We start from the raw sequence: 52,116 nt of genomic DNA on the forward strand, positions 1-52,116 counted from the left end.
CTACTTGCCGATATCACGAAGTCGCTGCCGAACAAGCCGGTCGACGTCACGGTCGATGGAACCCGCGTTCTGATCAACTGCGGCAGCGCCAAGTTCTCGCTGCCCACGATGCCCGTCGAGGACTACCCGCAACTGCCCGAGCTGCCCAGCCAGACCGGTTCTCTGGCCGGGGACGTGTTCTCCGAAGCCATCGCCCAGGTCGCCATCGCGGCGGGCAAGGACGACACCCTGCCCATGCTGACCGGTATCCGCGTCGAGATCGACGGCACCAATGTCGTTCTGGCGGCCACCGACCGTTTTCGACTGGCCGTCCGTCAGGTCGACTGGACGCCGGCCGGTGCCGACACCACCACAGCGGTGCTCATCCCGGCCAAGACCCTCTCGGAGTCTGCCAAGACCCTGGGCGGCAACGCCGGCTCGCCGGTCGAGCTCGCTCTCGGTTCCGGTTCGTCCATCGGTAGCGATGGATTGCTCGGCATCGTCAGCGACGGGCGCCGCACCACCACGCGACTGCTCGACGCCGAATTCCCGAAGTTCCGTCAGCTGCTGCCGGCCGAACACACCGCGGTGGCCACCCTCGAGATCGCGTCGCTCGTCGAGGCCATCAAGCGTGTGGCGCTCGTGGCCGAGCGCGGTGCGCAGGTGCGTCTCGAGTTCAACGCCGACGGTGTGCTCCTGTCCGCGGGTGGCGACGACGCAGGCCGAGCCGAGGAGGCACTGCCTGCCGATTTCCAGGGCGAGGCGCTGACCATCGCCTTCAATCCCGGCTATCTGATCGACGGCCTGTCTTCGCTGCACAGCGAGAAGGTCACGTTCGGGTTCACGACCCCGAGCCGGCCCGCAGTGCTGCGTCCGACGTCCGACGAGGAGTTGGTGGCCGACGATGCAGGCAAGTTCGCGGCGCCCCAGTCGGAGTACACGTACCTGTTGATGCCGGTCAGGCTGCCGGGCTGATCCTGCCTGGCTACTGTGGAACCTGCGGGTCTTCGCAGCGATCGGTCGTTCGCTGCGCTTGCTCCACTGACCTTCTACCGGATCTACACCTGACACAGACAAGGACACCTCATCATGCAGCTGGGCTTGGTCGGTCTCGGAAAAATGGGCTTCAACATGCGCGAGAGACTGCGCGAGCACGGCCACGAGGTGATCGGTTACGACCCCCGACCGGAGGTGACGGATACGCCGTCGCTGGCCGGTCTGGCAGAGTCGTTGACGGCTCCGCGCGTGGTGTGGGTGATGGTTCCGTCCGGCAAGATAACCCGCGATACCGTCACCGGTCTGGCGGATGTGCTCGAGCCCGGCGATCTGGTCATCGACGGCGGAAACTCACGATTCACCGATGACAAGCCGAACGCAGAGTTGTTGGACGCCAAGGGAATCGGCTACATCGATGCCGGCGTATCCGGTGGCGTCTGGGGTCTGAAGAACGGCTACGGCCTGATGGTGGGCGGACAGGACGAGCACGTCGACCGGGCGATGCCGATCTTCGACGCGTTGCGTCCGGAAGGCGAGCGTGCGGACGGTTTTGTGCATGCCGGTCCGGTCGGTGCCGGTCACTATTCGAAGATGGTGCACAACGGCATCGAATACGGGTTGATGCAGGCATACGCCGAGGGCTACGAGATCCTCGAAGCGGAGGAACTCGTACAGGATGTGCAGGGCGTACTGCGGGCCTGGAGCAAGGGCACGGTCGTGCGGTCGTGGCTACTCGATCTCTTGGTCGAAGCGCTGGCTCAGGACCCGGAATTCAGTGAGATCTCGGGGTACACCGAGGATTCGGGTGAGGGCCGCTGGACCGTCGAAGAAGCCATCAGGCACGCTGTCCCTGCACCGGTCATCTCCGCGGCATTGTTCGCGAGATTTGCTTCGCGGCAAGAGGATTCGCCGGCCATGAAGGCTGTCTCGGCTCTGCGCAATCAGTTCGGCGGGCACGCGGTCAAGAAGGCCGACGCCGACGAGACCCTGCGCGCCCCGGCGCCGAAGAACACCGAGTAAGTGTTCGTCCGGTCTCTGCAGCTACACGATTTCCGATCCTGGGACGACGTAACCGTCGACCTCGGACCGGGATCGACCGTGTTCGTGGGGCCGAACGGTCACGGCAAGACCAATCTGCTCGAATCACTGAACTATCTGTCGACGCTGTCCTCGCACCGTGTGTCGTCGGACGCTCCCATGATCCGGGCCGGTGCTGCCAAGGCATTCGTGGGCAGTGCCGTGGTCAATCACGGACGTGAATTGATCATCGATGTGGAGCTTCTCGAGGGCAGGGCCAACAAGGCTCGGATGAACAGGTCCCCGCTGCGGCGCCCACGCGAGATCCTCGGCGTGTTGCAGAGTGTGTTGTTCGCGCCCGAGGATCTCTCGCTCGTCCGCGGCGATCCCGGCGAACGACGACGCTATCTCGACGAGCTGCTCACCACTCGTCTTCCTCGAATGGCCACCGTCCGTGCCGATTACGACAAGGTCCTGCGGCAACGGTCGGCTCTGCTGAAGACGGCGAGTGGGTCGTTGCGCCGGGGATCGTCGTCGGGCGACGGCGCGAGTGCCCTTGCCACTCTCGACGTCTGGGATGGGCATCTCGCCACACACGGAGCTCGATTGCTCGCTGCCAGAATAGGTTTGGTGCACGAACTGATGCCCTTCGTGCAGCAGGCCTACAGTTCGATCGCGCCGGAATCACGATTGGCGTCCGTTGCCTACCGGTGCAGTCTCGCCGATGCGTTGCCGCCGGAGTTCTCCGATGCCGATCGGGTGCCCGAACACGACGATATCGATGTCTTGGAAGCTGCTTTCCTGCATCAGCTTTCGGTGATGCGACAGCGGGAGATCGAACGCGGGGTGTGTCTGGTCGGTCCTCATCGGGACGATCTGGAACTGATGTTGGGGGATCAACCGACGAAAGGCTTTGCCAGCCACGGTGAATCGTGGTCGTATGCACTCTCCCTCAGGCTCGGATCGTTCGCGCTGCTGCGCGAGGACGGGACCGACCCGGTCCTGATGCTCGACGACGTGTTCGCCGAACTCGATCGAAAGAGACGCGCGGCGTTGGCGGCAGTGGCCGCCGACGCGGAACAGGTACTGATCACCGCGGCGGTTCCCGAGGACGTGCCACCCGAGCTCGACGCCAGACGGTACGGCGTGGAGGCTCGTCAGGAAGTCGATTCCGGTGCGGCCGGGCGTATTTCGACCATCACCGACCTGTCGGTGTCGGAGGGTGAGGTGTCATGAGCGACGAGACGAACCCACCCGCGTCCGATGAGCAGCCCGAATTGAAAGGGGTCGACCTCGCGCGTCGAGCACTGGAGGACGCGCGGGCCGCAGCCAAGGCCAGTGGTAAGTCGGTGGGTCAGGGCCGGTCGTCGCCGACCGGCGGAGTTCGAGCACTGCGGGGGCGTCGTCGACGTGGATGGTCGGGAGCAGGGCCCGATGACCGAGATCCGCAGGCTTTCGGTGCGCTGGCGAATTCGATCGCCTCCAAGCGAGGATGGTCGGCCAAGGTATCCGAGGGAGCGGTGCTGGGCCGGTGGCCGCACGTCGTCGGGGAGGACATTGCGGCGCACGCCGACCCCACCGGTCTCAAGGATGGAGTCCTGAGTATTTCCGCCGAGTCCACGGCATGGGCGACGCAACTGAGGCTGATGCAGTCGCAGATACTGGCCAAGATCGCTGCCGCCGTCGGTCATGGTGTGGTGACGTCCCTTCGGATCACCGGTCCGACGACGCAGAGTTGGAGGAAGGGCGAGCGTCACGTCCGCGGTCGAGGTCCGCGCGATACGTACGGATAGTGAGACGTCCCAACGATCGCTTTCCGAACTAACTGGTCCAGGTGATCCTCAACAGATGTTGGGGTCAGTGTTGCTGTGACACGATGCATGTGCGTAGCGTGATTCCAGACACGCAACGGTCGGGGGACCGAAGTAACTGTTCTGCGCGCATCGGACGAGGAGAAGTTGTGTCTGCACCAACGAAGAAGACATCGACAGCGGCCGTCGACGTCGACGGAACCCCCGAAGATCGAGTCATCCTTCACGCCCGGAACGTGGAATTCGACTGGAACTCCCTACCGCTGCACTACATGGACGGTAACCCGCTCGCGACGCACTTGATCAACGTGATGCACCTGCTCCTGCCCGAGGGCGAGGAGTGGTTCGTGCGCACGTTCAAGGAGGCGTTGCCTCTCATCCACGACGACCAACTGTGCGACGACGTGATCGGGTTCATCGGCCAGGAAGCCATGCATGCGCAGGCTCACACCGATGTCCACGATCAGCTTCGGGCACACGGCATCGATGTCGATCCCTACGTCGACCAGATGAAGTTCCTGTTCGGTCGGGCGCTCGGCAACAGGTCCGGCCACGGTCAGAACAGTTTGGTCGAGCGTCTGGCGCTGATCGCTGCCGCCGAGCACCTGACTGCGTTCCTGGGCGATTGGGTTCTGAACGCGTCGGAGTTGGACGAGGCCGATGTCGATCCGATCATGTTGGATCTGTTGCGGTGGCACGGTGCCGAGGAGGTCGAACATCGGTCGGTGGCCTACGAGGTGATGCGGTACTTCGACGTGCGTCCGGCCCGCCGGATTCGTACGTACGTCGTCATCGCGCCCACCCTCGTGTGGTTCTGGACCCGTGGTGTTCGTTTCCTGATGAGCCAGGACCCGACGCTGGCGCACCTGACCCCCAAGCAGCGCACGCCGTCGTTCCGGGAATTCAGGAAGGTCGCGAAGTCCGGCCTGTTTCCGACGCCGATGTCGATGGTGAAGGCGTCGTTGCGCTACTTCAAGAGCACGTACCACCCTTCGCAGGAAGGGTCGACGGCGCAGGCAGTGCGGTATCTGGCCACCTCACCGGCAGCTCGGTCCGCCGATCGATGACCAAACGCACGTTGCGGAGCAAGCTCGGCGCAATGGCACAGATGGTGGACTCGTTCCGGATGGGACGCACCATCCCGAAGAATCTGTACGGCCGCGACGAGCCCGATCAGACGGTGTCTCTGGTGACCGATGCGCTCGACAAATGGTTCGCGCTGCTCGACGGTGACGATTACGACGCGTCGTTCGCTGCACCGCCCGTCGCACGCACCCAGCTGCTGACGTTGGTCTCACGAGAGCCTCTGTGTGTCGACGAGGACGTCGTCCAACTGACCTTCGCCGTGGCCGACGGCTCGGTGTTGCCTGCGTGGGCACCGGGGATGCACCTGGACTTCTACCTCCCGTCGGGGCGCCGCCGGCAGTACTCGCTGTGTGGACGGCCCGATGACGACTCGTACTCGATCGCAGTACGTCTGGTGCCCGACGGCGGTGGTGGCTCTCGCGAGATGCACGATCTTCGGATCGGAAGCGAAGTCGCAATTCGTGGGCCGCGCAACGGATTTCCGTTCGTGCAGTCCGAACATGCGGTGTTCGTGGCCGGAGGAATCGGCATCACCGCCATCATCTCGATGGTGCGTCGCGCTCGTGAGACGGGGATGGACTGGCATCTCGTCTACTGCGGCCGCTCGCGTGAGTCGATGCCGTTCCTCGACGAGATCGCGGGCTGGGACGCCGATCGCGTGACCGTGCGCACCGACGACGTGGACGGCATGCCGTCGAGCATGGATCTGTTGGGAGCGGCGGCTCCCGGCGGATCGGTCTACGTGTGTGGACCTCCGCCGATGATCGACCTGGTTCGGGCCTCGTTCGATTCGCTGCCCGCGACACATCTGCACTTCGAGCGGTTCTCGCCGCCGCCGGTGAAGAACGGCACCGAATTCGAGGTGCAGCTCGTCGATTCCGGCGAGGTCATCGCGGTCGGTCCGAACGAGACTGCGCTGCATGCCATTCGGCGTCTGCGGCCCGATGTGGCGTACTCCTGCCAGCAAGGGTTCTGCGGAACGTGTCGGGTTCGAGTGCTCAGTGGAACACCGCAACATCGGGAGAATCGGCTCACTGCCGAGGAGCAGCGCCACGAGATGTTGATCTGCGTCTCGCGTTCCGAGGGCGAACGGATCGTGCTCGATCTGTAGTGGTGCCGCTGCTTTCACCCTTCATATTTGTCGTCCGGCACCGAGAAAATGCGCCTGCGGCGCAATCAGGGGCCTTTTAGGGGTGTCATCGAGCCCATGCTGTCGCAGCCACCCAGTACTATGGACCGGTACGACATCAAGCCCGGAACAAACGCATGGACCGAGCACGGTCGAAACGACCGTGCCGACCCTGCGGTAGCACCTACGTCAGGTGTGAGCGGGGTAGTGGACGCGTAGAAGGAGAACCAGCTAACCGTGGCTGCCCAGAAGTCAGGTAACAGTGAGAACAGCAAGGATTACGGCGCATCTTCCATCACGGTCCTCGAGGGCCTGGAAGCAGTTCGTAAGAGGCCCGGTATGTACATCGGTTCCACCGGTGAACGAGGCCTGCACCACCTGATCTGGGAGGTCGTCGACAACTCCGTCGACGAGGCCATGGCCGGCTATGCCTCCACCGTCGACGTCACCATCCACGAGGACGGCAGCGTCGAGGTCAAGGACGACGGGCGAGGAATTCCCGTCGCCATGCACTCCTCCGGTGTCCCCACCGTCGAGGTCGTCATGACGCAGCTGCACGCAGGCGGCAAGTTCGACTCCGACTCCTACGCGGTGTCCGGTGGACTGCACGGCGTCGGCATCTCGGTGGTGAATGCGCTCTCCACCAAGGTCGAACTGCAGATCGCCCGCGACGGTCATCGCTACAAGCAGACCTACGACTACGCCAAGCCCAGTCCTCTCGAGACCGTCGGCGATACCAAGGAGACCGGTACCACCGTGCGCTTCTGGGCGGACGGCAAGATCTTCGAGACCCTCGATTACAGCTTCGAGACCGTGCACCGCCGCCTGCAGGAGATGGCGTTCCTGAACAAGGGACTGACCATCAACTTCACCGACGAGCGAGTGGCGGCCACCGACGCGACCGAGGAAGAACTCGGCGAGACCGCCGAGGCACCCAAGACTGCCGAGGAAGAGCAGGCCGACGCCGCAGCTGCGAAGCCTGCCAAGGTCCGCAAGCGGACGTACCACTACCCCGACGGCCTGGTGGACTTCGTCAAGCACATCAACCGCACCAAGACCGCGATTCACAACTCCGTCGTCGGCTTCACCGGTAAAGGTGAGGGCCACGAGGTCGAGATCGCCATGCAGTGGAACGCCGGCTACTCCGAATCGGTGCACACCTTCGCCAACACGATCAACACGCACGAGGGCGGTACCCACGAAGAGGGTTTCCGTACCGCATTGACATCCACGGTGAACAAGTACGCGATCGAGAAGAAGCTGGTCAAGGAGAAGGACGTCAAGCTCACCGGCGACGACATCCGAGAGGGGCTGGCCGCGGTCATCTCGGTGCGGGTCGGGGAGCCGCAGTTCGAGGGCCAGACCAAGACCAAGCTCGGCAACACCGAGATTCGGTCGTTCGTGCAGAAGGCATGCAACGAGCACCTGGCGCACTGGTTCGAATCGAACCCGGCCGACGCCAAGACCATCATCAACAAGGCGGTCTCGTCCGCGCAGGCCCGGATGGCTGCGCGTAAGGCGCGAGAGTTGGTGCGCCGCAAGAGTGCAACCGATATCGGCGGCCTTCCCGGCAAGCTAGCCGACTGCCGCTCGAACGATCCGAGCAAGTCCGAGATCTACATCGTGGAGGGCGACTCCGCGGGCGGTTCGGCCAAATCGGGGCGAGACTCGATGTTCCAGGCGATCCTGCCGCTGCGCGGAAAGATCATCAACGTCGAGAAGGCTCGGATCGACCGCGTCCTCAAGAACAACGAGGTCCAGTCGATCATCACCGCGTTCGGCACCGGTATTCACGACGAGTTCGACATCACCAAGCTGCGCTACCACAAGATCGTGCTGATGGCCGACGCCGACGTCGACGGCCAGCACATCTCCACCCTGCTGATGACGCTGTTGTTCCGCTTCATGCGTCCGCTGATCGAGCACGGTCACGTGTATCTGGCCATGCCGCCGCTGTACAAGCTCAAGTGGAGTCGCGGCGAACCGGACTTCGCCTACTCCGACCGCGAGCGCGATGGTCTGCTCGAGGCCGGAATCGCCAACAAGCGCAAGATCAACGTCGAGGACGGCGTCCAGCGCTACAAGGGCCTGGGCGAGATGAACGCCAAGGAACTGTGGGAGACCACGATGGATCCGACGGTTCGCGTCCTGCGTCTGGTGACTCTGGACGACGCGGCGGCCGCCGACGAACTGTTCAGCGTTCTGATGGGCGAGGACGTCTCCGCGCGTCGTAGCTTCATCGCCCGCAACGCGAAAGATGTTCGCTTTCTTGACGTTTAGTCACTTCCCTGCACGCATCGATGAGTTTTCTCGGTGCGTGCAGGTGACCGTTTCTCGAGGAGATTTGCATGTCTGACATCACCGAACCGCCGGTAGGACCCCCGCCGGGTTCGACCACCAACGCCGAGGGCGGCGACCGGATCGATCCGGTCGACATCCAGCAGGAAATGCAGCGTAGCTACATCGACTACGCCATGAGCGTCATCGTCGGTCGCGCCCTGCCCGAGGTCCGTGACGGCCTCAAGCCTGTGCACCGCCGCGTGCTGTACGCGATGTACGACTCGGGCTTCCGGCCCGACCGCAGTTACGTCAAATCCGCACGCCCCGTTGCCGAGACGATGGGTAACTACCACCCCCACGGCGACACCTCGATCTACGACGCGCTGGTGCGTCTGGCCCAGCCGTGGTCGATGCGGTACCCGCTGGTCGACGGTCAGGGCAACTTCGGTTCCCGCGGCAACGACGGTGCCGCAGCCATGCGTTACACCGAGGCACGGCTGACTCCGCTCGCGATGGAGATGCTGCGGGACATCGACGAGGAAACCGTCGACTTCATTCCCAACTACGACGGCAAAACCCAAGAGCCGACGGTACTTCCGTCGCGCGTGCCGAACCTGTTGATGAACGGCTCCAACGGCATCGCCGTCGGCATGGCCACCAACATCCCCCCGCACAACCTGCGTGAACTGGGCGACGCGGTGTTCTGGGCCCTGGACAACTTCGAGGCCGACGAAGAAGCCACGCTCGCGGCGTGCATGGAACGCGTCAAGGGTCCGGACTTCCCGACGCACGGACTCATCGTCGGTGGCCAGGGCATCCAGGATGCGTACTCCACCGGTCGCGGCTCCATCCGCATGCGCGGCGTCGTCGAGATCGAGGAAGATTCCAACGGTCGCACCACGATCGTGATCACCGAGCTGCCGTACCAGGTCAACCCGGACAACCTGATCACCTCCATCGCCGAGCAGGTCCGAGACGGCAAGCTCTCGGGTATCTCCAAGATCGACGACGAGTCCTCGGATCGTGTCGGTATGCGCATCGTCGTGACGATCAAGCGCGACGCGGTCGCGAAGGTCGTGCTCAACAACCTCTACAAGCATTCGCAGCTGCAGACGAGCTTCGGTGCGAACATGCTCTCGATCGTCGACGGCGTTCCGCGCACCTTGCGCCTGGACCAGATGATCAGGTTCTACGTCACTCACCAACTCGACGTGATCGTCCGCCGCACGCGCTATCGGCTGCGCAAGGCCGAAGAGCGCGCCCACATTCTGCGCGGACTGGTCAAGGCACTCGATGCTCTCGACGAGGTCATCGCGCTCATCCGTGCCTCGCAGACCGTCGATCTCGCCAAGCAGGGCTTGATCGACCTGCTCGACATCGACGAGATCCAGGCCCAGGCGATCCTCGACATGCAGCTGCGACGCCTCGCAGCACTCGAGCGTCAGAAGATCATCGACGAGTTGGCAGAACTCGAACGAACGATCGCCGACCTGCAGGACATCCTGGCGAAGCCCGAGCGGCAGCGACAGATCGTGCGTGACGAGCTCGCCGAGATCGTGGAGAAGTTCGGCGACGACCGTCGTACGCGCATCATTGCCGCCGACGGGGACGTCAACGACGAGGATCTCATCGCGCGGGAGAACGTGGTCGTCACGATCACCGAGACCGGTTACGCCAAGCGCACCAGAACCGACCTCTACCGTTCGCAGAAGCGAGGCGGCAAGGGCGTGATGGGCGCAGGGCTCAAGCAGGACGACATCGTCAGCAAGTTCTTCGTCTGCTCGACGCACGACTGGATCCTGTTCTTCACCACCAAGGGCCGCGTCTACCGGGCCAAGGCCTACGAGCTGCCCGAGGCGAACCGAACCGCCCGCGGTCAGCACGTCGCGAATCTGCTCGCCTTCCAGCCGGACGAACGCATCGCCCAGGTCATCCAGATCAAGACCTACGAGGACGCTCCGTACCTGGTGCTCGCCACCAAGGGCGGTCTCGTCAAGAAGTCGCGACTGACCGACTTCGATTCCAACCGCAGCGGCGGCATCGTCGCGGTCAACCTGCGCGGCGACGACGAGTTGGTCGGGGCCGTTCTCGCGTCCTCGGACGACGATCTGCTGTTGGTCTCGGCGCAGGGCCAGTCCATCCGGTTCTCCGCGACCGACGAGGTGCTGCGCCCGATGGGTCGCGCCACCTCCGGTGTGCAGGGCATGCGATTCAACGGCGAGGACGCGTTGCTCTCCCTCAACGTCGTCAGCGAGAACAAGTTCTTGCTGGTCGCTACGTCGGGTGGCTACTCCAAGCGCACCGCGATGGAGGACTACCCCCAGCAGGGTCGTGGCGGAAAGGGAGTGCTGACAATCCAGTACGACCCGAAGCGTGGCACGCTGGTGGGAGCTCTCATCGTCGACGACGAGGACGAGCTGTACGCCATCACGTCGAGTGGTGGCGTAATTCGGACCGCTGCCAAGCAGGTTCGGAAAGCCGGCCGACAGACCAAGGGCGTGCGGTTGATGAATCTCGGTGAAGGCGACACATTGCTCGCGATCGCGCGCAACGCCGACGAGATCGAACCGGATGCTCTGGGCACCGAAGACGATGCAGCGAAGGAGTCGTAAGTGAGCACTCCCAACCGGCCTGGTAGCAGGCCCGGCCCCAACGGTGGCCCGGACAGCCGGGATCCCGCGCGGGCCGAGCAGCCCGCGCGTCCCGCGCCGCCCGAGGGAGCTCGCCCGGGCAGCCGGCCGCAGCCGGCCGCTCGTCCTGCGCCCGCAGCCGGCCGCGGACCTGCCCCGCAGGGTGGTGCTCGCCCTCCGGCACGTCCGGCTCAGGCTGCGCCGAACGGCCCGGCCCGACCGGCTCAGGGACCCCCGCCTTCGCAGCGACCGCCTGCACCGCAGGGACCGCCTTCGCAGGCTCCGGGGTCGAGTGCTCCGGGGTCGCCCGCACCAAGGCAGGGCCAGGCTCCGGCCGGTCCCGCGCAGGGTCAGCCGCCCCAGGCCCCCAACAAGCAGCCCGCCTCGGGTCAGCCGGCTTCCGGGCGGCCGCACAACGGTCAGCCGGCAAACGGCCAGCCTCCGCAGCGGCAGGCCCCTGTCGGTCCACCTCCTCGACCGGCCGGCTCGCAGCCGTCGGGATCGCAGCCGTCGGGATCGCCGTCCTCCACGCCCACCGAGGCGTCGCGCGCACCGGAGGGTCCGGCTACCGGTGGAGCCGATCGGAACTCTGGTCCCGCCGCGACGCAGGCGATGCCCGCTCAGCAGAACGACGGCCAGCAGGGAACTCCGCCGTGGCAGCGAGGTGCGGGTCAGCGTCCCGCTCCCCAGGGAGCAGACGACAGGCAGCAGCCGCAGAATCAACCGCAGACCAACCTGTCCGGCCGCGGGTCTGCGCTACCCCCGACCGGGGAGTCCGAGCGGGCTGCCCGTACGACCGCCGACCCCGTCCAGCGCGAGTCGACCGAGGACAAGACCGAACGCCGGGAAGCAGCCCGGTCGAAGGCCGCGGTCATCGACGGGCCGACCCGGCACATCGAACGCAAGGATCTGGCGAAAGACATGCCGGATCTGTCCGCCGTCCGGCATCCCGAGCCGTCCCAGTCCGAGCGCGCAGCACCCACGGCCATCACCGCGGTGTCCAGCGCGGACGGTGATCCTCTGCGGGCGACCATCCAGATTCGCAAGATCGATCCGTGGTCGACACTCAAGATCGCCCTGGTGATCGCGGTGTCACTGTTCTTCGTGTGGATGGTGGCCGTCGGTTTGCTGTACGCGGTGCTCGACGGCATGGGCGTCTGGGAGCGTCTCAACAGTGCCTTCACCGAGATCGTGAACGAATCCGGCGACGGCGGTCTCGTCAGTGCGGGGCAGGTGTTCGGCTACGCGGCAGTGATCGGTGTGATCAATGTCGTACTGTTCACCGCACTCACCACCATCGGTGCCTTCATCTACAACCTGTCTTCGGACCTGGTCGGCGGCGTCGAAGTGACGTTGGCAGACCGCGACTGACCTGCACCATCGAGAGCCGTATCGGGCCGTTTTGGAAGACAGCGGCCCGATACGGTAATCTCATCCCTCGGTTCGAGGAGAGGTTTTCTTCGCACCGAATCAGTGATGAGGGCCTATAGCTCAGGCGGTTAGAGCGCTTCCCTGATAAGGAAGAGGTCGGAGGTTCAAGTCCTCCTAGGCCCACACCGAACGAACGAAAAGAGGCGGGACGTGAAAATCCTTCTTCTCGTCGCATCGGCGGTGATCGCAGTGCTGACACTATCGAAGGTGCGCTCGCAACGCAGCTCGGACGGCGTCTGGCACAGCATCCCCACCGTGTGACAATCGCTCGGAGTGGACGTGTAAAGTTCGTCTACGATTACCGGCAACACCCGGGGCCTTAGCTCAGTTGGTAGAGCGCTGCCTTTGCAAGGCAGATGTCAGGAGTTCGAATCTCCTAGGCTCCACAAAGAATAGGACGTCCACTTCGGTGGGCGTCCTTTTTCGTTCCTCCGGCCCCAGCGGCCCGCCGAACCTCCCCGAGTCCACTCGATGTGCCATTGACCCCCGAAAAGTCCACCGGATGTGCCATTGAGTGCCCACGGGCGACGGACGAGCTCACCGGAATGGTTGTGATCGAACCCAAGGTGGTCTCCGGTTGGGCGCCCATATGTCCAGACAGTCGATCGTTCTGTTTCGCAAGCACGAGTCGGTCCATAGCGTTGTCGGTGTTCAAGAGCGTCGGTTCTCGAATCGATGTGAGTGATCGCGGCGGCGCACCGCAGGGGGGTGTGCCGTCGTTCGATCTCGGCGAAAGGTGTTCGCCACAGTCTCGAATCGATCGGCGATTTCAGACATTTCGGATTTCTAAGGAGCCCCGGCCAATGACGCGCGTTCTCGATCACGAAGAGCTGTTGACCGAACTCGACGGCACGCTGGAAGCCAATTTGAATCGTCATCTGTCGATGGCGAAGGAGTGGCATCCCCATGACTACGTTCCGTGGGATCTTGGTCGGAACTTTGCGGCCATGGGTGGGGAGGACTGGTCGCTCGAGCAATCCTCGTTGTCGGAGTTGGCCCGCACCGCGATGATCACGAACTTGCTCACCGAGGATAATCTGCCGTCGTATCACCGGGGGTTGGCGGATAACTTCTCGCTCGACGGTGCGTGGGGCACGTGGGTGGGGCGGTGGACGGCAGAGGAGAACCGTCACGGCATCGTGATGCGCGATTATCTGGTGGTGACGCGTGCGGTCGACCCTGTGGAGTTGGAGCGGGCTCGGATGCATCACATGACGGTGGGTGTCGATGCACCCATGGATGGCGCGAACTTCTTGCATTCGGTGGCGTACGTGACGTTCCAGGAGTTGGCGACGCGTGTCTCGCACCGGAACACGGGATTGGCGTGCGGGGATCCGGTAGCCGATCGAATGCTGGCTCGGGTGGCGGCGGACGAGAATCTGCACATGATCTTCTACCGCAACTTGGGTGAGGCGTCGCTGGATCTGGTGCCGGATCAGATGGTTCGCGCCATCACCGACGTCGCTACCGACTTTCAGATGCCCGGCCTGAACATGCCCAATTTCCGTAAGAACGCGATGATCCTGGCCAAGAACGGGATCTACGATCTCCGCCAGCATCTGGACGAGGTATTGATGCCGGTGTTGCGTAAGTGGAGGATTTTCGAGCGGAACGATTTCACCGGTGAGGGCGAGCGCGATCGCGATCGTCTGGCGGCGTTCGTGGAGGATCTGGCGGCCAAGGCAACCAAGTTCGAGGAGTCACGCGACCGCCTGCTCGCCAGGGAGGCTGCGCGCGCCGAGAAGGCGTCCTGACCTGCTGCGCTTTCCCTGTCCGGAGTCGTGGTCGAGGCACGGGGATGTTAGAGTCCGGGCATCGTTGGGTCATGTGAGGCGATGGCCGTAGTGCGTGGGGAGGGCCGATGATGCCTGGGGGGTATCGGATGAGCGGTGGGGCACGCTTCTGTGTGTCCTGTCCGCAGCCGGCAGAGGCAAGGCCTTGCGTGGCTGGAATCGGCTGGTGAGCAGGCTCAGGTTCGACGAGTCTGGTCGCATGCTCGCGGTGTTCGCGGCAGTCACCACGGTTCTCTACGCCGCCAGCGCCATTGCGTCGTGGTCGAACCTGTCCGGTGCCCAGCAGGTTCTGGCGGCGTTGGCGCTGCTGCTGGGCCCGCTGGCGATCGTGGTGCTGGCGAGGGCGGGTGTGCCGAGCCCCAAACACGCAGTGGGATTCGCGACCGCATTGTCGGTGGTGGCCCTGGCGTGCGCGCTGGGCAGTAGCGACACCATGCCTGCGTTCTTGATCTGTGTACAGGCGGCCATGTTTCTCGGCATGCACATCGGTGCGTTCTGGTCCGAGCGCAATGCCGGCATTTGGGTTGCGGTGCTTGCTGTTTCGGCAGTCATCGGTGCCGCGATCGCGCCGTACGGTACGCCCTTCATCAGTTACATCCTCGTTGCTCTCGGAATCGTCGGCGCGACCGAGGTATTCGGTGTGTTCGCCCGTCGAATGCGCTACTCCGCGACGCACGACGCGCTGACAGGGCTGCTCAATCGCTTCGGCTTCGAGTCCAAGATCGACAAGATGTTGCCGGCATGCGCTGCCCGTGGCTTGTCGGTCAGCCTTGCCGTACTCGATCTGGACAACTTCAAGGAAATCAACGACGAGTACGGCCACATCGCCGGTGACGTTCTGCTCACCAGGGTCTCGAAAGCCTGGAAGGGCCAGCTGACCAGACGCGATGTGCTCGGTCGGCTCGGTGGCGACGAATTCGTGCTGTTCATGCCGGGGGTTCTGGAAAAGGAAGCCTGGCAGATCATCGAGAGACTGCGTCGCGCACATCGCGCCGAATGGAGCGTCGGCCTCGCGTGCATGCCCGCGGATCGCCGTTGGGGCGAGATCTACCGTGCAGCAGACGCCGATCTGTACCGGGCGAAGCGAAGCAGGCCACCGAGGACCAGTCGGCAGTCCGATCCCGACGCCGGCTACAGCGGCCCAGTTCGCAGAATTGCGCAGTAGCATCCGCACTCCCCATCGTTGATCCCCAGATTTTGTCCACAGGCTGTGGATAGATTTCCCGTTTCGGTTCACCCTTCGCGTTGACTCGTCGGAAACGACGATGCTGCGGGGGGATACGCGATGGTCACTCTCGACCAATTCAGATCATGGGACAGCCGCGTGCTGGCTACCGTGTCCGAGCACCTCATGCGTCGGTGGCGCGACATGACCGGCCTGCACGATTCGGCTACGGACGAGATGATGTTCGACGGGTGGCGCGGCCCTGCGGCCGATGCGGCGCGGGAGGCACTCGGACGCATCCGACTCGAACTGTCGGATGCCACCGACGAGTTGCTCCGGATCGCGACGTGCACCGCGGATGCCGCCATCGATATGGCGAGTGTGGTTGCAGCCCTGCGCGCAGTGGAGCAAGCGGCCACGGACGAGCGATTCACAGTCGGATCCGACGGCACGGTGACCGACACCGCGTCGTACTCGGTTGCGTCGGCCGACCTGTGGTCGACGAGGCGAGAGCGACGCCGTCGCTGCGAGGAATTGACCGACCGCATCTCGCAGCTGGTGCGAAGTGCCACCGACTTCGACGACGCCCTTGCCCGACGCCTTGCCGGGCGAGCCTCGGCCGATGCGATCGCAACCGTGGTGGCGGCTTCGGTGCCACACGATGCAACGCCGGCTGCCAATGCGGCCTTCTGGAGCGCGCTCTCGCCCGCGGCGCGCACCCGGCTGCTCGTCGAGCAGCCCGCCCTGATCGGCAATCTGGACGGTCTGCCCGGACGTGTCCGCGACAGCGCGAACCGTCGGGTGCTGGTCGCCGAGCGCATTCGCCTGCGTGCTACCGAGTCGAAACTGCGTAAAGAGCTGGAGGGCAACACCTTCGGCGGCTTGTTCACGGACGCCGATGCCGGCTTGGAGCAGACTCGAGCGCGGCTGGCCTCGCTCGATGCAATCGAGGCGGCCTTGGAGAGGGGAGGACGGCAGCTTCTGGTGCTCGACAATTCCTCGTACGAGGAAACGATGGCAGCTGTCGCGGTGGGCGATGTCGATACGGCAACCCATGTGGCCGTCTTCGTACCCGGCCTCGACTCGACCGTGCACGGAAACGGGCTCCGATACGACGGAGACATGGAGAACTTGAAACAAGCTGTGCAACAGCTACTTCCGGGAGATACGTCCCAGACTGCGGCCGCGGTGACCTGGCTCGACTACCAGGCCCCTCAGCTCGGGTGGAGCATGCTCGATCCCGACCGGACGGTGGTGTCCGGCGCGGCGGCCAGGGCAGGGGCCGATCGACTGGCACCGTTTCTGGACGGACTCGACGCCGCACGCGCGAGCGATCCTCACTTGTCGGTACTGGCTCACTCGTACGGATCCCTCACTGCAGCAGCGGCTTTCCGGAACGACACCGGGGTCGACGACTTCGTGGCTCTGGGATCACCGGGACTGGGCACCCACAGCGTGGAGGATCTTCGGCTTCCCACGGGGCACGTGTTCGCCGCCGAGGCAGGCGCGGATGTCGTGGCCGACCTCGGTGCGTTCGGCCGTGACCCGGGCGTGCTGGACGGCATCACGCTTCTCGCCACCGACGGATCCGATGGACTCATCGGCTCGCGCGGACACAGCGACTATCTGACCGATGGGACGACCAGTGCTCACAATGCTGCACTGGTCGTCGCCGACCGTAGCGAGGAGGCCGTGATCCGGACCAGGCCCGGCCTGTTCGATCTGGTGCAGAGAATTCTGTATCTATGACGACGTTTCGTCGTAGTCCGCCAGACTCGGCGGAACATCGGCAGGTGGCGGTACCTCGTTGCGACGGCGACCGAGCAGGAACACCACGCCTCCCACAACGGCCGCCGCGGCGCCGAGGAGCAGGAACTTTCGGGTCCGACGCGATCCCGACTCGGCCGTGACCAACGCTGTGGTGCGGTTCGCGCGCGCGATGTGCTCCGCGGTGGCTGCCCGCCTCTGGGCGGCTTGCTTGCGAGCCAGGCCGTAGCCTTTCTTGGCCAGCAGCAGACCGACTCCGGCCGGGCCCTTGCTCGCGGCGGAGGCCGCGCCGAGCAGCGCAGACGCAGCCGCTCGCCTCGGTCGTTCCGCAGGCTCCGCTCCTGCGGTACCGGTGGTCGACCGAATCTGATCGGACTTCGTTGTGCTCGTCATACCTTCACTGTTCCACAACAGGCCCCTGTCGAACCGTCCTGATGCACCCGTCTCGATGCCCGTTGTGAACTGCCCGGTCACTCGGGATGGCACGATGGAGGGCGTGACTTCACCAAACAAGACCCAAACGGCCACGTTGCACACCAACCGGGGCGATATCGTCATCGAACTGTTCGGCAATCACGCCCCCAAGACCGTCGCGAACTTCGTCGGTCTCGCGGACGGATCCAAGGAGTACACGACGCAGAACGCGTCGGGTGCCAAGACCGGACCGTTCTACGACGGTGCAGTCTTCCACCGCGTCATCGACGGCTTCATGATCCAGGGCGGCGACCCCACCGGCACCGGTACAGGTGGACCGGGCTACAAGTTCGAGGACGAGTTCCACCCCGAACTCTCCTTCGATCGCCCGTACCTGCTGGCCATGGCCAACGCCGGCCCCGGCACCAACGGCTCGCAGTTCTTCATCACCACCGGCAAGACCCCCCACCTGAATCGCAAGCACTCGATCTTCGGTGAGGTCACCGACGAGGCGTCGAAGAAGGTCGTCGACGCGATCTCCAGCACGCCGGTCGGCCGCGGCGATCGTCCGGTGGACGAGGTCGTCATCAACAACATCACCATCGCCTGATCTGCCCGAAGGACTTGAAGAGAACATGACGAACCCCGGCTGGGGTGGCGCGTACGGCGACCAACCCAACCCACCTCAGTCGGTGTGCGTCCGACATCCCGATCGCCCCACCGGTCTGGCCTGTTCGCGTTGCGGGCGGCCGGCATGCCCACAGTGTTTGCAAGCCGCAGCTGTCGGCCAGCACTGCGTCGACTGTGTACGCGAGGGCAACAAGAACGTGCGGACGGCGCAGACCATTGCCGGCGCGCCGATGACGCGATCGGCCAAGACCCCACTGACGTTCGCGCTCATCGCTGTCAATGTCATCGTCTACGCCATCACGGTTGCGCAGTCCGGCGATCCGATGAACAACACCTCCGGCTCCGAGCTGGCCCGTAGCTGGGCTCTCAACAGCCTCCTGGTTGCCGACGGCGACGTGTTTCGGCTGGTCGGCAGTGGCTTCGTCCACTACGGGCCGATTCACCTGCTCGTGAACATGTTCGCGCTGTACATCATCGGTCGCGACGTCGAGCTCGTGCTCGGTCGAACTCGCTATCTGGCCGTCTACTTCCTCTCGCTCCTGGGCGGAAGCGCGTCGGTGATGCTGCTGGAGAACCCGCTCGTCTCCACCGTCGGCGCGTCCGGTGCAGTCTTCGGCCTCCTGGGCGCCCAAGCCGTCATCCTGCTGCGGCTCAAGCGCAGCCCGGCTCCGATCCTCATCGTCATCGCGGTGAACATCTTCATCAGCATCTCCATCCCCAGCATCTCGCTGTGGGGCCATATGGGTGGCCTCGTCGCCGGTGCAGCAGCCACCGCCGGTTTGGTGTTCCTCTCCAACCGAACTGGTGGGACGGGAGCACCGAGAACCCTGGCCGGCCTGTCCATGGCCTGGTTGTCGGTGATCGCCGTTGCTGTGGTGTCCCTCGGAATCATCGCGATACGAGTGCTCGACCTCCGCGCGCAGTTGGGCATCTGACAGTCCGCTGCCCGGACTCCACCGCTCGCCTCACGGGGTCCACTGAATGTGACATCGACCCCCCAAAAGTCCACTGAACGTCACATCGAGTACCCCCCGCGGACGGCAGCTCAGGAGTTGCGGGGCACCAGACCGTGGCTGTCGAGTGTGTCGAATACATCTCGCGGGTCGGTGCCGAGGTCCCATCTGCCGAAGATGATCAGTCGATCGTCGTCTTCTCCGGGTGGCCGGACGTCGAGTTCGAGCATGGGTACGCGTCGGCCCAGTCGCGGGTATTTCACGATTTTGATGCGCACTATGTCGGCGCGTGAGTACGTGCGGATTCCGCCGAGTCGTTTCATCGTCAGCGATCCGTCGTGCGTGATGGCCAGCCGGGGGCGTTGGACCGCAGCGAGGGCTGCCAGAATCCACATTCCGACGGCGGCGAGTCCCACAAGGAACGTGCCTGCTGCGTCGGTGGACGAGAGTGCTGCGCCGACTCCGAGGGCGATTCCGCCTGCGACCAGGGCCGCGACGGCAACGAGTGGCGTCGCCCACTGCTGTTCGTACACACCCTGTGGATCATTCCGAGAGTTATCCACAGGGTTTATCCACATTGGGGATGAATGACATGGATGTAACTCGGGCCGCGATCAGCGCCACCGCATGGTCATGACGAGTCCGACGACCATGAATCCGAAGCCGATCAGGAAGTTGTAGGCACCGAGGTTTCCGATGAAGGCGATGTCCTCGGAAGCCAGGTAGTAGACGATCAGCCACAGCAGTCCGACCACCATGAATCCCAGCATCAACACCACGTACCAGATGGGCGACGGCCCGGCGTTGACCTTCACCGGCGTGCGGTTCGCCGGGTTGATGGTGTAGTCGTTCTTCTTCCGTACCTTCGACTTCGGCATTGTTTCCTCTTCACGTTCGTGACGGCCGGCGGCGCTGCGGCCGTACCTGTGGACAATTGACGACGGACCTGTGGATCGGTGGGTGAACGGCATCCCCAGGCTATTGTCACCTCGAGGACCGTGTCGGTCACGGACCCGGTTGCTGTACACGCTAACCCAGGTGAGCCCAGCACCGACCCACCGGACAAATTGCGAGCGCCCGTGAGACGACGATCGACCGTAACCGCCGACACCCGCTGGTGGGTGCTGACCGTTGCCGTGTGCGCCGTCGTCGGTCTGCTGCTCGGCACCACCAGGAATGTCTCGGACGGCTCCGAATTGCGCGGTGGAGACACCACCCGACTCGCCGATCTGGTCGACGCCGCCCAACGCAGCAGCGACGATGCACAGCGAAGCCGGGAAACGCTCGAACAGCAGGTGGACTCCATCCAGCAGCGCACCGCGACAGGAGATGCCGACGTCGCCGACGCCTTGGCGCGGGTCGATTCCCTGGCCGATGCGGCGGGACGCGAGGCCGCGTCCGGTGCCGGACTGACCGTCACGATGGCCGACGCCTCCCGGGGGCCCGACGGTTCGTATGCGTCCGACGCGTCGGTCGACGATCTGGTGGTCCATCAGGTCGATGTGCAGAGCGTGCTCAACGCGTTGTGGGCGGGTGGCGCGTCGGCGATTGCGATGCAGGATCAGCGGCTGATCACCTCCTCGGCGCCACGCTGCATCGGGAACACTCTTCTTCTCGGCGGCCGGACGTACAGCCCGCCGTATGTGATGACGGCTCTCGGTGACGCGGATCGGCTGCGCGCGGCGTTGAAGAACGAGCCGGGCGTGCGGTTGTACGAGCAGTACGCGTTGCGGTACGGCCTGCGCTACGACGTCGCGTCCGCGGAGGAGCTCACGGTGCCCGCGTACTCCGAATCGGTGCGCATGCGGTACGCGCAGCCACGCTGAGTACGCTGTCGACATGCGCATTCTCGTCGTCGACAACTACGACAGCTTCGTCTTCAACCTCGTCCAGTACCTGGGTCAGTTGAATGCCGATGTCGAGGTCTGGCGCAACGACGACGAGCGCCTCACCGATCGGGATGCGGCCGCGGCTCAGTTCGACGGCATCCTGCTCAGCCCGGGACCGGGCACCCCGCAGCGCGCAGGTGCCACGATGGACCTGGTCTCGGCCAGTGCTCGTGCCAAGACGCCGCTACTCGGCGTGTGTCTGGGCCATCAGGCGATCGGCGCCGCGTTCGGGGCCACGGTGGAGAAGGCTCCGGAGCTGTTGCACGGTAAGACCAGCCTGGTGCACCACTCGGGCGTCGGGGTTCTGGAAGGGATGAACGAGCCCTTCACCGCCACCCGCTACCACTCGTTGACCGTCCGCGAGGACACCATTCCGGCCGAGCTCGAGATCACCGGACGCACCGAATCCGGTCTGGTGATGGCGATGAGGCACGCCGAGCTGCCGATTCACGGCGTCCAGTTCCACCCCGAGTCCATCCTCACCGAGGGCGGACACCGCATGCTGGCCAACTGGCTCACAGTCTGTGGGATGCCTACCGACCAGGGACTCGTCGCCAAGCTCGAAGCTCAGGTCTCCGAAGCCTTCGCCTGAGCTTCGCAGCCCGAGGCTACCGCTAGCCGGTCGGGATTCCCAGGGCACCGATGGTCACGGTGATGGTGTCGGACTTGCTGATCTCCGAGCCCGCGGGCTGAGTCTGAGTGATCACTCGTCCGACCATCAGCGGGTCCAGGGTGGACTGCCTCGACGTCGACAGATCCGACGCGGTTCCGGTCCATCCCGCCGACTCCAGTGCCGTCAGAGCCTGTGCTTCGGTCAGCCCGGACAGATCCGGCATCGGGATCTTGTCTCCGTTCGAGACTCGAAGCGTGACGACGGTGTTCTCGGCGACGTTGGCACCTCCGGCGGGGTCGGTCGAGACGACCTGTCCCACCGGCTGACTCGAGTCGATGTTCTGTACCTGCACGCGGAGTCCTGCACCCGCGACGTTCGGCTGCGCCACGTCGACGAGCTGGCCGACGACGTCGGGCATCCGTACCTGCGCGGGACCGGAACCGAGCGTGATCCGAACCTGCGAGTCGGCGTTCATGCTCACACCGGAGGACGGGTTCTGTTCGACGACGCGGTCGAGGTTCTCCGGCGTCGACGGCGCCCGGGCGATGGTGGGATCGAGTTCGAGGCCCACCTCGTTCAAGGCGTCGGACGCTTCCTGTTGCGTGCGTCCGGTCAGGCGCGGAACCTGGACCTGCTGGGGTCCCGAGGAGACGTCGAGCTGGATGTCCCCGGGCGATTCGGTCTGCGACCCGGCGGCCGGGGTGGTGCCGATCGCCGAACCCTCGGGAACCGACGCATCCGGCCTCTCCTGCGGACGGACGCGCAGACCGACGTTCTCGAGCTCGCTCTGGGCCTCGGCAGCGGACAGCCCGGCGACGGACGGCACAGTGACGGTCGTGGGGTCGGCCCCAGGGCCGAGCGACCACAGGAAGGCCCCCACGATCGCGACCACGATGATCGACGCCGCAGAGATCAGCGCGATCTTGAGACCTCGACGGTTCTTGGGCTCGTCCTCGGGCTCGGCGTGCCTCGAAGCGCGGGGCGCTGCAGCGACTGCGGCGGGCTTGCCGGTGAAATCCGCCTGACGGGAATCGACCGATCCGAGGATCGTGGTGCGGTCCTCGTCGTTCATGACCATCGGCGCGCTCGGCCGTTGACCACCGAGTACCCGGACCAGGTCGGTACGCATCTCGGCAGCGCTCTGGTAGCGGTTGGCGGGGTTCTTGGCCATCGCCTTGAGGATGATCGAGTCGAGTTCGCGCGGAACCGCGTCGTTGACCAGCGACGGCAGCTGAGGATCCTCGCGCACGTGCTGGTAGGCGACGGCGACCGGTGAGTCACCCGTGAACGGCGGTTCGCCGGTGAGTATCTCGAACAACACACATCCGAGCGAGTAGACGTCCGATCGAGCGTCGACCTGTTCGCCGCGGGCCTGCTCGGGTGAGAGGTACTGGGCGGTTCCGATCACGGCCGCGGTCTGCGTCATCGGTGACGAGGAATCGGCGATGGCGCGCGCGATCCCGAAGTCCATCACCTTCACCGCGCCTGCGTTGTTGATCATGATGTTCGCGGGTTTGACGTCGCGGTGCACGATGCCGTTGCGGTGGCTGAAATCGAGTGCAGCACAGACGTCGGCGATGACTTCCATGGCCCGACGCGGTGCCATGGGTCCCTCGGCGCGCACGATGTCGCGCAGAGTGTCGCCGTCGACGTATTCCATGACGATGAACGGGAGCGGACCGGCTTCGGTCTCGGCTTCACCGGTGTCGTACACAGCCACGATGGCGGGGTGGTTCAGTGCGGCCGCGTTCTGGGCTTCGCGCCGGAACCGCAGGTAGAACGTGGGGTCCCGGGCGAGATCGGCGCGCAGAACCTTGATGGCGACATCGCGGTCGAGACGAGTGTCGCGCGCCAGATGGACCTCGGACATGCCACCGAAACCGAGTATCTCGCCCAGCTCGTAGCGAGCGGACAGCGTACGGGGAGTCGTCATGGTCGTCCTTGTGGCTCTTGCGGGAACGGGATCTCGATGAGCGGCCGTCTCGTCGTCGTCTGCGTGGGCTCCGCCGAGGTCGTGGTGGTTTCTTCGGTGGTCGTCGGCTCCTGCGTGGTCGTCGTCGTGGTCGTCGTGGTCTCTTCGGTGGTGGTGGTTTCTTCGGTGGTCGTCGTCGGTTCGGTCGTCGTGGTCGTCGTGGTGGTAGTCGGCTGCGTCGTGGTGGTGGTCGGCGGCACGAACGGGGTCTGCGTGTCGTCTCTACCCCCGGTCAACAGCACGTAACCGCCGATGAGGATGGCCAGCAACAACAGTCCGGCTCCGCCCCACGCAAGTGCCTTCTGCGCCGACGACATTCCGGTCGCCTCGGGCACCGCGGCCGCCGCCGTTCCGGTGGCCGGTCCGCGATAGTCGCGCTGGGATGTCGGCATCATCTGGGTGCTCGACGGCGGAGGCGGCTGCGGGCTGGGCACGACGCCCGGCATCATGACCCTGCCGGTGCCGGTGCCGCGTGAATTTCCCGGTGCAGGCGGACGACGGCCTGCCCGGACCGCGGCGACGGCGTCGGCGAACTCGCCACCGTTGGCGTAGCGCGCAGCGGGGTCCTTGACCATCGTGATCTCGATGAGTTCGCGAACGGCAGGGGGTAGGTCGACCGGCATCGGTGCAGGCGTTTCGCGGACGTGCTTCATGGCGACGGTCAGGGCACCGTCACCGACGAACGGGCGCGAGCCCGCAAGTACTTCGTATCCGACGACACCGAGCGAGTAGACATCCGACGCCGAGGTGGCCTCCTCGCCGAGCGCCTGTTCGGGGGCGATGTACTGCGCGGTGCCCATGACCATTCCGGTCTTGGTCACCGGGGACGCGTCGACGGCCTTGGCAATGCCGAAGTCGGTGATCTTGACCTGCCCGGTGGGGGTGATCAGGATGTTGCCGGGTTTGACGTCGCGGTGTACGACGCCCGCGGTGTGGGCGATCTGCAGGGAGCGGCCGGTCTGCTCGAGCATGTCCAGGGCGTGGCCGAGCGGCAGCCGAGACATGCGGCCCAGGACGGCATTGAGCGGTTCCCCGTTGACCAGTTCCATCACCAGGTAGGCCAGTGATTCGCCTGCGCCGTCTCGGGTCTCACCGTAGTCGTAGACCCCGGCGATTCCGGGGTAGTTCAGCTGCGCGGTGGTACGGGCCTCGAACCTGAAGCGCTGCAGGAACTCCGGGTCCTCGGAGAACTCCGCCTTGAGTACCTTGACCGCCACCCGGCGATCGAGGCGATTGTCCATGGCCTCCCACACCTGGCCCATGCCACCGGTGGCGATGAGGCGCAGAAGTCGATAGCGCTGTGCGATGACAGCTCCGTTGCTCAATGGCACGTTATGTCACCTCCCCTGCAATGCGGCTGCGATGACGGCGCGCCCGATGGGTGCGGCCACGGATCCGCCGGTCGCGGCCAGGGCTCGGTCGCCGCCGTCCTCGACGATCACGGCGATGGCGACCTTCGGATCGTTCGCGGGCGCGAATCCGATGTACCAGGCGTGCGGCGGAGTGTTGCGTGGGTCGGAACCGTGTTCTGCGGTACCGGTTTTCGACGCGATCTGTACGCCGGGGATCTTGCCCTCGCCGCTGGTGTTGTTCTCGGAGCCGATCATCAGGTCGGTCAGCGTGGCCGCGGTATCGGAGCTGATGGCCTCTCCCATGGACTTGGGCTGGTAGCTCGACAGGTCCGACAGGTCGGGAGACTGCAACTGCCGCACCAGGTTCGGGGCCATCCGCACGCCGCCGTTGGCGACGGTGGCCGCGATGACCGCGTCCTGCAGAGGCGTCAGCGCAACGTCTCGCTGGCCGATGCTGGACTGGCCGAGGGCGGCGTCGTCGTCGATGGGTCCGATGGTGCTGTCGGCGACGGTGAGCGGAATGGTGGTGTCCTCACCGATGCCGAACGCTGCTGCGGTGTCGCGCATCCCGTCCACTCCGGTGTCGATGCCGAGCTCGACGAAGGCGGTATTGCACGAGCGCGCGAAAGCCTCACGCAGCGTTGCCGTCTGGCCACCCCCGCACGTCGAACCGTTGTAGTTCTCCAGCGTCGTCGAGGTTCCCGGCAGCGTGATGTTCGACGCGGCCGTGAGTTGATCGTCCGGTGTCGCGCCTGCTTCGAGAGCGGCGGCGGTGGTGATCACCTTGAATGTCGATCCCGGTGGGTAGGTCTGCGAGATGGCCCGGTTCACCATCGGCTTCTCGGGATCGTTGCTCAGGTTCTCCCATGCCGTCGTCGTGGTGCTGCCGTCGTGGCTGGCCAACAGGTTGGGGTCGTAGCTCGGTGTGCTGGCCATGGCCAGAATGTTGCCGGTGGCGGGGTCGAGAGCCACGACCGAACCGGTGTAGCCCTTGGCTGTCAGCTGGTCGTATGCGACTTGCTGGACGACGGGGTCGATGGTGGTGACGACGTTGCCGCCGCGGGGATCTCGGCCCGAGATGAGGTCGAACAGCCGTCCGCCGAAGAGGCGATCGTCCGAGCCGTTGAGCACCGGGTCCTCGGCGCGTTCGAGGCCGCTGCTCGAGTACAACATCGAGTAGTAGCCGGTGATCGGCGCGTTGGCCTGCGGGCTGGCCGGGGAGATCGAATTCTGGGGGTAGGTACGCAGGTACTTGTAGCGGTCGTCGGTGGGGACCGAGGATGCCAGTACCTGACCGCCCGCCGAGATCTGACCACGTTGGCGCGAGTACTCGTCGAGCAGAACGCGCGAGTTTCTCGGGTCGGTACGCAGATCGTCCGCCTTGATGACCTGAAGGTAGGTGGCGTTGGCGAGCAACGCGACGACCATGACCATCACGGCGATGGATACGCGGCGCAAGGGTGTGTTCATGCGCGCTTCACCATCTCGGTGGGTGCCTCCGCGATGGGTGCTGCCGGAGCGGGCTTCTTCTTGGGCGTTGCCGGCTCACGGGCTGCGTCGGAGATCTTGATCAGCAGTGCGAGCAGCAGGTAGTTGGCGAGAAGCGAAGATCCTCCGTAGGACAGATACGGCGTGGTGAGGCCGGTGAGCGGAATGAGCTTGGTGACGCCGCCGACGACGACGAACAACTGGATCGCGATGGTGAACGACAGACCGGCGGCCAACAGCTTGCCGAAGCTGTCGCGGACGGCGAGCGCTGTGCGCATACCGCGAATGATGAACAGCAAGTACAGGATCAGGACCGCGGTCAGGCCGATGAGACCGAGTTCTTCTCCGACAGTCGCGATGATGAAGTCGGTCTTGGCGAACGGAACCTGAGAGGGGCGGCCACTGCCGAGCCCGGTACCCGCCAGCCCGCCGGTGGCGAAGCTGAACATCGACTGGACGATCTGGTAACCGGTGTCGTTGTAGTCGTCGAACGGGCGCAGCCAGGTGTCGGTACGGATCTTGACGTGGCCGAACACCTGGTACGCGAACAGGAACCCGACGAGGAGCAGGCCGAACCCGATGATCAGCCAGCCGACGCGCTCGGTGGCGATGTAGATCATCACCAGCACGGTTCCGAAGATCAGTAGGGACGTGCCGAGGTCCTTCTCGAACACCAGCACGCCGACGGAGACGATCCACACGACCAGGATCGGCCCGAGGTCGCGGGCCCGTGGGAAGTCCATTCCGAGGAAGTGCTTGCCGGCGACGGTGAACAGTTCGCGCTTGGCGACCAGCAGCGATGCGAAGAAGATGAGCAGCAGGATCTTCGCGAACTCCCCGGGCTGAATGCTGAAGCCGGGCAGTCTGATCCAGATCTTCGATCCGTTGACCTCGGAGAACGCAGACGGGAGCATCGCCGGAATGGCGAGCAGCACCAGGCCGGCGAGGCCGACGGTGTAGCCGTAGCGAGCCAGCGTACGGTAGTCGCGCAGCAGCACCAGCAACGCGACGAAGCCGGCGATCGCCAGTGTCGTCCACAGCACCTGCTGGTTGGCATCGGGCGACGGAATGGGGTTGCCGAGATACTGCGCCTGTTGCTCGTCGGCCAGGTCGAGTCGGTGAATGAGCACCAGACCGAGGCCGTTGAGCAGCGCCACGATCGGGAGCAGCAGCGGATCCGCATAGGGCGCAAAACGCCGGACGGCAAGGTGGGCCACCGTCATCAGCGCGAGGTATGCGACCGCGTACTTCGCCAGATCCCAGGTGATGGTCTGTTCCTGACTGGCTTCCACCAGTACCAGGGAGATCGTGGTGATCAGCACCGCTGCACCGAGCAGAAGCAGCTCGACGCCACGTCGGTTGGATTGAATCGGTGCGGGCGCGAACCCTCCGGGCGGACTCGGGAACGACCCTCCCGTGGACGCAGTGGAACTCATCGAGTACCGGTCCTGCAGTTCTGGCCGGGAACCTGCGGAACCGTCGGTGCCGGTACCTCGGTGGTGGTCGGTGCGGCCTCGGGAACGGGTTCCGCGGCGGGGGGCAACGGCACCCCGGGTGGCGGGATGATCGCCGTCGGAGACGGTTCGACGGTCGTGGTGACGACGGGCTCGGTCTCGCACACCTGAAGCAGGTCGCCGGCGGCCAGCCGCTCGACCTGGCCGCGCGCGTCGTCGAGGGATCCCGACGGCAACCCGGCCGTGACCTGCTCACGTGCTGCCGGCAGAAGATCGTCGATCTCGAACGGAACGCAGTTCGCCGGAGCGTCGTTCGGGGCGGTCAAGGTGACGGTACCGTCGTCGTCCAGGCAACCCACCAGTTCCACGCTCTGCAGCGAGTAGCCGAGAACCGAACCTGGCAGACCGCGTAGCACCGTCACCTTGCTGTTGTCGGCACCGACGTAGTAGTTGCCCTTGATGATCGAATTGGCAACGAGCGCACCGATTCCCGCCAGCACCACCAGGGTCAGGGCGATCAACGTCCAGCGCAGCTTGTGCGACTTCTTCTCGGGGGTGACGACGGGGCTGGTGACGCGCTTGGGCGTCGAGCGGGGGGGACGCATCGCTGCGGCCCGCCCTGCTGCGGTGTTGGGCGGAGGGGCGTCCTCCTCGTCCTCGGTGCTGGCGGCACCGCCGAGGATCGGGTGGCTCTGGCCGTAGTCGAGGTCGATCACGTCGGCGACGACGACCGTCACGTTGTCCGGGCCACCACTGCGAAGAGCGAGTTCGATGAGACGGTCCGCGCAGGGTCCCGTCTCGCCCTCGTTCATGGTGTTCTCGATGGTCTCGTCGCTGACGACGTCCGAGAGGCCGTCGGAGCACAGCAGATAGCGGTCGCCCGCTCGGACCTCTCGCACGGTGAGCGTGGGTTCGATCTCGTTGCCGGTGAGGGCCCGCATGATCAGCGAACGCTGCGGGTGCGTGTGGGCCTGCTCGGCGGTGATGCGGCCCTCGTCGACGAGCGACTGGACGAAGGTGTCGTCACGGGTGATCTGGGTGAGCGAGCCGTCACGCAGCATGTATGCGCGTGAATCGCCGATGTGTACCAGGCCGATTCGCTTGCCCGCGAACAGGATTGCCGTCAGCGTGGTGCCCATGCCGTCGAGCTCGGGTTCGTCCTCGACCTGATCGGCGATCGACGCGTTGCCTTCACGGGTCGCCGCCTCGAGCTTGCCCAGCAGATCCTCACCGGGCTCGTCGTCGTCGAGGTGAGCAAGCGCGGCAATCATCAACTGCGAGGCCACTTCACCGGCGGCATGGCCACCCATGCCGTCGGCCAACGCCAGCAGCCGAGCCCCGGCATACACGGAGTCCTCGTTGTTGGAGCGAACCAGACCACGATCGCTGCGGGCGGCGTAGCGAAGGACGAGGGTCACGGGCGCAACTCGATCACGGTCTTGCCGACACGGACGGGGGTTCCCAGGGGCACGCGAACTGCGGTGGTCACCTTCGCTCGGTCGAGGTAGGTGCCGTTGGTCGAACCGAGGTCTTCGACGTACCAGTCGCCGCCGCGGGGCGAGATGCGTGCGTGCCGTGTCGACGAATAGTCGTCTGTCAGAACGAGAGTCGAGTCGTCCGCGCGTCCGATGAGCACGGGTTGCGTGCCGAGGGAGATGCGCGTTCCGGCGAGGCCGCCCTGGGTCACCACGAGGTACTTGGCCACCTTCTGCTTGTTGAACGACGGAAGAACTTTCGAGCCACCCGAGTAGCGGGCAGGCACTCGCATGCCCGCGGCCGCGTAGATGTCACTGCGGAGGGTGCGAAGGACCGCCCAGACGAAGAACCACAGCAGGAGCAGAAAGCCTGCCCTGGTCAGTTGCAGAATCAATCCCTGCACGACGATTCACCTCCTCCTTCGCGATCGGACCTGCATTCCGCACACATCGAGGTTGCGGCGCGGCAGACATGGTTGCCTCGCAGCATCATAGGGTGAAGTCGCTCGTGTGGACGACATACGGGTGGACGAGCGTGCGAGTCGACCGTCAGACGATCCGGACCAGAATTTCGGAGTGCCCGGCCCGAATCACGTCGCCGTCGGCCAGTTGCCAATCCTGCACCGGAGCGCCGTTGACGGTGGTGCCGTTGGTGGAACCGAGGTCGGAGAGCATGGCCACGCGGCCGTCCCAACGGATCTCGATGTGGCGACGCGAGACCCCGGTGTCGGGGAGCCGGAACTGCGCGTCCTGGCCCCGGCCGATGATGTTCTGACCGTCCCGTAGCTGGAAGTAGCGGCCACTGCCGTCTTCGAGCTGCAACGTCGCGGCGAGTGCCTGACTCTGACCCGCGTACGAGGCGGGCTGGTCGTAGCCGTATCCGTCGCCACGATCGCCCGAGCCCTGCGGGTAGCCGCGGCCGTAGGCGGCCTGGGCAGGCGGGTAGTCGTAGGCAGCCTGCTGGTACCCGGGCTGCTGGTAACCGGCCGCCTGAGGCTCGGCGTACCGACCGGCAGGCTCGCTGTACGCCTGCTCCTGGTAGGGAGCCTCGGAATATGCAGCACCACCCTGCTCGGCACCGTTGTAGTCGTAGCCCTGGCCGTTGTAGCCCTGGGCGTCGTACCCCTGAGCGTTGTAGCCCTGGGCGTCGTAGCCCTGAGCGTTGTAGCCCTGGGCGTCGTAGCCCTGCTCCTGGCCGTGGGGTGCGCCGTAGGCGTGGGGGTCGTAGCCCTGCTCCTGGCCTGCGGCGGCGCTGTAGGCCTGACCCTGCTCGCCATACGGCTGCTGGTCGTAGCCCTGGGGGTTGTACGGCTGCTGCTGGTCGTAGCGCGGGTCGTAGTCGGCGGGCGCGTACGCCTGGGCGTCGTACCCGTTCTGCTCGCGCGCGGCGTAGCGCGGATCCTGGCCACCGGTGTAACCGTTGCGCTCGCGCGGATCGGAACGATGACCGTCCGCGGGATCGCGCTGCGGGTCGTAGCCTGGGTTCTGCGTCATGGGGCCGGCTCCTGGTATCGACATCGGTGGGGCAGACGGTCGCTGCGTAGCTGAAGGAACGGCACTGGGTGCTGCTGGTACCGACGCGCCCTGCTGCGCGGACCCTTTCCGTGCAGCAGTCGCCGATCGTCCCACATCGGGATCGACCGAGCCAGCGGCCCGAAACTGCCCGGTATGGAGAGTGGGCGACGGCTCGAAGCGAACCACCACGTCACCGTAGGTCTGCCACCCCTGATCTCGGATGTAATCGTCGAGGTGGCGGGAAAATGCCTTGACCGTGAGTTCACGATCGCCGGCGAGCTCGTCGTGGTCCGAGCTGTTGATGGTGATCACGTAGCTGTTGGGTGCCAGAAGGTGGCCGCCGTCGAGGGGCCGAACCAGATCCGACGCCTCCTGCTGGAGTGCCGCCTCCACCTCCGCGGGTACGACGCCTCCGCCGAACACGCGGGCGAAGACGTCGCCGACAGCGCCTTGGAGTTTCCGTTCGAAACGCTGAACGATGCCCATCGTGACCCCTCCTCTCACTGTGTTCTTCCACCGTGTGGTGCCTGCTGGGGAGCAGGCTGCGTCGGCCGCGTGTCATCACGAAGTCGCGCTGCCAGCATGATATACGGTGCGGCCGACGGAGACCGCGTGCCGCCGTCGCCCTCAGGGAGCTGAAGGCGGCGATTTTCGACCGCGGCAGGGTGCGTGTTAGTGTTCTCGCCGTCACCCGGGCGGGTGGCGGAATGGCAGACGCGCTGGCTTCAGGTGCCAGTGTCCTTCGGGACGTGGGGGTTCAAGTCCCCCTCCGCCCACCACACTGGCCGCAGCTGATTCGATCGCTGCGGCCAGTAGTTTTTTCCGGGCTCAATTGTCTTACAGGCGTGTAGTTCTCGGCCGATGTCGGCATCGGTATCGGAATGATGTCCGCAGGGTGGTCTCGGCAGCGCGAATTCGCTGGTGAACGCCGATAATAGGTTTACCTTATTTGCGGGGGCACCCAGGTACTGACTTATCGTTCGTAGTTGGATAGGCCTCATCACGGCCGAATCCGCCCCGACCTCACTTTTCTACCACGCGCCCACCCGCTCGTGCAGAGGAAAGCGTCGACGATCGACAGGTGCAGCTTCAACGGCGAGGACGCACCGCAGGCCGTTCGCGCAGCCGGTTACACCACACCGTCGCCGACGAGTATCAAGGCTGGACTTATCCGAAGGCTAGGTATGAAGCACACTCCGGGCCCGCAAGGCCTCTACGACCCCGCCAACGAACACGACTCCTGTGGTGTCGCGTTCGTGGTGGACATGCACGGTCGACGCAGTCGCGACATCGTCGAGAAGGCGATCACCGCTCTGGTCAACCTCGAGCACCGCGGTGCTGCCGGCTCCGAACCGAACACCGGTGACGGCGCGGGCATTCTGATCCAGGTTCCGGACGCGTTCTTCCGCGCCGTCGTAGATTTCGAGCTCCCCGCGCCCGGTGCCTACGCAACCGGTGTCGCGTTTCTGCCGCAGGGCCGCAGTGACGCAGCGCGGGCGTGCGAGGGTGTCGAGCGCATCGTCGAGAGCGAGGGCCTGACGGTCCTCGGGTGGCGTGAGGTTCCCACCGACGACTCCTCCCTCGGCGCACTGGCGCGCGACGCGATGCCGACCTTCCGTCAGTTGTTCCTCGCCGCTCCCGACGCCTCGATCACCGATCTGGACCTCGAGCGTCGTGCGTTCGTCATCCGCAAGCGGGTCGAGCACGAGCTGGGCGAAGAGGGCGCGGGCAAGGACGGCCCCGGCCGCGAAACCGTGTACTTCCCGTCGCTGTCCTCGCAGACGTTCGTCTACAAGGGCATGCTGACCACGCCTCAGCTCAAGGGCTTCTACCTCGACCTGCAGGACGAGCGCGTGGAAAGTGCACTCGGGCTTGTGCATTCGCGTTTCTCGACCAACACGTTCCCGTCGTGGCCGCTGGCGCACCCCTTCCGACGCGTCGCCCACAACGGCGAGATCAACACCGCCACCGGCAACGAGAACTGGATGCGTGCCCGCGAGGCGCTCATCACGTCCGACGTGTTCGGCGGTTCCGAGGCCCTCGAGAAGATCTTCCCCGTGGTCACCCACGGAGCAAGTGACACAGCACGATTCGACGAGGTCCTCGAGCTGCTGCACCTCGGTGGTCGCAGCCTGCCGCACGCCGTGCTCATGATGATTCCCGAGGCGTGGGAGCGGCACGAGTCGATGGACCCCGCACGTCGGGCGTTCTACAAGTACCACTCCTCACTGATGGAGCCCTGGGACGGACCGGCCTCGGTGTGCTTCACCGACGGCACCGTCATCGGAGCGGTCCTCGACCGCAACGGCCTGCGCCCGAGCCGGCTGTGGGTCACCGACGACGGCTTGGTCGTCATGGCGTCCGAGGTCGGCGTTCTCGACATCGACCCGTCCAAGGTCGTCCGCAAGGTTCGCCTGCAGCCCGGTCGGATGTTCCTCGTGGACACCGCGCAGGGCCGCATCGTCTCCGACGACGAGATCAAGGACGAGCTCGCCGCCGAGCATCCGTACCAGCAGTGGCTCGACGAGGGCCTGACCTCGATCGACGATCTCCCCGAGCGCCCGCACGTGCACATGCCGCACGATCGCGTGCTCATCCGTCAGCAGATCTTCGGGTACACCACCGAGGAACTGAACGTGCTGGTCTCGCCCATGGCGAAGGCCGGTGCCGAGGCCATCGGTTCGATGGGTACCGATACCCCGATCGCCGTGCTGTCGGCTCGGCCGCGGATGTTGTTCGACTACTTCTCGCAGCTGTTCGCGCAGGTCACCAACCCGCCGCTCGACGCGATCCGCGAAGAGATCGTCACCAGTCTCGGCGGCACCATCGGACCCGAGGGCGATCTGCTCAACCCGGGTGCCGACGGGTGCAAGCAGATCGTGCTGCCGCAGCCGATCCTGCACAACGACGACCTCGCCAAGCTCGTACACATCAACGACGAGGGCACTCAGGAAGAACTTCGCTCGGTGGTCGTGCGTGGTCTCTACCCGGTGTCCGAGGGCGGTGAAGGTCTGCGAAAGTCGTTGGAGGCCATCCGCGCTCAGGTTTCTGCGGCCATCTCCGGTGGCGCGCGGATCATCGTGCTCTCGGACCGCGAGTCGAGCGAGAAGCTCGCTCCGATCCCGTCGCTGCTGCTGACCTCCGCGGTGCACCATCACCTGGTGCGCGAGAAGACCCGCACCAAGGTGGGTCTGATCATCGAGGCCGGTGACGCCCGCGAGGTCCATCACATGGCGCTGCTCATCGGTTTCGGTGCGGCAGCGGTCAACCCGTACATGGCGTTCGAGTCGATCGAGGACATGATCGAGCGCGGTGCCCTCACCGACATCGAATTCGACAAGGCCGTCTCCAACTACATCAAGGCCGCGGGTAAGGGCGTGCTGAAGGTGATGTCCAAGATGGGCATCTCCACTCTCGCGTCGTACACCGGTGCTCAGCTGTTCCAGGTCATCGGCCTGTCGCAGGAACTGGTCGACGAGTACTTCACCGGGCTCAACAGTCATCTCGGCGGTATCGATCTCGACCAGGTCGCCGACGACGTCGCAGCGCGGCACGCGGTGGCGTACCTGGACAACCGTCAGGAGCGCGCGCACCGCGAGCTCGAGACCGGTGGCGAATACCAGTGGCGTCGGGAAGGGGAGTACCACCTCTTCAACCCGGACACGGTGTTCAAGCTGCAGCACTCCACCCGCACCGGTCAGTACGACGTCTTCAAGGAATACACGAAGATGGTCGACGACCAGTCCGAGCGTCTGGCATCCCTGCGCGGCCTGTTCCGCTTCAAGACCGAAGAGCGCCAAGCCATTTCGATCGACGAGGTCGAGCCGGCCAGCGAGATCGTCAAGCGGTTCTCCACGGGTGCGATGAGCTACGGGTCCATCTCGGCCGAGGCGCACGAGACCCTCGCCATCGCCATGAACCGACTCGGCGGACGTTCGAACTCCGGTGAGGGCGGCGAGGACGTCTCGCGATTCGAGCCGGACGAGAACGGTGACTGGCGACGCAGTGCCATCAAGCAGGTCGCGTCGGGACGTTTCGGCGTCACCTCGCACTACCTGACCAACTGCACCGACATCCAGATCAAGATGGCGCAGGGAGCCAAGCCCGGTGAGGGCGGCCAGCTTCCGGCGCACAAGGTGTATCCGTGGGTCGCCGAGGTTCGACACTCGACGCCCGGCGTCGGCCTGATCTCGCCGCCGCCGCACCACGACATCTACTCGATCGAGGATCTGGCGCAGCTGATCCACGACCTGAAGAACGCCAACCCGCAGGCCCGCATCCACGTGAAGCTGGTCTCCGAGGTCGGTGTCGGAACGGTCGCGGCCGGTGTGTCCAAGGCGCACGCCGACGTGGTGCTCATCTCGGGCCACGACGGTGGCACCGGCGCAACGCCGTTGACGTCGGTCAAGCATGCGGGTGGACCGTGGGAGCTCGGTCTGGCCGAGACCCAGCAGACGTTGTTGCTCAACGGTCTTCGCGATCGCATCGTCGTCCAGGTGGACGGTCAGCTCAAGACCGGCCGCGATGTCATGGTTGCCGCACTGCTCGGCGGTGAGGAGTTCGGCTTCGCCACAGCTCCACTCGTCGTCTCGGGCTGCATCATGATGCGCGTCTGCCACCTCGATACCTGCCCCGTCGGTGTCGCAACGCAGAACCCGTTGCTGCGCAAGCGTTTCGCGGGTAAGCCGGAGTTCGTCGAGAACTTCTTCATGTTCATCGCCGAAGAGGTGCGCGAGCTCATGGCCGAGCTCGGCTTCCGCACACTCGACGAGGCCGTCGGCCAGGTGGGTCTGCTCGACACCACCGCGGCCAAGGAACACTGGAAGGCGTCCAAGCTGGATCTGTCGCCGATCCTCGAAGAGGTCGAGTCGGCTTTCATGAACCAGAACCTGTACAACACGGGGGTCCAGGATCACGGACTCGACAAGGCACTCGACCAGCAGCTCATCTCGGCCAGCCGCAACGCGCTGGACAAGGGCGAGAAGGTCGCGTTCGAGTCCAAGATCACCAACGTCAACCGCACCGTCGGCACGATGCTCGGGCACGAGGTCACCAAGGCCTACGGCGGCGTCGGACTCCCGGACGACACCATCGACATCACGTTCACCGGCTCGGCCGGCAACAGTTTCGGTGCATTCGTCCCGTCCGGAATGACACTCCGACTGAACGGCGACGCCAACGACTTCGTCGGTAAGGGACTCTCCGGTGGACATCTCGTGCTGCGGCCGTCGTTGAACGCTCCGAAGGGATTCGTCGCCGAGGACAACATCATCGGTGGCAACGTGTTCCTGTTCGGTGCCACCAGCGGTGAGGCGCTCATCCGCGGGGTCGTCGGCGAGCGGTTCGCGGTTCGCAACTCCGGCGCGGAAGCCGTCGTCGAAGGCGTCGGCGACCACGGGTGCGAGTACATGACCGGCGGCAAGGTCGTCATTCTCGGCACGACGGGCCGGAACTTCGGTGCAGGCATGTCCGGCGGCGTTGCGTTCGTCTTCGACCCGGACAAGACGTTCGAGGCCAATCTCAACACCGAGTTGGTCGACATCGAGGAGCTCGAAGGTGACGAGTTCACCTGGCTGAAGGACATCGTCACCCGTCATCAGGAGCAGACCGGCTCCGAGGTGGCCGAGCGGATCCTCGCGGACTGGTCACAACAGGTGAACCACTTCGTGAAGGTCATGCCTCGCGATTACAAGAAGGTACTGCTGGCCATCTCCGAAGCCGAGAAGAACGGCGCGGACGTGGACGAAGCGATCATGGAGGCAGCTCGTGGGTGACCCACAGGGATTTTTGAAGAACACGGTTCGCGAGGTACCCAAGCGGCGGCCCGTCGACCTGCGCCTGATGGACTGGAAAGAGGTCTACGAGGACTTCTCGAAGGACACGCTGCGCACCCAGGCAAGTCGGTGCATGGACTGTGGTATTCCGTTCTGCCACAACGGCTGCCCGCTCGGGAACCTGATTCCCGAGTGGAACGACCTGGTGTTCAAGGACCGCTGGCGCGACAGCATCGATCGACTGCACGCCACCAACAACTTCCCGGAATTCACCGGGCGGTTGTGCCCGGCCCCGTGCGAGGCGGCCTGTGTCCTGGGCATCAACCAGGATCCGGTCACGATCAAGCAGGTCGAGGTCGAGATCATCGACAAGGCCTTCGAAGAGGGTTGGGTCACGCCGGTCTATCCGACGCACCTGACCGGTAGGACCGTCGCCGTCGTCGGCTCCGGACCCGCGGGACTTGCTGCAGCGCAGCAGCTGACCCGCGCCGGACATACCGTCACGGTGTTCGAGCGTGCCGATCGGATCGGTGGATTGCTGCGCTACGGCATCCCCGAGTTCAAGATGGAGAAGCGCCACATCGATCGACGGCTGGCGCAGATGGAGGCCGAGGGCACCGTCTTCCGCACCGGAGTCGATGTCGGCGTGGACATCTCGGCCGACGAACTGCGCGAGCAGTTCGACGCCGTCGTCCTCTCCGGCGGTGCCACCGCCTGGCGCGACCTGCCCATCGAGGGCCGCGAGCTCGATGGCATCTACCAGGCCATGGAGTTCCTGCCGCACGCCAATCGCGTCCAGCAGGGCGACTTCGCTGCACCGCCCGTCAGTGCCGAGGGCAAGAAGGTCGTCATCATCGGCGGCGGCGACACCGGGGCCGACTGCCTGGGCACCTCGCACCGTCAGGGTGCCGAGAGCGTCCACCAGTTCGAGATCATGGCCCGGCCGCCCGAGGAGCGTGCGACGTCCACCCCGTGGCCGACGTACCCGCTGATGTACCGGGTGGCGTCCGCACACGAGGAGGGCGGCGAACGCGTCTTCTCCGTCAACACCGAGCGTTTCGTCGGCGAAGACGGCAAGGTCACCGCGCTCGAAGCCTGTGAGGTCGAGTTCAAGGCAGGCAAGTTCGAGAAGGTCGAGGGCAGCGAGTTCACCCTCGAGGCCGATCTGGTTCTGCTCGCCATGGGATTCGTCGGACCCGACAAGGGCGGCCTGCTGACCGACCTGGGTGTCGACTTCAATCAGCGCGGCAACGTGGAGCGCACCAACGAGTGGGTCACCAACGTCCCCGGCGTGTTCGTCGCCGGAGACATGGGTCGCGGCCAGTCGCTCATCGTGTGGGCCATCGCCGAGGGCCGCTCCTGCGCGGCCGCCGTCGACACCTTCCTGCAGGGAGAAACGGCACTGCCGTCGCCGATCGTGCCGACCCAGGCACCGCAGCGGTAAATCGCTTTTCTTCACCGAGCTCGAAGTTATGGATGGATTACGGTTCGATCCCGTCCATAACTTCGAGCTCGGCTGCGTTTCATGACCTCGCCCACGCGGTTACGTCCGTTAACCATGTGGGCATCTGATGGTCACAGGCCGCTGTCATTGTGGTGATCGAACAGAAGAAGCGTTCGATCACCCAGTGAGGCCCCCTCCCCATGAGTGTCAAGAAGATCTGCGCCGGTATCGGCGTCGCAGCAGCGGTTGCGTCGGGCATCGTCGTCGGAGCGGCATCGCCCGCCGCCGCCGATCCGGCCGATTGCCCGACGATGTATGTCGTCGCCATTCCGGGCACCTGGGAGACCAGCTCGGGCGCGGCACCGAAGCCGGGGATGCTCACCGACGTCACCGATCGTCTCGGTAGCGATATCCGCACCGACTACGTCTCGTATCCCGCTACCGCGTTCCCGTGGGAGGGCGAGGTGTACGGGCAGTCCCGCGCTGCGGCCGTCGCCAACGCGGGCGGAATGTTGAAAGCCATGGCAGATCGTTGTGGCACAACGAAACTCGGCATCATCGGCTACAGCCAGGGCGCCGACGCGGCCGGCGATCTCGCCGCCGCCATCGGCACCGGAGTCGGCGTGGTGCCCGCGGACAGGGTGGTGGCAGTGGGCTTGATCTCCGACCCGAAGCGCTCCGATACCGATGCTCTGGTGGGGCCGGCCGTGGTCGGAACCGGTGTCGGCGGACCGCGGGTCGGCGGATTCGGCTATGTCAGCCCCGTGGTGCGGACGTTCTGTGCCGTCGGCGATCTGTACTGCTCGACGCCCAAGGACGACTACGTCGCGCGGTTGGCCGGCTTCTTGGCCGTCTCGTCCAACCCCGCGCCCGACGTCGCCGACCAGTACTCGCAGGAAGCGCAGTCCCTGATCTCCGATCTCGCAGCAGCCGGTGGGTTGCCGGTGCTGCAGGGCCAGCTCTCGGACCAGGCCAACGAACAGCGCCGCCGGGAGATCGAGGCGTTCTACCGTTCCGGAATTCACCAGGAGTACCAGAGCTACGACGTCGAGAACGGCCGGTCCGCGACGCGATGGTTGGCGCGCTACCTCGCCGACGCGGTCTGACGGCGGAGCAGCACGAAGACCGCCACCGCACTGACGGCCATCAGACCGGCGCTCCAGCCGGCCGCGAGATTGAAGCCGTCGATGAACGACGAGTTGGCAACGGCGGTCAGTTGCGAGCCGAACGGTTCCGGTAGGTAGTCGGCGACGGCGATGGCACCGCCGATGGTTTCTCTGGCGGGGTCGGCTATCTCGGAAGGCGTCCCCACCGGGATGACGTCCTCCATACGGTGGCGGTAGACGGTGCTGCCGATCGTGCCGAGGATCGCGATGCCGACGGCCCCGCCCAATTCGGCTCCGGTCTCGGACAACGCCGATGCGGCACCGGCCTTTTCGGGAGCCGCGGCGGTGAGCACGATGTCGGAATTGAGCGTCGACGCTGCGCCGATACCGAAGGTCAACACGGCCATGCCGGTGAGCAGCAGCGGTAGCCCCGAGTCGGCGTTCACGAATACCATTGCCGTGCAACCGATGGCGATGGCCAACAGTCCGCCGGCGATGATCGTGCCCGTCCGGATCACCTTGCTCAGAGTCGGCGCGAGCACGGCACCGGCCGCGGCGGTGACGGCGGGAACGAGCAGCCACAGACCGGCTTCGAGCGGCCCGAGCCCGACGACGAGCTGTAGGTACTGAGACGCGAAGAGGCTGAATCCGGTCATGGCGAAGATGACCAGGAACTGCACCACGACCGCTGCGCTGAAGGCTCGTTCGGCGAAGAGCGTGACGTCGATCAGCGGGTTCGCGGCCCTGCGCTGCCGGAGGACGAACACCGTGCCCAGTGCCAGACCGGCGAGCGCGCTGACGCCCGCGGCGGTGTCGATTCCCTCCTGTGCGCCGTGCTTGATGGCGAAGACGATGGAGAGCATGGATGAGATCGCGAGGACCACGCTGATCGGGTCGAATCTGCCGGGGTCGGCGTCCTTGAACTCGGGCACCAGCAGTGGGGCAGCGACGAAGAGCACGACCATGATCGGGATGTTGATCAAGAACACCGAACCCCACCAGAAGTGTTCGAGCAGAACACCTCCGATGACGGGCCCCACCGCAGCTCCGCCCGCGAAACCGGCGGTCCACAGACCGATGGCCTCCTTGCGTTGAGCGGGATCGTGAAACATGTTGCGTATCAAAGAGAGTGTGCTCGGCGCGATGGTGGCTCCACCGATCCCCAGGAGAGCGCGTGCGGCGAGCAGCATTTCGGGGGAGGTGGAGAACGTTGCGGCGAGTGACGCGGCACCGAACACGACGGCGCCGATCATGAGCAGGGTGCGTCGGCCGATGCGATCGCCGAGCGAGCCCATGGTGATGAGGAGGCCGGCAAGCAGGAATCCGTAGATGTCGAGGATCCACAGCGTCTGGTTGCCGGTGGGTTCGAGATCGGCCGACATGAACGGCAGGGCGAGGTACAGCACCGACATGTCCATCGACACGACGAGAATCGGCACCACCAGCACTGCGAGGCCGAGCCAATCCTTCCTGGTGGCGCGTTGGTCGGTTGCCGTCTGGCTCACTGTGACTTCCCTTCCCGATTCGACACCTCAGCTTAGGTGGGTCGGGAGTACGTTCGGTGAGGAAATGTGTGTCTCGCCGAACGAAGGAAACAACACCTCATGGCCAACGATCTGAAGGTCGTCGCGACGATCATCGCCAAGCCGGATGCCGTCGACGCCGTGCGCGACGGCCTGACGGCCCTCGTCGCCGAATCACGGAAGGAAGACGGGAACGTCTCCTACGAGCTGTTCGAGTCTGCGGTGGAGGCGGGCACGTTCGTCACCATCGAGGTGTGGAAGTCGCAGGAGGACCTCGACGGTCACATGCAGACCCCGCACCTGCAGCAGGCGCTAAGCGAGTTCGGTGCCCATCTCGCGGCTCCGCCCGCCATCCATCCGCTCCGACCCGTCGGCTGAGTCACGTCGCGCGCTCGCGTACACCAGCGCCGAGACGGCCAGCAGGGCCACCGTCGCCGCGATCGCGAGCCAGCCGGTCCCGCTCATCTCGCCCGACGCGATGATGCGGGCACCGGCGGCGGTGTAGCTCATCGGCATGAACGCCGCCAGATCGCCCCAGATCGGTGCCGTCGACGCGTAGGCAAATCCGCAGACGACGACCTGCACCACGAGGGCGACGACGTTGACGATCTGCCCGACGACGGCACCGAGCACCCGTTGAATTGCTCCCGCTGCAGCGAGGTAGGCCGCGGCGGAGACGATCAGGAATGCGCCTGCACCGAGCACGGGCCCGAGAGCGGCATCGGTGGCGAAGGCGAACGCGACCGCGGCGCTGACGCCCACGGCGGCGACGGCGGCAACCACCGAGAGCACCCGTGGGCTGCTGTCCTTGCCGAGGACGCGCACGAGGCTGACGCATCCGAGAGCGCCGAGTGCCACGAGGGCGGCGATCAGGTACGGGGTGGCACCGGTGCCGGTGGTCGTGGACGTGGCTGCGACGTTCTGGTCGGAGGTGGCGTCGTCGGTGGCGGCCGTGGTGCCCGGCGGGAGTGCCGCGGAGGCGTCGCGCACGTTGGTGGCGATGCCGTTGACGATCCCCTCGACCGGCTCGACCGACGTCACGAGCTGATCGGTGCCGGCCTTGAGCTGCTGGCCACCGTCGTCGAGCTGGCCGAGTCCGTCACGCAACTGGACCGTGGCGTCGCCGAGCTGTGCGGTGGCACCGAGGAACTGACTGTTGGGGTCGTTGAGCTCGGTCGACAGCTGCTGAGCACCGCCCTTGAGGGTCTGCAGCTGAGCGAGGGTGTCGGGACCGAACGCCTGAGTGTTGAGGTTGTCGATCACTCCGCGGATCTCGCTGGAAATCGCGTCGGATCCCGGATGCGGGAAGCGATCGACCGTGTCTGCTGTGGCGGCCAGCTTTGCGGTGAAGTCGGCCTGCAGCGCGCCGAAGCCGGCGAGCTGGTCGACGACCTGGTCGACGCCACCGCTGATCTGCGACGCACCGTCCCCGAGCTGACCGATGCCGTCGCGGTACTGCCCGAACCCGTCGGCGAGCTGGATGGTTCCGTCGTGAGCCTGGGTGATGCCGTCGGCGAGCTGGCCGACGCCGTCGTTGAGCTGCGTTCCGCCTGCGGTCAGCTGACCGATGCCGCTGGAGAGAAACGTGATGGGCAGCGAGGCGCTGTTGAGGCTGCTCCTGGCCTTGGACAGGGGATCGGCCGTCTGCTGCTGAGGTGAGGGTGCCTGCTCGGTCCCGGCGGCGACGGTGGTGGTTTCAGCGGATTCGCCGCCGAGGTCGTAGCCGGTGCCGAGTGCGAATGCACCCACTGCCACCAGAGGGATCGCCAGTGCAGTGAGTGCAACGGCAGGACGTCGGAAGATACGCAATTCACCCATGATGAGTTCGAGGCTAACTGCCAGGTGCGGCTCCGCCTACCACTCGACCACCGTCGACGCCACGTTTCCTGCCTGTGAGCTGGGACTTTAAGAGCTTTCTGTGGATTGCCGGTTGCGGGGCAACAGGTCCCAGACGTGCTCGGTTTCGTTCACCGAGGAGACCGACCTCGCGCCGCTGCGCGAGAACAGCACCCGCGTCACCGAGCAGTAGTCGATGGGGAAGCCGAGCACCTTCGGGGTCTGCAGAATGTCCTGCAGGAGGATGTTGACAACGCCGCCGTGAGCGAAGAGCGCGACGGTGTCGGTGTGCGCGGCGGCCGAGACGATGTCGGCCACCCCGGCCAGAACGCGGCTACGAAACGCCTGCTCGTCGACCTGTTCGGGGAGATGCCCGGCCTTGATGCGGTCGAATGCGTCGCGGAATTCGATCTTGGCCGACTCGATCGGCACGTACCCGCCGAAGTCGCGGTCGTATTCGGTCACGCGATCGTCGGGTTCGACCGTGAGGCCGAGCCGGTCGGCCAGTGGCTGTGCCGTCTGGACGGCGCGGAGCTGGGAACTCGACACGACTCGAGAAATCGGGAACCGAGCCACGGCACCTGGCACCCGCAGGGATTGTTCGACGCCGAGTTCGGCGAGAGCGGGATCGGCGGAGGTCTCCGACCGTTGTGGCAGTGCGTGCCGAACCAGAACCAGTTGCATCGACTCACCTAATCACGAGTGTTCGGCCGCTGCGCAGCACCATCGATTTGAAGGCCGTCACCTGACGAGGCCATTCGGCCTGTGGATTCCACACCATGCCGATGCGTCGACTGGCCGCGGGTTGGGTGAGCCCGATGTCGACGGTTCCGCCCTCGCCGGCGTGCGCGCGGATCCGGGGCAGGATGGCGATGCCGAGACCGGCCCCGACGAGCCCGCGCACCGTGTGGGTGTCCTGCCCCTCGAATGCGATACGCGGGGTGAAACCGGCCTCCGCCCACAACTCGTCGCAGATCGACCGCATCCCGAAGCCGTGGCCCATCGCGATGTAGCTCTCGTCGGCCGTGTCGGCCAGGTCGACCGATCTGCGTGCGGCGAGGCGATGATCGGCCGGAACCACCAGCATCAGTCTCTCGTCGTAGAGCTGGAACGAGTTCGCGTCGGTGTGCTCGGTGCTGAGGGAGACGAACGCCAGGTCCGATGCGCCGTCTGCCAGGCGGTCCAGGCAGCGTGCGCGTGCGCCCTGATCCAGATCGAAGGTGACGGCCGGATGATCGACGCGGAACTGTCTGATCAGCGCAGGTACGACGTCCTCGCCCAGGGTGTTCTGAAACGCCACCGCGATGCGGCCGCGGGCTCGGGCGTCCTGCTCGGTCAATGCGTCGATTCCGGCGTCGATGTCGCTCAACGCCCGCTGCAGGTAGGGAATCAACACTCGGCCGGTGCTGGTGAGCACGATGCCGCGGCCGCGTCGTTCGACGATGTCGACGCCGAGGATCGCCGAGGCGCGGGCCACCTGCCGGCTGACGGTGGGCTGTGGGATGCCCAGGACGTGCGCGGCGTCGGTGATGTGCTCGGTGTCGGCCACCGCGACGAGGGTCGGCAGCAGCGGTAGCAATTCGATCGCTTCGCGACGCATGTCCGAATCATATCGCTGCCGTATTGGATTGCCCGGGTCTCATGCATTGGACGAATACCGTGAGCGCTTCTAACGTAATCCGCATGACTACGACCGAGTCCGGCGTCCTGGGATGGGAGGGACACCCCAGGGGATCGCGCGAATACCGTCGGCTCGTGTTGGCGTTGCTGTTCGCCGGAGTCGCGACGTTCGCTCAGCTGTACTCGGTGCAGGGAATCCTGCCGCTCATCGCCGCCAATCTCGACATCACTCCGTCGCAGTCCTCGCTCGCGGTCGGGCTCGCGACGGTCGGTGTCGCGGTCTCCGTGATTCCGTGGTCGGTGGCGGCAGACCGGATCGGTCGAGTCCGGGCCATGACGGCATCGGTCCTCACCGCGACGACGCTGGGACTGTTGGTGCCGCTGGCACCGTCGCTCGAGGTGTTGCTCGGCGTGCGATTGCTCGAAGGTGCGGCGCTGGGCGGTCTTCCGGCCATTGCGATCGCATACCTCAGCGAAGAAGTGCATCGCAATCACACCGCGTTGGCAGCGGCGACCTACGTGTCCGGTACGACGCTCGGCGGTCTGCTTGGCCGCATCGTCGCGGGACCTGTTGCGGAATACACCAACTGGCGCATCGGTACGTTGACCGTGTCACTGATCGCGGCAATCGCCGCCGCGCTGTTCGTGTGGCTCGCTCCTCGGCCGCGAACGACGCTTGTGCACAGCCACATTCGCGACCTACCGAAACGGCTGTGGGTGAATCTTCGCGAACCGGGAATGCTGGCCCTGTACGGCCAGGGTTTCCTGTTGATGGGCGGCTTCGTCGCGATCTACAACTTCCTCGGATTCCGTTTGGAGGCCGTGCCTTTCGGGCTACCGCAGTCCTTGATCAGCCTGATCTTCGTGGCGTACCTCAGCGGTACGCTGTCCTCACGGGTGGCGGGCAAGCTCGCGACGAAGCACGGCAGGTCGGCAGTACTCGCCGGATCCACTGCGACGATGATCGTCGGAGTGGCCCTGACGATGGCGTCGAACCTCGTCGTCATTCTGACCGGCCTGGTGATCCTGACCATGGGTTTCTTTGCCGCCCACGCCATTGCGTCGGGGTGGACCGGCCAACGCGCCGTGCACGGTCGTGCACAGGCCACCTCGCTGTACAACCTCTTCTACTACGGCGGATCGTCCATCGTCGGTTGGATCGGCGGCGTCGTGTTCCAGTCCCTGGGATGGAACGCATTGGCGCTCTTCGTCATTGCACTGGCACTGATCGCAGGCGTCTGGGCCGCGTGCCTGAACGGTCGATTGGCGCAGCCTGTATCAGTAGGTTGAAGTATTCGCGGCAGCGATCGCAAAGAGAACGATCGCGCCCACGATGACGATGACGAACAGCGCGATCGAGACATAGCCGACGATCAGGCCCGCCGTCGCCAACCCGGATCCGCCTTCGCCCGTGCGCCTGATCTGGCCTCGCGAAATGTGGCCACACACCACAGCACACACCGACGCGATCAACGGAATGAACGTCAGACCCAGAATCGCCAATACGAGCGAGACAACCGCCAAGGTGTTGGTGGTCGGCGGGGTCTGATACCCGCCGGCATAGGGCGCATAGCCGTACTGGGGGTTGGGATACTGGGGGTTGGGTTGCTGGGTGTTCTGGTACGGCGGGTACTGCTGCTGTCCAGGATCCGGCTCATCACCCTCGGACTTGTCGAACGGACCGAAATTGCCCTGCGGATAGCCCATTGCGGGAGTCTTGCACCTCGAAACCGTCGCCGCAACAGCACTCGACCGTGGGCTATGTCCCGAGCTTGCCCCAGCCCACATACGCATCGACGGTCACGAACCCGGTCACCCGAGGCTGATCCCGAACCGGATACGGATTGCCGGTGTAATGCGTCGAAATGCGATCGATGTCCACCAGCTCCGGGTCGTCCTGGAGCTCGATCGAACCGTGCACTGTGATGTGGGTGTACCAACTGGCGTCGTCCAACACCGAAATCGAGACCTTCGGATTGGCCCTGATGTGCTCGAGACGCTTACGAGACGCGTCGAAATTGAGCACGACCTTCCCGTCCTCCCATAGATACCACGTGGGCGCGGTGATCGGCGTTCCATCGGCACGAACCACAGCCATGACTGCGGGATTCGCTTTCGTCAACATCTCAACAGCAGCATCGGGCAACGGGGGCTTCGGCATAGGACAACACTACGACCCCACCCGTCCATAATCCGACAAAATTCGCCCACAGTGCCCGCCCGAGTCCACTCGATGTGCCATTGACTGCCGAAAAGGCCACTGAATGTCACATCGAGTGCACTGGGGATCCGGGTGCACTCGGAAGGTCGAGTGCATTGGACGTAATTCGGCGACTACAGGTTGGGCAGTTTGACTACCTGTCCGGCGTAGGAGAGTCCGGCACCGAAGGCGAGCAGCAGAGCGGTGTCTCCTGCTTTTGCTTTGCCGGTACGCAGGAGCTCCTCCATGGCCAAGGGGATCGAGGCTGCCGAGGTGTTGCCGGTTTCGGCGATGTCGTTGGCGACCGGGGTGCCGTCGGACAGGTTCAGGCTCTTGGCCAGCAGTTCGGTGATGCGGCTGTTGGCTTGGTGGGGGATGAAGGCGTGCAGTTCGTCGGTCTTGATGCCGGCGACGTCGAGGACTCGCTGCGCGGCCTTGCCCATTTCGAATGCGGCCCAGCGGAAGACAGAGATTCCGTTCATCCGGATCCAGGGTCGCTCCAGGCCTTCTTCGGTGATGTAGTCGTACCAGTCGGTTGTCTGAACGATGGCGTCGGATTGTGAGCCGTCGGAGCCCCAGACGGCGGGTCCGATCTCGGTTTCGTCGCTCTGCCCGACGACCACGGCACCTGCGCCGTCGGCGAAGATGAAGCGTGTGGTGCGGTCGTAGGGGTCGGTGGTGACGCTGAGCTGTTCTGCGCCGATGACGAGGACGTACTTGGAGGTTCCGGCCTTGACCAGGTCGGATGCGACGGCGAGGGAGTAGCAGAATCCTGCGCAGCCGGCGCAGATGTCGAATGCTGCTGGGCCCTTGGTGCCGAGTCCGTGCGCTACTTTCGCGGCTGCTTGGGGTGTGAGTTCGAGATGTGTCGAGGTGGCGACGATGACGGTGTCGACCTGATCGGCGGTGATTCCGCTGGCCTCGAGGGCTTTGCGTCCTGCGGAGATGGACATCTCCACGACGTTTTCCTTGGGATCTGCGAAGCGCCGGTTCTTGATTCCCGAACGCGTTTGGATCCACTCGTCACTCGAGTCGATGAATTCACAGATCTCGTCGTTGGTCACGACTCTCTCGGGGCGGTGAACGCCGAGTCCGAGTAGTTTCGACTGTCGTCCCTGCGTCGTGCTGATCGCACCCATCTTCAATTTCCTCTCGTGCTACCGCGCCATCGCCGAGCTTCGGCTCGGGTCTTGGGCTACGGGCTCGGTGACACACGTTACGTGCGCCGCCTCGAGGGGTTCACACCAGTTCGGTGATGAGGGCTGCGACCTCGGCGGGTTTGTCGATCATGGCGTGGTGATGGGCGGGCATGACGACGGTGAACTCGGCACGCAGATACGCGGCGAGCCTGCGTTGAGTCTTGATCCATCTCTTGCCCCACGGGGATGGCCGTCCGGTGTGGGCTGCGGCGACGATGACCGGAACAAGGAGTGGCACACGCTTCCGAAGTCTGTTCAGTTCGACCGCGAGGTCGGGGTAGACAACATCTTCCACGAGTGCAGCTGTGAGGTAGGCGGGCCTGCGGTAGATGTCGTCCACCCAATCGAACGTCTCCTGCGGTGTGCCGTCGGGCGGTGTCGCCTGGTTGAGGACGCGGCGCACCCGCGGACCGACCAGCTTCTGCACGCCGCTCTTGCTGAGCACGGTTGCGATCAGGTGTGCAACCTCGACGCGCACGACAGTCGGGATGAAGCGTCGGGGGTCGGATTCTGCACTGGAATCGAGCAAGAGAATCCCGCGGATGCGCGACGGGTACAGCCGGGCGACGGCTTCGGCATAGAAGCCGGCAATCGAATGACCTACGACGACGGCAGGCTCCGCGACTCCGAGTGCGTCCAGGACGCCGACGATCCTGTCGGCCTCCCCGCGGACGGTGGGCGTGGCACCGTCGGGCAGGGGGTCGCTGAGTCCGAAGCCGGGGCGGTCGAGCACGACCACGTGATGGTGGGCGCTCAGGATGTCGACGGTGTCGTTCCAGTCGAACCAATTGCTGCCGAGGCCCCCGCACAGAACGACTGTGGGGCCTGTCCCGCGCACCAACAGGTGCAGACGTTGTCCGTCCACCTCGACGTACCGACCGGGAGAATGTTTCACGGGAAACAACGCACCGCGTTCGGTTCGATCCGCGTTGTCCATGTCTGGTTCCCCGTCACGCTTTGCCGACCTGTTGACTGTTTCACGCTCCAGTTTCCATCATCTTCCCTGTTTTGCACACCCGGTCGCGTGAACGGGCTTCGGGGGAAGGTCATTGACGCGGTTTGGCCAGGGGAAAGGCGAGTGTCTCGCGAATGCTGCCACCCGTGATGAGCATGACCACTCGGTCGACGCCCATGCCCAGACCGCCGGTCGGCGGCATTCCGTGCTCGAGGGCTTGCAGGAAGTCCTCGTCCAAGCTCATCGCTTCTTCGTCGCCGCCGGCCGCCAACAGCGACTGTTCGGTGAGGCGCTGCCGCTGATCGACAGGGTCGGTCAGCTCGCTGTACGCGGTACCCAGCTCCACGCCCCACGCGACGAGATCCCACTTCTCCGCGACGCCCGGGATGCTCCGATGCGGCCTCGTCAACGGCGACATCGACGTCGGGAAGTCCTTGTAGAAGGTGGGGAACTCGGTGTAGTCCTCGACGAGGTGCTCGTACATGCCCTGCGCGACGGCCCCTACATCCCAGGTCTTCTCGTACGGAATGTCGTTCTCGTCGCACAGTCGTCGTAGCTCCTCGAGGGGGGTCGACGGCTCGACCGGAACACCCAACTTCTCGGCGACGGCACCGTGCAGAGTCTTGACGGGCCATTCGCCGGAGATGTCGATCTCGATCATCTCCCCGTTCGGACCGTCGGGACGCAGGATGATCTCCCGTCCGTGTGCAGCGACGGCAGCTCGCTGAATCAACTCGCGGCACAGCACCATTGCGCGTTCGTAGTCGCTGTGGGCTTCGTATGCCTCGAGGATCGTGAACTCGGGATTGTGTTTGAAGTCCGCTCCTTCGTTGCGGAACACACGCCCGATCTCGAACACCTTCTCCATGCCGCCGACGCACAGGCGCTTGAGATAGAGCTCCGGGGCGATACGCAGGTAGAGATCGAGATTGTAGGCATTGATGTGGGTGACGAAGGGCGCTGCGTTCGCACCGCCGTGCACCTGCTGGAGGATCGGTGTCTCGACTTCCATGTAGCCGCGATCGCTCAGTGAATCACGAAGCGACTTCACCACATTCGAGCGTGCAATCATCAGAGCACGAGCATCCCGATTGATCGCCAGGTCCACGTACCGCTGCCGCACCCGCGCTTCCGGGTCGGTCAGGCCGCGGTACTTGTCAGGCAGAGGATGCAAGCACTTGGCGTTCATTCGCCACTCGGTGGCCAGCAGAGACAACTCACCACGCCTGCTGTATCCGATGGTTCCGCTGACCTCGATGAGGTCACCCAGGTCGAAGTCGGCATCGAATTCCTCGATTCGGTCGCCGACCCGTTCGCGGTCGAACAGCACCTGGATATCGGACGACCAATCCCGGATGACGGCGAAGGACACGCTGCCGTAATCGCGTATGCGCAGAATGCGTCCGGCGATCCGCACCGTAGTGCCCTGAGGCGAGGCCACCGCCGCCTCCACCGTGTGCGTCGGAGGATAGGCGACGGGATAGCCCTCGGTGCCCTCGCGCTCGAGGCGATCGAGTTTCGACATGCGCACGCGCACCTGGTCGGGACGCTTACGGCCCGGTGTCGGCTCGTCTACGACGCTGTCGGGGCCGCTGCCGTCGGGATGAATGTCGTCCGCGTCGGCGAGAGCCGCAGGCACTGCCTCATGGGATCCGGTGTGCTTCGATGCGCGCCGGAAGGTCGGGAGAGTCAGGAAGCCTTCGGCGATGGCCGACGCGACGCCGACCTTGGGCAACACCCGATTCTCGGCGAAGCACAGGTAGCGCGGCTCCCACTCCGGAAGGTACTTCACGTTCGAGCGATACAGTGCCTCGAGCTGCCACCACCGGGAGAAGAACACCAGCAGGCCGCGCCAGATTCGCAACACCGGCCCGGCCCCGATGCGGCTGCCCTCCTCGAACGCGGCGCGGAACACCGCGAAGTTCAACGAGATCTTGCTGACGCCGAAATGATCTGCGCCGGTAGCGAGCTCGGTCACCATCAGCTCGATCACCCCGTTGGGCGACGCCGGATCACGACGCATCAAATCCAGCGACGCACCGGTACGACCCCACGGAACCAGCGAGAGGACGCCGATCACCTTCTCGCTCTGAACCGCCTGCACCAGAAGGCAATCGCCGTCGAGCGGGTCACCCAACCGGCCCAACGCCATCGAGAAACCGCGCTCGGTCTCGGTATCGCGCCACGCATCGGCACAGGCAATGATCCCTGCCATCTCCTCCGACGAAATGTCGCGATGACGACGCACGGTGACCACGACACCCGCCTTGCGAGCCCGGGTCACCGCCTGACGCACGGGGCGCATCTCGCGTCCATTGAGGTTGAAGTCTTTGGTTCTGAGGATTGCTTCGTCGCCGAGTTCGAGGACGCTGAGGCCGGCCCGTTTGTACGCGGTGGCCCCGATTTCACTGGCCCCCATGACAGCTGGGGTCCAACCGTACTTCTCTGCCAGGTCCAGCCATTCGGAGATCGCATGTGGCCAGGCCTCGGGATTGCCGATCGGGTCCCCGCTCGCCAGACACACCCCCACCTCGACGCGATACGTCACCGCCGCCTTGCCGCTGGTGGCGAAGATGACGCCCTTGTCGCGGCGAGTGGCGAAGTAGCCGAGCGAATCGTCGGTGCCCCACTTGCCCAGCAGGCCACGCAGAGCGGACTCGTCACGACCGGTGAGCGCGTTGCTGGAACGCTGAGACCGAAACAACGTGATGACGGCTCCCAGCAACGCCAGCGCTCCGAACAGACCCAACGCCGTGTTGACGATGCCGTTCGGCCGGCCGTCGAACTGCTCGTTGTCCACCGTCGCCAACGCCGTCACGCGATTGAACGCCCACAGAAACGTCTGACTCTCCGGCAGCGACCCGGGGAACAATGCCACCAGAGCCCACCCGACGATCGTCCCGACGGCAGCGCCCAGCACCAGGACACCGAGCGCCTTCCACACCGCACCGCGACGCACCCGTGTGTAGAACTCCTTGCGTGCGGCGATCAACAACCCCGTCACGACGATGTGGACAGCCAGCGCGATCCACGAATTGATGTCCTTCTCCGTGATGCCCTCGACGACATTGGTGATCGCCGTCAACACCAGATAAATCGTCAGCAACCACCAGGCAATGCGCTTACGACTCGCCAACGCCGCCGCCAACAACCCGACAACCAGAGCCCACGACAGACTCGTATCGGGCGCATCGAAGTAATAGTTGTCCACATACTCGCGAGGAACGTGAACCAGGAAGCGAAGAGTCGGCGACAGACTCCACAGAAACAACAGCACCGCAAACACGCCGAGCACCAACCCCGCGATATGCGGCACCTCACTCAACCGACCGCGCGCGGGTGGCACGAACGACCGCGGAGCGTTGGAACCGAACCGTTCCGAGGGAATTGCTGTCGCCGTCATATCTCACTCCCGAAGTCAGAATGCACCTGCAAGTAAACGGTATCCTCGCCGACCCCGAGTCAGTTGCCCATTGCCCGCACCCCCGCCCACTCAATGTGACTGTGAGTATGAATGTGTCCGGTGATACTGGATATCTGCGGTGGGTTGGGGCCTGACTCTCAATGTGACCGACGCCCGGTGGGCTGTCCTTCGAACGATGTGTCGGTACCCGACCCGC

General features: G+C 65.0%; 40 protein-coding genes and 3 tRNA genes (1 of these 43 cut by a window edge). 24 read left to right on the forward strand and 19 right to left on the reverse strand.

From position 1 onward, the window contains the following. The 14 genes from dnaN to MTX35_RS14800 all read left to right on the forward strand — a co-directional run. Nucleotides 1-954 carry the 3' portion of a DNA polymerase III subunit beta gene (gene dnaN / locus MTX35_RS14735; protein WP_243595692.1) on the forward strand. Its footprint begins 231 nt before the window's first position, so only the last 954 of its 1,185 coding nucleotides appear in the window; its start codon lies off the left edge, out of view; its stop codon occupies nucleotides 952-954. Nucleotides 955-1,068: 114 nt separating this feature from the next. Beyond that, the gene (gene gnd, locus MTX35_RS14740; RefSeq protein WP_243595693.1) at nucleotides 1,069-1,995 is read left to right on the forward strand and encodes a phosphogluconate dehydrogenase (NAD(+)-dependent, decarboxylating); all 927 of its coding nucleotides are present in this window, start codon (nucleotides 1,069-1,071) and stop codon (nucleotides 1,993-1,995) included. Further along, nucleotides 1,996-3,228 carry a DNA replication/repair protein RecF gene (gene recF, locus MTX35_RS14745; RefSeq protein WP_243595694.1) on the forward strand — a complete coding sequence of 411 codons (1,233 nt, stop codon included), beginning with the start codon at nucleotides 1,996-1,998 and terminating at the stop codon, nucleotides 3,226-3,228. Continuing rightward, nucleotides 3,225-3,785 (forward strand): DUF721 family protein, encoded by a 561-nt coding sequence (locus tag MTX35_RS14750; RefSeq protein ID WP_243595695.1) that lies wholly within the window; start codon nucleotides 3,225-3,227, stop codon nucleotides 3,783-3,785. Before recF ends, MTX35_RS14750 begins: the two co-directional genes overlap by 4 nt. Before the next feature lie 167 nt (nucleotides 3,786-3,952). After that, a complete protein-coding gene (locus MTX35_RS14755) occupies nucleotides 3,953-4,870 on the forward strand; it encodes a metal-dependent hydrolase (protein WP_243595696.1) in 918 nt (305 codons plus the stop codon). Then, nucleotides 4,867-6,000: a PDR/VanB family oxidoreductase gene (locus MTX35_RS14760; RefSeq protein ID WP_308198133.1), complete on the forward strand. Its 1,134-nt coding sequence runs from the start codon at nucleotides 4,867-4,869 to the stop codon at nucleotides 5,998-6,000. Before MTX35_RS14755 ends, MTX35_RS14760 begins: the two co-directional genes overlap by 4 nt. Before the next feature lie 255 nt (nucleotides 6,001-6,255). Beyond that, complete coding sequence (gene gyrB / locus MTX35_RS14765) at nucleotides 6,256-8,298, forward strand: DNA topoisomerase (ATP-hydrolyzing) subunit B (RefSeq protein ID WP_243595697.1); 2,043 nt, start codon at nucleotides 6,256-6,258, stop codon at nucleotides 8,296-8,298. A gap of 68 nt (nucleotides 8,299-8,366) precedes the next feature. Next, nucleotides 8,367-10,910, forward strand: a complete 2,544-nt coding sequence (gene gyrA / locus MTX35_RS14770; RefSeq protein ID WP_243595698.1) for a DNA gyrase subunit A — start codon at nucleotides 8,367-8,369, stop codon at nucleotides 10,908-10,910. After that, entirely contained in the window at nucleotides 10,911-12,299 is a 1,389-nt protein-coding gene (locus tag MTX35_RS26035; RefSeq protein WP_243595699.1) for a DUF3566 domain-containing protein, read from the forward strand. A 109-nt stretch (nucleotides 12,300-12,408) separates the two neighbouring features. Beyond that, nucleotides 12,409-12,482, forward strand: a tRNA-Ile gene (locus tag MTX35_RS14780). Between the two features lie 190 nt (nucleotides 12,483-12,672). Then, nucleotides 12,673-12,745 (forward strand) — tRNA-Ala (locus MTX35_RS14785). A gap of 417 nt (nucleotides 12,746-13,162) precedes the next feature. Continuing rightward, nucleotides 13,163-14,113: an acyl-ACP desaturase gene (locus tag MTX35_RS14790; RefSeq protein ID WP_243595700.1), complete on the forward strand. Its 951-nt coding sequence runs from the start codon at nucleotides 13,163-13,165 to the stop codon at nucleotides 14,111-14,113. A gap of 205 nt (nucleotides 14,114-14,318) precedes the next feature. Then, the gene (locus tag MTX35_RS14795; protein ID WP_243595701.1) at nucleotides 14,319-15,317 is read left to right on the forward strand and encodes a diguanylate cyclase; all 999 of its coding nucleotides are present in this window, start codon (nucleotides 14,319-14,321) and stop codon (nucleotides 15,315-15,317) included. A gap of 120 nt (nucleotides 15,318-15,437) precedes the next feature. Further along, nucleotides 15,438-17,066 carry an alpha/beta hydrolase gene (locus MTX35_RS14800; protein WP_243595702.1) on the forward strand — a complete coding sequence of 543 codons (1,629 nt, stop codon included), beginning with the start codon at nucleotides 15,438-15,440 and terminating at the stop codon, nucleotides 17,064-17,066. Here MTX35_RS14800 and MTX35_RS14805 read toward each other — a convergent pair. Continuing rightward, nucleotides 17,061-17,477, reverse strand: a complete 417-nt coding sequence (locus tag MTX35_RS14805; RefSeq protein ID WP_243595703.1) for a hypothetical protein — start codon at nucleotides 17,475-17,477, stop codon at nucleotides 17,061-17,063. The genes MTX35_RS14800 and MTX35_RS14805 overlap by 6 nt on opposite strands. Nucleotides 17,478-17,571: 94 nt before the next feature. On the opposite strand from MTX35_RS14805, the gene MTX35_RS14810 reads away from it, so the two are divergent. Together MTX35_RS14810 and MTX35_RS14815 are read left to right on the forward strand one after the other, a co-directional pair. Further along, nucleotides 17,572-18,108, forward strand: a complete 537-nt coding sequence (locus MTX35_RS14810) for a peptidylprolyl isomerase (protein ID WP_094632154.1) — start codon at nucleotides 17,572-17,574, stop codon at nucleotides 18,106-18,108. Nucleotides 18,109-18,133: 25 nt separating this feature from the next. Continuing rightward, the gene (locus MTX35_RS14815; protein WP_243595704.1) at nucleotides 18,134-19,063 is read left to right on the forward strand and encodes a rhomboid family intramembrane serine protease; all 930 of its coding nucleotides are present in this window, start codon (nucleotides 18,134-18,136) and stop codon (nucleotides 19,061-19,063) included. Nucleotides 19,064-19,173: 110 nt separating this feature from the next. Here the strand turns inward: MTX35_RS14815 and MTX35_RS14820 are convergent, their stop codons facing one another. Beyond that, entirely contained in the window at nucleotides 19,174-19,659 is a 486-nt protein-coding gene (locus MTX35_RS14820) for a PH domain-containing protein (protein WP_243595705.1), read from the reverse strand. Between the two features lie 36 nt (nucleotides 19,660-19,695). After that, nucleotides 19,696-19,959 (reverse strand): cell division protein CrgA, encoded by a 264-nt coding sequence (gene crgA / locus MTX35_RS14825; RefSeq protein WP_243595706.1) that lies wholly within the window; start codon nucleotides 19,957-19,959, stop codon nucleotides 19,696-19,698. Nucleotides 19,960-20,160: 201 nt separating this feature from the next. Here crgA and MTX35_RS14830 point away from each other — a divergent pair, with 201 nt between their 5' ends. Both MTX35_RS14830 and MTX35_RS14835 read left to right on the forward strand, forming a co-directional pair. After that, entirely contained in the window at nucleotides 20,161-20,907 is a 747-nt protein-coding gene (locus MTX35_RS14830) for a DUF881 domain-containing protein (protein WP_243595707.1), read from the forward strand. A 13-nt stretch (nucleotides 20,908-20,920) separates the two neighbouring features. Further along, nucleotides 20,921-21,562 carry an aminodeoxychorismate/anthranilate synthase component II gene (locus MTX35_RS14835; protein WP_243595708.1) on the forward strand — a complete coding sequence of 214 codons (642 nt, stop codon included), beginning with the start codon at nucleotides 20,921-20,923 and terminating at the stop codon, nucleotides 21,560-21,562. Nucleotides 21,563-21,584: 22 nt separating this feature from the next. On the opposite strand, the gene pknB is transcribed toward MTX35_RS14835, so the two are convergent. The 7 genes from pknB to MTX35_RS14870 form a co-directional block, all read right to left on the reverse strand. Continuing rightward, complete coding sequence (gene pknB, locus MTX35_RS14840; protein WP_243595709.1) at nucleotides 21,585-23,516, reverse strand: Stk1 family PASTA domain-containing Ser/Thr kinase; 1,932 nt, start codon at nucleotides 23,514-23,516, stop codon at nucleotides 21,585-21,587. Then, complete coding sequence (locus tag MTX35_RS14845) at nucleotides 23,513-24,886, reverse strand: serine/threonine-protein kinase (RefSeq protein ID WP_243595710.1); 1,374 nt, start codon at nucleotides 24,884-24,886, stop codon at nucleotides 23,513-23,515. Before MTX35_RS14845 ends, pknB begins: the two co-directional genes overlap by 4 nt. Before the next feature lie 6 nt (nucleotides 24,887-24,892). Continuing rightward, nucleotides 24,893-26,377, reverse strand: a complete 1,485-nt coding sequence (locus MTX35_RS14850) for a penicillin-binding protein 2 (RefSeq protein ID WP_243595711.1) — start codon at nucleotides 26,375-26,377, stop codon at nucleotides 24,893-24,895. Further along, a complete protein-coding gene (locus MTX35_RS14855) occupies nucleotides 26,374-27,831 on the reverse strand; it encodes an FtsW/RodA/SpoVE family cell cycle protein (RefSeq protein ID WP_243595712.1) in 1,458 nt (485 codons plus the stop codon). Before MTX35_RS14855 ends, MTX35_RS14850 begins: the two co-directional genes overlap by 4 nt. After that, nucleotides 27,828-29,267 (reverse strand): PP2C family serine/threonine-protein phosphatase, encoded by a 1,440-nt coding sequence (locus MTX35_RS14860; RefSeq protein WP_243595713.1) that lies wholly within the window; start codon nucleotides 29,265-29,267, stop codon nucleotides 27,828-27,830. The genes MTX35_RS14855 and MTX35_RS14860 overlap by 4 nt, the downstream gene beginning before the upstream one ends. Further along, on the reverse strand, nucleotides 29,264-29,728 hold the full coding sequence (locus MTX35_RS14865; RefSeq protein ID WP_037195344.1) for an FHA domain-containing protein: 465 nt from the start codon (nucleotides 29,726-29,728) through the stop codon (nucleotides 29,264-29,266). Before MTX35_RS14865 ends, MTX35_RS14860 begins: the two co-directional genes overlap by 4 nt. Nucleotides 29,729-29,873: 145 nt before the next feature. Further along, nucleotides 29,874-31,325 carry a DUF3662 and FHA domain-containing protein gene (locus tag MTX35_RS14870; protein WP_243595714.1) on the reverse strand — a complete coding sequence of 484 codons (1,452 nt, stop codon included), beginning with the start codon at nucleotides 31,323-31,325 and terminating at the stop codon, nucleotides 29,874-29,876. Nucleotides 31,326-31,532: 207 nt separating this feature from the next. Here MTX35_RS14870 and MTX35_RS14875 point away from each other — a divergent pair. The 4 genes from MTX35_RS14875 to MTX35_RS14890 all read left to right on the forward strand — a co-directional run bounded on the left by MTX35_RS14875 (nucleotide 31,533) and on the right by MTX35_RS14890 (nucleotide 39,163). Then, nucleotides 31,533-31,618: transfer RNA gene (locus MTX35_RS14875), tRNA-Leu, on the forward strand. Nucleotides 31,619-32,023: 405 nt separating this feature from the next. Next, nucleotides 32,024-36,613 (forward strand): glutamate synthase large subunit, encoded by a 4,590-nt coding sequence (gltB, locus tag MTX35_RS14880; RefSeq protein WP_243595715.1) that lies wholly within the window; start codon nucleotides 32,024-32,026, stop codon nucleotides 36,611-36,613. Next, entirely contained in the window at nucleotides 36,606-38,057 is a 1,452-nt protein-coding gene (locus MTX35_RS14885) for a glutamate synthase subunit beta (RefSeq protein WP_243595716.1), read from the forward strand. Before gltB ends, MTX35_RS14885 begins: the two co-directional genes overlap by 8 nt. 200 nt (nucleotides 38,058-38,257) lie before the next feature. Next, a complete protein-coding gene (locus MTX35_RS14890) occupies nucleotides 38,258-39,163 on the forward strand; it encodes a cutinase family protein (protein ID WP_243595717.1) in 906 nt (301 codons plus the stop codon). Here the strand turns inward: MTX35_RS14890 and MTX35_RS14895 are convergent. Then, nucleotides 39,142-40,668, reverse strand: a complete 1,527-nt coding sequence (locus MTX35_RS14895; RefSeq protein ID WP_243595718.1) for an MFS transporter — start codon at nucleotides 40,666-40,668, stop codon at nucleotides 39,142-39,144. The genes MTX35_RS14890 and MTX35_RS14895 overlap by 22 nt on opposite strands. A gap of 99 nt (nucleotides 40,669-40,767) precedes the next feature. Here MTX35_RS14895 and MTX35_RS14900 point away from each other — a divergent pair, with 99 nt between their 5' ends. Continuing rightward, entirely contained in the window at nucleotides 40,768-41,064 is a 297-nt protein-coding gene (locus MTX35_RS14900) for a putative quinol monooxygenase (RefSeq protein WP_243595719.1), read from the forward strand. Here the strand turns inward: MTX35_RS14900 and MTX35_RS14905 are convergent. The 3 genes from MTX35_RS14905 to MTX35_RS14915 form a co-directional block, all read right to left on the reverse strand. Beyond that, nucleotides 40,999-42,504 carry a phage infection protein gene (locus tag MTX35_RS14905; RefSeq protein ID WP_243595720.1) on the reverse strand — a complete coding sequence of 502 codons (1,506 nt, stop codon included), beginning with the start codon at nucleotides 42,502-42,504 and terminating at the stop codon, nucleotides 40,999-41,001. The two genes, MTX35_RS14900 and MTX35_RS14905, sit on opposite strands and share 66 nt — an antisense overlap. An 87-nt stretch (nucleotides 42,505-42,591) precedes the next feature. After that, nucleotides 42,592-43,206 carry a histidine phosphatase family protein gene (locus tag MTX35_RS14910; RefSeq protein WP_243595721.1) on the reverse strand — a complete coding sequence of 205 codons (615 nt, stop codon included), beginning with the start codon at nucleotides 43,204-43,206 and terminating at the stop codon, nucleotides 42,592-42,594. 4 nt (nucleotides 43,207-43,210) lie between these two features. Beyond that, nucleotides 43,211-44,122: a LysR family transcriptional regulator gene (locus tag MTX35_RS14915; protein WP_243595722.1), complete on the reverse strand. Its 912-nt coding sequence runs from the start codon at nucleotides 44,120-44,122 to the stop codon at nucleotides 43,211-43,213. 83 nt (nucleotides 44,123-44,205) lie between these two features. On the opposite strand from MTX35_RS14915, the gene MTX35_RS14920 reads away from it, so the two are divergent. Then, nucleotides 44,206-45,432, forward strand: coding sequence for an MFS transporter (locus MTX35_RS14920; protein WP_243595723.1), 1,227 nt, complete (start codon nucleotides 44,206-44,208; stop codon nucleotides 45,430-45,432). Here MTX35_RS14920 and MTX35_RS14925 read toward each other — a convergent pair. The 5 genes from MTX35_RS14925 to lysX all read right to left on the reverse strand — a co-directional run bounded on the left by MTX35_RS14925 (nucleotide 45,421) and on the right by lysX (nucleotide 51,899). Continuing rightward, nucleotides 45,421-45,849, reverse strand: a complete 429-nt coding sequence (locus MTX35_RS14925) for a DUF4190 domain-containing protein (RefSeq protein WP_243595724.1) — start codon at nucleotides 45,847-45,849, stop codon at nucleotides 45,421-45,423. The two genes, MTX35_RS14920 and MTX35_RS14925, sit on opposite strands and share 12 nt — an antisense overlap. A gap of 52 nt (nucleotides 45,850-45,901) precedes the next feature. Beyond that, nucleotides 45,902-46,303 (reverse strand): TIGR03618 family F420-dependent PPOX class oxidoreductase, encoded by a 402-nt coding sequence (locus tag MTX35_RS14930; RefSeq protein WP_243595725.1) that lies wholly within the window; start codon nucleotides 46,301-46,303, stop codon nucleotides 45,902-45,904. A gap of 173 nt (nucleotides 46,304-46,476) precedes the next feature. Further along, nucleotides 46,477-47,481, reverse strand: coding sequence for a beta-ketoacyl-ACP synthase III (locus MTX35_RS14935; protein ID WP_243595726.1), 1,005 nt, complete (start codon nucleotides 47,479-47,481; stop codon nucleotides 46,477-46,479). 100 nt (nucleotides 47,482-47,581) lie between these two features. After that, nucleotides 47,582-48,478, reverse strand: coding sequence for an alpha/beta fold hydrolase (locus tag MTX35_RS14940; RefSeq protein ID WP_243595727.1), 897 nt, complete (start codon nucleotides 48,476-48,478; stop codon nucleotides 47,582-47,584). Between the two features lie 109 nt (nucleotides 48,479-48,587). Beyond that, the gene (gene lysX, locus MTX35_RS14945) at nucleotides 48,588-51,899 is read right to left on the reverse strand and encodes a bifunctional lysylphosphatidylglycerol synthetase/lysine--tRNA ligase LysX (protein ID WP_243595728.1); all 3,312 of its coding nucleotides are present in this window, start codon (nucleotides 51,897-51,899) and stop codon (nucleotides 48,588-48,590) included. Nucleotides 51,900-52,116 lie beyond the last annotated feature (217 nt).

The organism is Rhodococcus sp. ARC_M12, from assembly GCF_022810385.1.
GTDB classification, from domain to species: domain Bacteria; phylum Actinomycetota; class Actinomycetes; order Mycobacteriales; family Mycobacteriaceae; genus Rhodococcoides; species Rhodococcoides navarretei.

Coding starts and splice junctions, on each gene's coding strand:
- gnd (WP_243595693.1), top strand. CDS start 1,069: ATGCAGCTGGGCTTGGTCGGTCTCGGAAAAATGGGCTTCAACATGCGC.
- MTX35_RS14750 (WP_243595695.1), top strand. CDS start 3,225: ATGAGCGACGAGACGAACCCACCCGCGTCCGATGAGCAGCCCGAATTG.
- MTX35_RS14760 (WP_308198133.1), top strand. CDS start 4,867: ATGACCAAACGCACGTTGCGGAGCAAGCTCGGCGCAATGGCACAGATG.
- gyrA (WP_243595698.1), top strand. CDS start 8,367: ATGTCTGACATCACCGAACCGCCGGTAGGACCCCCGCCGGGTTCGACC.
- MTX35_RS14790 (WP_243595700.1), top strand. CDS start 13,163: ATGACGCGCGTTCTCGATCACGAAGAGCTGTTGACCGAACTCGACGGC.
- MTX35_RS14800 (WP_243595702.1), top strand. CDS start 15,438: ATGGTCACTCTCGACCAATTCAGATCATGGGACAGCCGCGTGCTGGCT.
- MTX35_RS14805 (WP_243595703.1), bottom strand. CDS start 17,477: ATGACGAGCACAACGAAGTCCGATCAGATTCGGTCGACCACCGGTACC.
- MTX35_RS14810 (WP_094632154.1), top strand. CDS start 17,572: ATGGAGGGCGTGACTTCACCAAACAAGACCCAAACGGCCACGTTGCAC.
- MTX35_RS14815 (WP_243595704.1), top strand. CDS start 18,134: ATGACGAACCCCGGCTGGGGTGGCGCGTACGGCGACCAACCCAACCCA.
- MTX35_RS14820 (WP_243595705.1), bottom strand. CDS start 19,659: ATGTGGATAAACCCTGTGGATAACTCTCGGAATGATCCACAGGGTGTG.
- crgA (WP_243595706.1), bottom strand. CDS start 19,959: ATGCCGAAGTCGAAGGTACGGAAGAAGAACGACTACACCATCAACCCG.
- MTX35_RS14835 (WP_243595708.1), top strand. CDS start 20,921: ATGCGCATTCTCGTCGTCGACAACTACGACAGCTTCGTCTTCAACCTC.
- pknB (WP_243595709.1), bottom strand. CDS start 23,516: ATGACGACTCCCCGTACGCTGTCCGCTCGCTACGAGCTGGGCGAGATA.
- MTX35_RS14850 (WP_243595711.1), bottom strand. CDS start 26,377: ATGAACACACCCTTGCGCCGCGTATCCATCGCCGTGATGGTCATGGTC.
- MTX35_RS14855 (WP_243595712.1), bottom strand. CDS start 27,831: ATGAGTTCCACTGCGTCCACGGGAGGGTCGTTCCCGAGTCCGCCCGGA.
- MTX35_RS14870 (WP_243595714.1), bottom strand. CDS start 31,325: ATGGGCATCGTTCAGCGTTTCGAACGGAAACTCCAAGGCGCTGTCGGC.
- gltB (WP_243595715.1), top strand. CDS start 32,024: ATGAAGCACACTCCGGGCCCGCAAGGCCTCTACGACCCCGCCAACGAA.
- MTX35_RS14890 (WP_243595717.1), top strand. CDS start 38,258: ATGAGTGTCAAGAAGATCTGCGCCGGTATCGGCGTCGCAGCAGCGGTT.
- MTX35_RS14900 (WP_243595719.1), top strand. CDS start 40,768: ATGGCCAACGATCTGAAGGTCGTCGCGACGATCATCGCCAAGCCGGAT.
- MTX35_RS14905 (WP_243595720.1), bottom strand. CDS start 42,504: ATGGGTGAATTGCGTATCTTCCGACGTCCTGCCGTTGCACTCACTGCA.
- MTX35_RS14910 (WP_243595721.1), bottom strand. CDS start 43,206: ATGCAACTGGTTCTGGTTCGGCACGCACTGCCACAACGGTCGGAGACC.
- MTX35_RS14915 (WP_243595722.1), bottom strand. CDS start 44,122: ATGCGTCGCGAAGCGATCGAATTGCTACCGCTGCTGCCGACCCTCGTC.
- MTX35_RS14920 (WP_243595723.1), top strand. CDS start 44,206: ATGACTACGACCGAGTCCGGCGTCCTGGGATGGGAGGGACACCCCAGG.
- MTX35_RS14925 (WP_243595724.1), bottom strand. CDS start 45,849: ATGGGCTATCCGCAGGGCAATTTCGGTCCGTTCGACAAGTCCGAGGGT.
- MTX35_RS14930 (WP_243595725.1), bottom strand. CDS start 46,303: ATGCCGAAGCCCCCGTTGCCCGATGCTGCTGTTGAGATGTTGACGAAA.
- MTX35_RS14935 (WP_243595726.1), bottom strand. CDS start 47,481: ATGGGTGCGATCAGCACGACGCAGGGACGACAGTCGAAACTACTCGGA.
- MTX35_RS14940 (WP_243595727.1), bottom strand. CDS start 48,478: ATGGACAACGCGGATCGAACCGAACGCGGTGCGTTGTTTCCCGTGAAA.
- lysX (WP_243595728.1), bottom strand. CDS start 51,899: ATGACGGCGACAGCAATTCCCTCGGAACGGTTCGGTTCCAACGCTCCG.